The organism is Arthrobacter sp. ISL-48, from assembly GCF_018613805.1.
Taxonomy (GTDB): Bacteria; Actinomycetota; Actinomycetes; order Actinomycetales; family Micrococcaceae; genus Arthrobacter.
Window position 1 is genome coordinate 1 of record NZ_JAGGPL010000014.1, and the last position, 56,471, is coordinate 56,471.

Genomic DNA, 56,471 nt, shown 5'->3' on the forward strand with positions numbered 1-56,471 from the left:
CAAAGCGAACAACAAGACTGGGAGCCACCGGACTGGCTCTCATTCACCGGACGCGAATTCCAACACGAAGAACAAGACTGGGAGCCACCCGAGTGGCCGGATGAAACCCAGATCCATGACGCCGAGCCACCCGAAGATCCCGGGCTAACCCAAAACCCCTTCCCGGACTGGGAAATTCCAGACGGCGCAGCGCTGTGCGCACCCTCAGGGACGTGATGCCGGCGCGCCGAGAGTACGAGCACCGCGCCGGGTTGTGCCCCGCTGCCAGCGGAGTGGCGCAGAACCTGTACCAACAGCGTCCGGTGCCGGCGGAGCGCTGGTTGGCGCTGGTTGGAGTGCTGAGTGCTGGGTGCTTGGGTGCGGGGGCCCTTGGAGGTCAGAGGGAGGGCCGCAAGTGTTCGTCCGTGCTGTCCGGCTTTGCCCGCCACGCGCGGCAGGCTAGATTCATAAGCAAGATGACTAATTCAGGCAAAGCAGCGCAGGCAACCGCATATTGGACCACGGGGCCCCAGCACGGTGAGCTCCGATCCGAGGAGCTGCACGCCCCGGGACCGGACGAGGCACTGGTCCGCACGCTTTACTCGGGGATTAGCAAGGGCACGGAGATCGTGGTCCACACCTGTTCCGTCCCGCCGCGGGTCGCCGAGGAGATGCGGGCCCCACACCAGGAAGGCTCCTTCCCCTCACCCGTCAAGTTTGGCTACCTGTCAGTGGGCGTGGTGGAGCAGGGGCCGGAAGGCTGGGTAGGCCAGAAGGTCTTCTGCCTGAACCCGCACCAGGACCGCTATGTCGTCGCCACGGATGCGCTCACCCGGATTCCCGACGGCGTTCCTGCCCGACGGGCGGTGCTTACCGGCACGGTGGAAACCGCCGTCAATGCCCTCTGGGAGGCCGGCCCCAGGCTGGGGGACCGGATCGCCGTCGTGGGCGCGGGCCTGGTGGGAGGAATGGTCGCCACCCTCCTCCGCACGTTCCCGCTGGATCGCCTGCAACTGGTGGACCTGGATCCGGAGCGCAAACACCTTGCGGACCGGCTCGGGGTGGAATTCGCCCATCCGGACGACGCCTTGGCGGATTGCGACATCGTCTTCCATTGCTCCGCCTCGCAAGAGGGCTTGGCCCGCAGCCTGCAGCTTGCCGGCGACGAAGGGGACATTATCGAGATGTCCTGGTACGCCAACCACAATGTCACCCTGCCACTTGGCGAGGATTTCCACGCGAGGCGGCTGTCCATCCGCGCCAGTCAGGTGGGCGTTGTATCCCGGGCCCGGCGCCACCGGCGGACCAACGCAGACCGCCTGGACCTGGCCGTCTCGCTACTCAAGGACCCCGTCTTCGACATTTTCCTCACCGGATTATCGCCTTTCGCGGACCTGCCCGACGTAGTCCAGCGCCTCACCGACGGCAAACTCGAAGCCCTCTGCCACGTCATCGAATACCCCGACAGCCGCACCCAAGAGACCGGACCCGAAGACTCCCGCCCCGAAGACACCCGCTCCGAAGACACCCACCACGAAGACAACCGCCCCCAAGACACCGACCGCGAAGACCAGAGGTAGCCAATGTTCAGCTTGACCGTCCGCCGCCATTTCATGATTGCCCACAGCCTTCCGCGCGAGGTTTTCGGCCCGGCCCAGTCCCTTCATGGGGCTACCTTCGTAGCGGAAGTGACCTTCCGGCGTCGTCGTCTGAACCAGGACGCAATCGTGCTGGATATCGGAGCGGCGGGAACCATCATCGAGGAGGTCCTTGCCGGGCTCAATTACCGCAACCTGGATGAACACCCGGACTTTGACGGCAAGCTCACCACAACCGAGGCGCTCGCCGAATACATCGCCCGGTCCGTGGCAGCGCAGCTGAAGGACAGCGACGACGGCCGCGAACTCGCCGGGATCGACGTCACCCTCCGCGAGAATCCGGACGCCTGGGCAACGTTCACGCTCGACCTCGTGGGCTGACAACGGTGCGCCGCCTCAGGCTCCTGGTCCCCGCCAATATCCGCCACAACTCCGGCGGCAACGTCTACAACGCCCGGCTTGTCCGGGGGCTGCAGGGATTGGGCGTTGACGTTGAGGTGCTGGCGGTGGACGGATCCTGGCCGGACGCCACTGCTAAAGAACGACGGCGGCTGGGCAGTCTGCTGGGTGCAGGGGAACCTCGGGCGGGACTCGACGCCGGGACGGTCACCATCGTGGACGGACTGATCGCCTGCAGCGCTCCCGACGAACTCGAGTACGCGGCGGCCGCGGGCCAGCAGGCCTGGGTGCTGCTGCACATGCCGTCCATCGCCGAACCGGCGAGGGAGGCCAGGGCCCTGCGCGCAGTGGCAGGCGTGATCTGTACCAGCACCTCCACCGCACAGGCGATCAACGCTCAGCACGGACTGACTTCCAGCCACATCGCGCTGCCCGGCACGGAACCCGCACCCGTGGCCACGGGCTCGAACCCGCCGCATATCACTGCTGTGGCTGCGTTGCTGCCCAACAAGGACCAATTGCTTACCGTGAAGGCGCTGGCCTTGCTGCAGGACCTGGACTGGACGGCCTCCCTCGTGGGCTCAGAGGACGCCGATCCGGAATACGCCCAGCAGGTCCGCACAGCAATCACAGACCAGGGAATCCAAGACAAGGTACGGCTGACAGGCGAACTGACAGGGGACGCGCTGGACAACGAATGGGAACGAGCCGACTTGAGCCTGCTGGTGTCCCGGGAAGAGGCCTTCGGGCTGGTGGTCACCGAATCGCTCGCCCGTGGCGTCCCGGTCATCGTCCGGCAGGGGACGGGCGCCGTGGCCGCACTGACATCCGCGAGCCCTTCCGCAGGGGAAGCGGACGTCCTGGAGAGCACGCTGCCGGGCGCCGCCGTCGGCCTCTCCGGCAGCCCCGAACCGCTGGCGGCGGTGCTCCGGCACTGGCTGGAGGAACCTCGGCTGAGGTCCGCCTGGCGCGAGGCGGCCCTGGCCGCACGCGAGCGGCTGCCCGGCTGGGACGTCACCGCGCGCACGGTGCTGGGGATCGTCGGAGGCCACTGAACAGGCCGCGAGGCGTCGGGATCGCCTAACCGCTGCCGGGGCCGCTGATGGACAATGAGGCCATGACCACGCCCGTGCCGTCCGCCACCGCATTCGACCTGCCCACGCCGGAACGGCTCACCCCGAGCCTGATGCGGGCGTGGGCCTGGCACAAACAGGGGCTGGACGGCAGCCTCCGGGGTGCGGACTCGGCGGAAGTCTTCAGCCAGGCTGGCTGGGCCCGCTCGGTAGGTGGAGCCAACCCCTACCTCACGCTCTTTGCGCGCGCCGGGATCAGCCGCGAGCAGGCGGACGCCGATGTCTTGTCCCTGAAAATCCATGAACTCCCCGCAGCGCGGGGCTGCACGTACGTCCTGGGCCACAACGACTTTGCCTGGGCTCTCCAGATCGGCCGGGAGGCGGCGGCCGCGCCCTTCCGCGTGCTGGCAAGGATGGGGGTGGAACGTGGCGAGATAACGCTGCTGGAGGAGCAGATCCTGCACGCGCTGGCCGAAGCCAGCGGTCCGCTTGATCCCAAGCAGCTCAAGGACGAGTTGGGTGACTCAGTCCGGAACCTTGGCGAGGAGGGTAAGAGGAAAGGCGCCGCTACCACCCTGCCCACCGCACTGGGCCTCCTGCAGGCGGACGGTCGGATCCGCCGCGTGCCGGTGAACGGCCGGCTGGACCAGCAGCGCTACGCCTATACGCTGTGGGAAATGCCGGCCGTCACCTTGGACGATGGCTCCGTCCGCAGCCTCCTCATGGAGCGATACCTCGGCTGGACAGGCGGTGCCACCTTCAAGCAGTCGCAATGGTTCACCGGCTTTACCGTGGCGGACAGCAAGGCGGCATTCGCCGCCGTCGGCGCCGTGGAGGTGCCCACCGCAGCAGGCGAGGTGCTGTGGATGCTGCCCGACGACGTTGGCCGGCTCGCCGCCTTTGAGGCGCCCGGAGAGGAACAAATCCAGTTGCTGGCGGGCACCGATTCACTAGTCCTGCTCCGGCGGAACTCCGGGGACATGCTCGAAGAGCGGGACAGGGGCAAGAAGGTGCTCGATGCGACGCTGGCTCTTCAGGCCGACCTCCCAGACCACCCGATCCTGGACCGCGGCCGGATCGTCGGACTCTGGCAGTACGATCCGGTGAAGGAACGAATCGCCCACTGGCTCTTTGACGGTCCCACGCCTGCCGTGACGCAGCGGGTCGCCGAGGTGGAGGCCTGGATACGCGCCGAGCTGGGTGATTTCCGCTCCTTCAGCCTGGACTCGCCGGCATCCCGGAAGAGCCGCATCGATTTTCTGGACGCTGCCGTCTAGGAACCGTTCGGCTGGGCACGGTGTCCGGCGAAGAATTCCCTGAGCAACGCTCCGCATTCCGCTTCCCGGACACCCGCGTAGACCTCCACCCAGTGGTTGAGGCGTCGCTCGCGGAGGATGTCAAAGACTGAACCGGCGGCGCCGGCCTTCTCGTCCCAGGCGCCGAAGACCACCCGGGGTATGCGCGCCAGCACAACGGCGCCTGCGCACATGGCGCAGGGCTCCAGCGTGACCACCAGGGTGCAGTCTGCAAGCCGCCAGCCGTCCGCGGTGCCGCCACCTTGGATGGAGAGCTCACGCAAACGGTCCGCAGCCTGGCGGATGGCCACTACTTCGGCATGGGCGGTGGGGTCTCCGAGGGCCTCCCTCTGGTTCCGCCCCGAACCCAGCACGTCGCCGTCGGGCCCGATTACGACGGCGCCGATGGGCACATCGTGCGTGGCAAGGGCGCTCCGGGCCTCGTCCAGGGCAAGGCCCATCCACTCGCCGTGTTTCATTTCTGCCGGGACCATGGCTCAATGATAGTTTCGAAGGATATCCAGACTTGGACGGCACTGACGCGAGGAGGCAGCCGTGGACACCCTCCCAGAGCGGCTTAGAGAGTGGTTCAAACCGTACGCGGCATTGACCATCACTATCCTGATGGGTGGCGGGATCATAGTGGCGCTGGCGCTTCTCGGTGCTGAAGTGTACGACAACGTTGTGGACAATGCCGGCCTGGCCAACCTGGACAAGCCTGCCCTTAGGTATGCCGAAGGGCTGAGGAATCCCGGGCTGGATGCCGCCGTTACAGGGTTTACGAACATCGGTGGCGGCATTGGCATGCCAATCCTCGCCAGCATCCTTACCGCCTGGCTGACTTTCCTCGGAAGGACGTGGCGGCCTCTCATTCTTGTGGGCGGCGCCGCCGCCTTCTCCACGTCAGCAACGACGTTCGGCAAGAAGCTCGTTGGACGGACCAGGCCAGACCATGCGGACGCAGTGCCCCCGTTCGAGACATCACCATCCTTTCCAAGCGGGCACACATTGAACACCACGGTGGTGATCGGTGTGGTGATTTACCTGACCTGCCTACAGTTTCACCGGACGATGGTCCGCGTATCTTTGATAGCCGGCGGAACGCTCTTTATCCTCGCCATGGGACTCAGCCGGGTGTTCCTGGGACACCATTGGCTTACGGACGTCATCGCCGGGTGGCTTCTGGGCCTGATCTGGGTGTGCATGGTGATTCTGGCGCATCGGCTCTTCCACTTCTTCAGGCGGCGGGAACACCGCGGCCCCGCCCCGACCTTCGACAGGCCCGTGGTGCGTGACGTGGTGCAGAACGACGGCATTACGGGGCCGGGGAAGGGGAGCGCCGGATGATAGTTTTGAGCCCATGCGCACTCTCGTTGTGGACCACCCGCTGGTCGCCCATAAGCTCACTGTCCTGCGGGACAAGAACACTCCGTCCCCGGTCTTCCGGCAGTTAACGGAAGAGCTGGTGACGCTCCTCGCATACGAGGCCACCCGCGACGTCCGCACCGAACCCGTCACCATTCAGACGCCGGTCAGCAGTACCGTCGGCACAGCGTTCACCAAACCCACGCCGCTGGTGGTCCCCATCCTGCGTGCGGGCCTTGGCATGCTGGAGGGCATGACCAAGCTGGTCCCCACCGCAGAGGTGGGCTTCCTGGGCATGGCCCGGGACGAGGAAACCCTGGATATCATCACGTATGCCGAGCGCCTCCCCGAGGACCTCACGGACCGGCAGATCTTTGTGCTCGACCCCATGCTGGCAACCGGCGGGACCCTGCGGGAGGCCATCAAGTTCCTCTTTAGGCGGGGCGCCTCGGACGTGACCTGCATTTGCCTCCTGGCCGCGCCCGAAGGCCTGGCCAAGCTGGAGGAGGAACTCTCCGGCGCCAACGTCACCATCGTGCTTGCCTCTATTGACGAGAAACTCAACGAGAAGTCCTACATCGTCCCCGGACTGGGCGACGCAGGCGATCGCCTGTACGGCATCGCCGGCTGACCGGACGATCCCAAAAGGCTTCCAGGTCCCTATCCCACGAAGCCTTCCGGATTCCTCATCCCACCGCTAGCCTGTCCGGATGGACTGGAAACTTGAACTTGTGTTTGTCCCGGTGTCCGACGTGGACCGCGCCAAGGACTTCTATGTCAATAAGGTGGGGTTCAACGCGGACTTCGACGAGCGGCCCAGCGACTCCATCCGCTTTGTCCAGCTCACCCCACCGGGCTCAGGCTGCTCCATCTGTATCGGCGAGGGACTGAACGACGCGCCGCCCGGCACCGCTCCAAGCCTGCAGTTGGTAGTGAGCGACATCCAGGCGGCTCACGACCACCTCAAAGGCAATGGCGTGGACGTGAGCGATGTGGACGTGCAGGAGTGGGGACACTTCGTATATTTCGCGGATCCGGACGGCAACAAGTGGGCCGTGCAGTACATCCCGGGCCGGGAAGCCGCCGTGCCGTCCGCGTAAACAGGCGGGTTTCCTGGAGCCAGCCGCGTAACCGAGCCGGGGCGGCGGACGATGGTAGGGCAAGATTGAACCATGAGCCTCCCCACGTCGGCCCCCACCCGCACCCTGACCTGCCGCGCTGTCCTCTTTGACATGGACGGCACCCTGGTGGATTCCACCGCTGTGGTGGAACAGGTGTGGAGCGAGTTTGCCGAGCGCTATGGCCTGGATTTCGCCGAGATCCTGCGTACGTCCCATGGTGTCAGGGCGGGTGACACGGTGCGCCGTTTTGCGCCGGCCGGAGCCGACGTCGTCGCGCTGACGGACGAGCTCGGTGCCATGGAACGGGTCCGGACCCGGGGCATCGTTGCGTTGCCCGGAGCCGCGGAACTGCTGCGCACCCTTCCCTTGGATGCCGTTGCCCTGGTGACATCAGCCGACCGGATCCTTGCCGATATCCGGATGGAGGCCGCGGGCCTGGCCATGCCGGCCACCGCCGTTACTGCCGACCTCATTACCCACGGCAAGCCACATCCGGAAGGCTATCTTCGGGCCGCCGAGCTCTTGGGGGTTGAGCCGGCCGAGGCTTTGGTGTTCGAGGACGCCCCGGCGGGAATCGCGGCCGGCATGGCTGCCGGCATCCGTACGGTGGCGGTGGGCCCGAAGACCGGCCCTCTCCCCGACGGGGTGCTCCACATTGCCGACTACAGTTCAGTCTCAGCGACGGTGGATACGGACGGCGCAGGGCGCAGGGTCATTTCTTTCCTGCTTTGAGGTCAGCCACAACCTTCGCGATCCTACGGGCCCTGGTCTCGCCTGTCTTTGCATCGCCGATGGGCTCGACGTACCGCCGCTGGGCGCTGTAGTTCAGCGTGGCGTAAAAGGCCTGGGCTTCCGGTTCGGCAGCCAGGGCGGCGGCGAGATCATCAGGAACTTCCACGATGCGCGGCTGGGTGTCCAGTTCCACGTCCACCTCCACCGTGTCGCCAGCGGTAACCCCGGTGAATTCCCGGTTGGCCGAGCTGACCCCGATAAGGTTCTGTCCGCCCATGACCGCAATGCTGCTCCGGTAGCTCTTGCCATTGATGGTCACAACCACCGGCGGGCGCTTGCCCGCGTCCAGCGCGGAGATGATGTCCTCCGGAACCTCAATGCCCGCCTTGTTGCCGCTGCCCAGGATGGTGGTGGTAAATTTCATGGTCCCAGTATGCCGCCGGACTCCGCCCACCGACAGACCCGCCCACCGACAGACCCTCCGACCGACAGGGAGGGCGCCAGTTGCGGAAAGACGTTTTAAGCCACGCTCAGTACCAGTTGTGCGACAGGTGGAAGCTCAGCGCACCGCACGGTGACTGGTAGCTCTGCTTGATGTAGTTCAAGCCCCAGTTGATCTGCGTGCGGTAGTTGGTGAGGTAGTCGGCCCCGGCGCTCGCCATCTTCTCGGCCGGCAGCGACTGGACGATGCCGTATGCACCGCTGCTCGCGTTCGTTGCCGTGGTGGTCCAGTCCGACTCCTTGGTCCACAGCGTCTTCAGGCACTGCATCTCGTCAGGGGCCCAACCATACGATGCCAGCTGGCTGGCAGCGTAGGCCTGGGCGCCGGCGGGATCGTTGACAGCCACAACCGGTGCCGGCGCGGGCTCGGGAGCGGGGGCAGGAGCTGGAGCAGGTGCCTGCACTGGAGCGGGCGCAGGTGCCGGGTCAGCTGCCTGCGGGGCAACACTGACCTCTGCGGGAGCAGGCGACGGCGAGGCCGGGGCCTGGATCTCGCTCTGCTCAAGACTCAGGTTGGAGTCCACACCGGCCGTTGCCTCCACCGCATGGGGTTCGCTGGCTGCCACCTGGGCGATGGAGTCGGAAGCCTGGCCTGCGGCGGCCACGCCGACGAGCAGCGCACACGCGGTGGCGAACACGGCGGCGCGCTGGCCCAAGGAGGGAATCCTTGCCAGTTTGGACAGCGGTGACTTGGACCGTCCGGAGTTAGACAGCGGCGATTCGGGCCGCGCGGACTTTGACAGTTGAGCTGCAGATGCAGCTGCCCTTTCGGGGGCGAGTTTTCGCCGGCCGTGGGACTTTGACCCGCTCTGCGGGCGTGGTTCTACCTGGAATTCAGACATGATTGATCGCCTCTCACACCTGCGGAGTTAGCTGTCGGGTTCGGATGAGGGCATCCGGCCACACGGAAATTCACGTGCTGGCTTAACCCCAAGGGCGCATAGAGCCCGGGACGTGGGTCCCCCGCCTCTGCCTGGTCAAGAAGAATCCGGGAAGCGGCAGAGCTTGGCGTCATCCGGATGTGTGGCCCGAACGGGAACCACACCCAAACGACCGTACAGGAGTCTGCCGCTTAAGTCACATTTTGGTAACAGAGATCACGACGCCGGTGTGTTGCCTTGCGCCGCGAGCGTTTTGATAGGCAGGCGTAGGGTGAACTCTGTCCGGCCGGGCTTCGACCTCACCTCCACGCTGCCGCCGTGGGATTCCACGATCGATTGGACAATGGACAAGCCAAGGCCGCTGGTACCCTCTGAAGCGGCCGGACCGGACGCAGGCGCCTTGCCCGCGCGGGACGCGTCTGCGCGGGCAAACCGCGAGAAAACATGGTCCACGAATCCAGCAGGGATGCCCGCGCCGTCGTCCGTTACTGTTACCACCGCACCGCCGTCAGTGGACTTGGTTACGCCGGTGACCACCGTGGTCCCGGGCGCCGTGTGCTTGCGTGCATTGGAGAGCAGGTTGACCATTACCTGGCGCAGCTGCGACGGATCACCGTTGACGACCAGCGGCTCATCGGGAAGTTCAAGATGCCAATGGTGGTCCGGGGCAATGACTTTCTCATCGCTGACGGTCTCGATTACCAACTGCGTGAGGTCCACCTCGCTGAGCTTCAGCGGCTGGCCCTCGTCAAGCCTGGCGAGCAGGAGCAAGTCCTCCACCAACGTTGTCATTCGCTCGGACTGCCTTTGGACCCTTGCCAGGGACTTCCGGCCGTCAGGCGTGAAATTCTCGGTCATCCTCATCAGCTCGGTGTAGCCGCGGATGGCCGTCAGCGGGGTTCGCAGCTCATGCGATGCGTCGGCCACAAACTGGCGGACCTTGGTCTCGCTTTTCTGCCTGGCCTCCAGGGCGTTGGCCACGTTATCCAGCATGAGGTTGAGGGCGTAGCCCACGCTGCCAACTTCCGTTCCTGGATTGGAGTTCGACGGCGGGACGCGCACGGCGAGTGCCACCTCACCGGCCTCCAGCGGAAGCCGCGAGACGCGGGTGGCAACTTCAGAGAGCTGCTCCAGCGGTTTCATGGTGCGCCGGATCAGCACGGTCCCTGCCAGGCCGATCAGGACCAGGCCACCCAACGAAACGAACACAAAGGTCCACACCAGGGACGTGAGGGTGCTTGCCTTGGCGGCAAGCGGAAGCCCGGTGACCAAGACGTCGGCATTGGCGGTCTTGACAGCAATCAGCCGGTAGTCACCGTTCGAGAGGGGCCGGTCAACGGGCTGCGCGTTCGTTGCCAATGCGAGCAGGATCTCCTTGTCAGTGCTTGAGAGCGGCGAGCGGGTGGTGTCCGGCGCGAGGAACCCGGCGCTGTTAACCTGTCCGTTCAGGATGCGGGCGTTCAGAGTCCCCACGCTCTGGCCGCGGGCGTCCAGGGGGTCTCTTCCGTTGTTGAACCCGCCCAAAGGAGGTCGGCCCGGATCGTTGGAAACGTGGGCTGCCTGGCTTAGCTGGTCATCAAGCTGGCGGGTGAGGAACGAATCCATGGAGGCAAAGCTGAACAGCCCCACGGCGCCGCAGATGCTGACCAGCAGGGCCATGGCCACCAGGACCAGGCGGGTGCGCAAGTGCCACGTGGCCGGCTTTAGCCAGCTGCGGCCCGGTGTGCGTGCGGCGCCGGAGAGTGAAGGCATGGCTAGTCGGCCGGCTTGATGACGTACCCGGCACCACGCACGGTGTGGATCATGGGCGGGTGCACGGCGTCCACCTTTTTGCGGAGGTAGGAGATGTAGAGCTCCACGATGTTCGCCTGCCCGCCGAAGTCATAGTCCCAGACGCGATCCAGGATCTGGGCCTTGCTGATGACGCGCTTGGGGTTCTCCATGAGATACCGGAGCAGCTCGAACTGGGTGGCCGTCAGCTGGAGTTCATCGCCGGCCCGGGTCACCTCGCGGGTGTCAACGTTGAGGACCAGGTCTCCCACCACCAATTCGGCGGTATCCATTGCAGCCACACCGGACCGCTGCACCAGCCGGTGCAGCCGGAGCAGGACCTCTTCCATGCTGAACGGCTTGGTCACGTAGTCGTCGCCGCCGGCCGCCAGGCCCACGATCCGGTCGTGGACGGCGTCCTTGGCTGTCAGGAAGAGCGCAGGGACCTCCGGCGCAAAGGCCCGGATCCTGCTGAGCAGCTCCACGCCGTCGAACCCCGGCAGCATCACGTCAAGCACCAGGACGTCCGGGCGGAACTCCTTGGCGAGTTTTACGGCCTCGGGGCCATCGGCTGCCACGGCCACTGACCAGCCGGCCATGCGCAGGCCCATGCTCATGAGTTCTGAAAGGCTTGGCTCGTCGTCGACCACCAGGGCACGAATGGGGGAACCGTCCGGATGGGCTAGCTGGGGAAGGTTGTTTGTCATGGAGTGCGAAGTGGCCATGGGACAACTCTCCGATCTGCGGGTTAGCCCGCGCTTTGGGCTTCCTGTGCGCACGCTGTGAATCCCAGCCTAGCGAGCTGAACAGGGGTGCCAGATCTCTTCCGCCGAGCAGCTCACGGCCGGTGCGGTTCGATCTACGATCGAGGAACGCCACTATCGCGCTTACGTGGACGGACTACGTGGACGGACTCAAGGCGGGTTTTTTCTGTCCAGATCTGGGAGAGCTGGACATGACCGGAAAGCGGGACGAGCAATTTCAGCAAACTAACCCCTCATGAATCTGACGGGGAAATATGCGCTGTAGAGCGAACAAAATTCGTTGAAAGCTGGTTTTTGACCGCTCGTTCTGGAAAACAATTGTTATTTTATCTACTCCGCAGAATGGTGATCTGAAACACATCGACGGATTTTGTCTCACGATGCGGACGTTTACGTCCATTGTTACTTGCAAGTTCGCATTGTTACGCTGCACACTTCTAACTGTGAACAAGTACTCAACAGCACCTGCAGCCGCAGAATATTGGCCCAGCACACCCGCTGCTGCCGACATGCGCTGTTGTCGAATGCACGCCTGACCTTCATACCCCCAGGAAGTTCTTAGGCATTCGCCCCCCCAGCCCAGCGTCGGGCGCCCTCCCCAGGTCTCATTGCGGGGAACACCAGCATTCGAGCCGCGATGACGGCCATTCACATTGAGGTAAGCATTCATGTCAGTTGCATCCGGATACGTCCACATCTCAGTTCGTAACGCCAACAAGGGCGGCCAGCCCTCTGGTCTCCGCCAAGGCTTTGGCGCCCGCCCCGCGTTCGCCCCGGCGGCCCCCGGCACCAGCTTCCCGGCGCCCGGCTATGCCCCCCAGGGCTACAACCCGAACTCCTACGGGCAGCTCCGCGCAGTCCAGCCTGCGGAAGCTGCACCCATGACCGCTCCCACCCCGGTGGTGTCAGGGCCCAACGCTGTCCGCCCGGTGGCCAACGACAACGTGGCGAGGGGCTTCGTCCTGTATATGGGCATCGACGAAGAGACTGCCGCCGCCGCCGGAACCTCAATCGCCAAGCTCGCCCAGGAAATCCGCGCCTACGCCCAGTCCCTGGTCACCGGTGCCGAGAGCTACGCCGCCGTCGCGGTGGCGCCCGCCGGGACCCCGGGTTCCGCGCTCGACGTCGTACGTTCCACTTTCGGTGATCCCACCGTGAACGCGCGGCAGCGCACCGAGACGAACCGGCTGCAGCAGGCGCAGGACCCGCGTCCGTCCGGCGTCCTGATCGACCTCGCCCGCCGCGAAGTACACCTTGACGGCGAGTCCCTGAACCTGACCTTCAAGGAGTTCGAACTCCTGAACTACCTTGTGGAGAACGGCACCCGCACCGTGGGCCGCGACGAACTGCTCGAAGGCCTGTGGCGCAACGCCGAAGAGGTTCCCAACGAGCGCACTATCGACGTCCACATCCGGCGCCTCCGCTCCAAGCTGGGCCGCCTTGCCAACACCGTCCGCACCGTGCGCGGCCAGGGCTACCGGTTCTACGAGCACCCCGAAGTTGTCGTCTGGGCAGCTCCGGAATACTCGATCTAGTCTTACCTCGCACAAAAGCGCCCGTGCCCACTCAGGGACGGGCGCTTTTGCGCGTTCTGGCCGCCTGCGCATTGGCCTCGGAGCTGGTGGCGGTGGCGCTTGGCTTAGGCGGCGGCGCTAGGCTTGGGGCATGAGCGACCACCACATCAAGCGCCTCGTGATCATGCGCCACGCGAAGGCGGACTGGCCTGGCGGGGTGCCGGATCACGAGCGGCCGCTGGAAGAGCGCGGCCACCGTGAAGCGCCGCTGGCCGGGAAATGGCTGGCCAAACACGACGTCGTCCCCGATTTCATCCTGTGTTCCAGTGCTCTCCGCACGCGCCAGACGTGCACCTGGGTATGCTCGGAACTCGGCGACAAGGCGCCGACGCCGAAACTCGAGGACGGCCTGTACGCGGCCTCAGCGCTTCGCATGCTCACAGTGGTCAACCATGTACCCGACACTGTCACCACCCTGATGCTCATCTCGCACATGCCCGGAGTGCAGGACCTTGCCATGCACCTGGCCTCGCGCGACTCCGACCATGACGCATACATGGATGCCGCCACGAGGTACCCCACTGGCGCGCTCACCGTCCTGGAAACGGAAAAATCGTGGGCCGAGCTGGATGGGCAGGACGCCCGGCTCACCAAATTCAAGGTTCCACGGGCCCACTGACTGCACCTGCGGGAGGGCTAGCTTGTTAGTGACCCGGCGATCTCCCGCAGCAACCCGGCGGCGTGGCGGATCCCGGGGCTTGCCGTCATGGTCCTGCGGTGTACGATCCCCACGTGGCGCACCTGGACGGGGTTGACTAAGGGTACGGACACCACGTCGTCGGGAAGGCCTGGCCTGCCGAGACGGGGGACCAGGGCCACGACGGCCGCCTGGTCAACGAGCGCAATGTGGGTGGCGAAGTCCGGATCGTAGACCCTGATGTCCGGGACCCGGCCCAGGTCGGAGAAGATCCGCAGCAGCGCCTCGTTGCAAATGGCGCCGTGCGGTGTGCTGACCCATCGCTCGCCAAGCAGGTCAGACGGTTCCACGGCGTCCCGCCCGGCCAGCGGGTGGCTGCGATGCACCAGCAGGTCCGCGATGTCCTCGCACAGCCATTCCAGGCTCATGTGCTCGGGGATCACCAGCGGAACCGAGTTCCAGTTGTGCACCACGCCAAGATCGGCCTCGCCGTTTGCCACCCGGGCCACGGCTTCGCGGGGATCCTCGGCCAGCACGCTGACGTCCAGTTCGGTCCCTGAGGAGGCCAGCCTTCCCAGCATCGGCCCCACCAGCCCACGGCATGCGGTGGAGAATGCGACCACCTTGAGGCGGCCGCTCGGTTTGGCCGGGTCCGCCAGCAGCGTGGACTGCAGTTCCTCGAGTTCGGCAAGGATCCGGCGGCCGTAGGCAGCCAGGGCGAGCCCCCGCTCCGTCAGCAGTACCCCGCGCCCGCGGCGCTCCAGGAGCGCAAAGCCGGCCTGCTTCTCCAGCTTCTTGACCTGTTGGGAGACCGCGGACGGACTGAAACCTATGACGTCCGACGCAGCTATGACAGAACCGTGCTGCTCAATCGCTGTGAGCGCCCGAAGCGAACCAATGTCGATCATGAAGCAAACGTACACGATGGGCGGCTGAATTCAACGCTGGTCCTTCATCCGGGGCTCTGCCAAGGTTAGGAGCGTGAACCTTCGCCATTCCCTCCTCGCTGCCCTGGTCGCTGTACTGTGGGGCCTGAACTTTGTGGCCATCGACTTCGGCCTGCACGCCAATGGCCGCGACGTTCCACCGCTGCTGTTCGTCGCCATGCGTTTTGTCCTGGTGGTCTTCCCCTGGATCTTCTTCATCAGGAAACCGGACGTCAGCTGGAAGGCGATCATCGGCGTCGGCCTTTTCATGAGCGCCGGCCAGTTCGGGCTCCTCTACCTCGCCATGGCACTTGGCATGCCGGCAGGCCTTGCCTCCCTGGTGCTCCAGGCCCAGGTTCTGCTCACGGTCCTGCTGGCCGCCGGATACCTCGGCGAGCGGCCCAGCGGCCGCCAGCTTGCCGGCGTCGTGCTTGGCGTCGCAGGGCTGGTGGTGGTGGCTGTGGGCCGGAGCGCCGTGGCGCCGCTGCTTCCGCTGATTATCGTCCTGGCGGCAGCGCTGTCCTGGGCCACAGGCAACATTATTGTGCGCAAAGCCAGGGCCGCGTCCGGGCTCGGTCTGGTGGTCTGGTCCGGTGCCGTGGTGCCACTGCCCCTCGCAGGGCTTTCGCTGATCATCGACGGCCCGGCGTCTGTCCTGGGAACGCTCATGGACCTGCAGCCCGCTACCGTCCTCAGCGCGCTCTATACAGCCGTCTTCGCGTCGCTGGTGGGATATGGAATCTGGAACCGCCTGCTGGCCAGTTACCCGTCGTCGGCGGTGGTGCCCTTCACGCTGTTGGTGCCCGTGGTGGGGATGAGCGCCGCATGGTTGGCGCTGGGGGAGGTGCCGTCACCTGCCGAACTGGCCGGCGGTGTGCTCCTCCTGGGGGGAGTGGCGACGGCGGTGCTCACCCTGGCCGGCGCTCGGACTCAACGACGGGAAGCTGCGGCGGAACCCGGTTTGGACGCTGGTTTGGGTGCCGGTTTGGGCGCGCCCGCAGCCGTTGGTTTGCGGACGGGGGAAGCCGACGACGGCCGCTTGGCTGTCGCGGCTGGAACCCGTGCTGCGGGGGTGCGGGAGCCGGACGCGCGCTGAGCGGGCGTGCCATGGGCATAAGGGCGTTGGGAGGGAGCGCGCTGGCTGCCGCCGGCTCTCTTGGCGCCGGCGCTCGCCGCCGGCCGACGGGCAGCGGAAGCGGGCCGCCTTCTGGGCTTCGACTGCCGGGAGGGCCGGAGGCGTTTGGCTCCAGGCCAGACGGCTCCGGCGAACAGGACCAGCAGGGTGGCCGCCGCGGAGGCCGCGGCCAAGTAGAAGTAGATGTCCGAATCCTGGGTGGTTACCGCCGTACCCAGGGCAGCCGCGTCCTGGTTGAAGGCCAGCCCCCACATCCGCAGGAACGCAATAGAGAAACCGATGAACATGCTGGTGCCGGCGCCGGCGGCAACCACGGCAAGATAGCGGCCGCGGGCAAACACTTCCGCCACCGCCGCAACGTAAGCCACGGCCACGAGGCCCAGGAACGTGAACAACACAGGCTCTTCCAGTGTGATGGCCGTCAGCACCAGCATGCCAAGGGCAGCCAGAGCCGCTCCGATGGCGGTTTTTCCGCTATTCCCCATGCGGTCAATCATCTCCGAAGGGAAGCTACTTCACGACGTAGCCGCGCATGATGGCCATGATTGCTGCAACGCTTTGGTTACGGGTGCGCTCTGGGTTGTAGGTCTGGCGGTCCAGCCCCACCACAAAGCAGGCACCGAAGATGGCCGTTTCCAGGCTGCCGCGCGAGATGGTCTCGTCCACGGGATAGACGGCAGCTACGCTCTCGATGGCCGCGCCGATGATCTCCAGCAGCTCGGCCCTGAGCACCGCAAAAGTGTCCTGCCACTCGCTGGGTGTCCGCCAGTTTTCACTCACCCACAAGCGGGCGAACGACGGGTACTCCGCCATGAAATCCATGGCCTGGCCGATCATCGCCTCCATGGCCAGCAGCGGATCGGGCCGCGGTCCGCTCCCGGAGGCAGCTTCGCCCGGAACCATGCCCGCGCCCGCGCTTGTGCCCGTGCCGGTGCTCGCGAGGCGGGCCTTGAGGATGTCCACCCCGTGACGGAGCAGCTGTGCGATGAGGTCGGCTTTGCTGCCGAAGTTGTAGTAGACCGTGCCCTTGGATACACCGGCCGCGGCGGCGATCTCGTCCACCGTCACTCCGGCGGCGCCCCGCTCGCCGATCAGTTCCATCGACGCCTCGAAGAGCTTCTGCCGCGTGGCATTGGTCCGCGCGGGGCGCAGCTCCTTCCCGGCCGGCTCGGCCGGCCGGATGTTCATACCGCGGGTGTTCATACCGCGATCTCAGGCTTGAGGGTCTTCAGCGTCCAGAATTTGTTTTTCCGCACGGCCAGCGTTGTCATTGCTGCACCCAGCACCGTGTAGCCCAGCAGGCCCAGGACGGTGGGCAGGATCATGGACAGGTCGGCACCATAGATGAGGTGCCGCATTCCTGTGACCACGTAGCCCATGGGCAGGACCTCGTGCACTACATGCAGCGGCTGTGGAGTGGTCTGCCAAGGGAACGTACCGCCTGAGGAAACCAGCTGCAGCACGAGCAGGATGAGCACCACCAGTTTCCCTGGGGATCCCAGAAGGGCAACGACCCCCTGGATGATGGCACTGAACGCCATGGCGGCGGCCAACATGAAGAGCCACATCAGCACGGGATGCACCGGGTTGAGTCCCAGGCCCAGGTCCACTACCAGCGTCAATAGGCTGGCCTGCACCACCGAGACCGCCAGGAACGGGAGCCAGCCCCCGACGGCGATTTTCCACGCCGGGGCGTTGGACGCCAGTGCCCGCTGGGTGATGGGCCGCATGGCCTGGATCAGCATGAAGATCCCGATCCACAGCGCCAGGGTCAGGAAGAACGGGGCCAGCCCTGCACCGTAGGAGCCGGCTTTGGCCTGGGAGACATTGCTGACCGCCACGGGATCGGCGATCACCTCGGAGAGGCTGCTCTTCTGCGTGTCGTTCGGGTTGGGCACCTGGCCAGCGCCCTTCGCGATTTCGTCGGCGAGGGTCCGGGAGCCGTCCGCCGCAGTTCCGGCGCCGGTCTCGAGTTGTGCTGCTCCGGAGTCGAGCTTCTGCGCCCCTTCCGCCAGCCGGCCGGCGCCATCCAGCGCTGCCTGTTGGCCCGTGGCCAGGCTTGCTGCACCGGTGTGGAGCTGGTTGGCACCGCCGGACGCCTGGCCAATGGCATCCTTGAGTGCTGGGGTGGCGGCAGCGAGCTGGGCAGCACCAACACTTACGGCCTCGGAACCGTCCGCCAACTGTTGGATCTGCGCGGCGTCAGTCTGGATTTTGGTCTTCGCAGCCGTCACCGGGCTGGAGGCGGCCACAGTGTCAAAGTCGGCCAGGATCTTGTCGGCCTGCAACTGGGTGAGGACCCCCGATGCAATCAGTCGGTTGTTCGATTCGATCACGCGGGTCCGGAGTCCTTGGTCGGCAGCATCGAGCTGGGCCACAACGTCCTGGACCCTGGAGTTCAGCTGGGCGTTTCCTGCTGCCACCTGGGCCGCGCCGTTGGCGAGGGTCTGGGTGTCGGTGGGCAGGGTGGCCGTCTTGTCCTTCAAGGTGGACAGCCCGCTGCTCAGCTGGCCGGCGCCTTCGGTAAGCTGGTTGGCGCCGTCACGCAGTTTCAGCTGGCCGGCGTACAGCTCGCCCGCGCCGGCGCTCAGCTCCGTCGTCCCCTGATGCAGGGTGGCGGTCCCGTCCCGGAGGGCGGCCACGCCGTCGGCGAGCTGCCCGGAACCATCGGCAGCCTTGAGCATCTGGGAATGGATGGTGCCGAAGCCTGTGAGCAGCTGGTTCGCTGTCTCTTCACCCACGTCCTTGGCCACGCTGTTGTGTACGGCGGTGGTCAGCTTGTCCACGATGGTGCTGAGGAGGTAGTTATTGGCATCGTTGGTGGTGACGTCCAGCATCGCCTGGCTCGCGGAATCGAAGCTGCCGGGGGAGACGAGGTTGGTGGAAAAATCCTGGGGAATCTTCAAGGCGAAGGCGTACTTGCCGCTGCTGACGCCTTGGTCGGCTTCTTCGGCAGTCGAGACCGACTTCCAGTTGAAGACGTTTCCCTCCACCAGGCTGTCCGCCACCTTCGTGCCTGCCTGGAGCCGGGTTCCGTCGCTTGCGGTTGCCCCGGTATCCTCTACCACCAGGGCGGCGTCGATCTGGTTCAGGTTGCCGTAGGGATTCCAGTTGGCGTACAGGTACACGGCCCCGTAGAGCAGCGGCACCATGACCAGGGCCAGGATGGTCAGCTTGGGCAGCAGCCCGCCGGTCATGCGCTTGAGTTCGGAGCGGGCCAGCCGCAGAACAGTCACTTGGCTTCCTCGGTTTCGAGTCGGAGTTCATTATTTGGTACAACCGCCGGTGCGCCAATGGGGCTGTGGACGGAGTTGCCGATAACCGCCGCCGGACCTGTCCACTCCGGCGGGAGGGCAGTAACGGTGACGACGACGGCGAGTGGGCGCCCGCCGTCGTACGCCAACTCCTCAAGCCGGGGAAGCCAGTCCGACGCGTGGGCACTGTGCCGGTCCGGGGAGTCCACCACCAGAAGGTCGGTGTGCGGGTTGGCGAGGGCGAGGGCGGTGAGGAGTTCCATGCGCCTGTCCGGGGGGAGCTGCTCCGTCCAGAGGTCCGCGATATCCTCGAAGCTGTTGACCTTGAGCCATGGCTTGCTCAGGAGGGCACCGCGGTAGCGGCGGGGGATCAGGGCGAGGTCCTCTGTGACGAGGTCGCGCACGCTCAGGTGCTGCTCGGGCTCGTTGACGCCGGGGGAGTCGACCAGGGCGCTCGCCTGGCGGAGGGACTTCGTCCGCGGGCTGCCGGCCCAGGTGATGCGGCCGCCGGTAGGTTTCATGCGTGCGCTGAGCGTAAGCGCCAGGGCTGTCCGCTGGTCCTGTCGGTCGCCTGCAACGAGGAGCAGTTCACCCCTTGGGGCCTGCAGCGAGGTAGGCGGAAGCAGATCGCCCCGCCGGCCTTTCACGTGGAGCTGCTGTACGGAGAGCACAAATGGCCTTTCGGAGGGAAATGGTTCGCCTTCAGTCTAACTAAACTGACCAGTCAGTTCAAATAGGCACATTTGCGCCCCTCCCTATAGCGCCCCTTCCTCAGGCGCGAACTGGCAGGTAATGACCTCAAAACCCAGGTTTGAGGTCATTACCTGCCAGTTCGCGCGAGCCTAGAGACCGTACTTCTCCAGGAGCCGCAGCCAGACTTCACTGACCGTGGGGTATGAGGGCACGGCGTGCCACAGACGGTCCAGCGGCACTTCGCCCACCACCGCGATGGTGGCCGCGTGCAGCAGTTCCGCCACGTCCGGCCCCGCGAAGGTGGCACCCAGCAATACCTTGCGGTCCTCGTCGATGACGAGCTGCGCCCAGCCTTCGTAGTGCTCCGAATGGAGAGAAGAGCCTGCCACTTGAATGGGCAGCTCCACAGAGGAAACGTTGTAGCCGTCCCTTTCCGCCTGCTCCACCGTGCGGCCCACTGCTGCCAATTCCGGATCGGTGAATACAACGCTGGGCACCGCGTGCTGATTGGCGGTCTGGGCGTAGTGACTCCATTCCGTCGGGGCACCACGCAGCTCTCCCTTGGCCCGCGCTGCGATGGCGTCGCCGGTCGCCCTGGCCTCGTACTTGCCTTGGTGAGTGAAAAAATTCTTCCCGGCTGCGTCCCCAATGGCATAGAGCCAGGGTTCGTCGCCGGGCGCTCCTTCCACGAGCCCCGAGGGGTCCGTAGTGAGTTTCAAGGGCTTGTCGTCCGGCGCCGCAAAACCCAGGCTTTCCAGGCCCAGCCCTTCAAGGGCCGGGTGCCTGCCCGTGGACACCAGGATCCTGTCCGCCGTGACGTTGGATCCATCCCCAAGGGACAGGGTGAAGGTGCCGTCCGCGTTCTCGCGGACGCTGTCGGTGGAGGTGCTGAGGTGGATCTCCACGCCGTCCGCGCGCAACCCAGCCTCCACCAGCTTGGCCGCTTCCGGGGGGAAGTTACCCAGCAGCGTGCTCCTGGCCACAAGTGTCACGTCCGAGCCGAGCCTGGCAAAGGCCTGTGCCAGTTCCGTCCCGGCTACTCCGCCGCCCAGGACGGCGAGCCGGTCGGGAACTTCCTGTGCCGAGGTTGCTTCCCGGGTTCCCCACACCTGAAGGTCCGCCAGCCCGTGGATGGGAGGGATGTTGGGCGTCGAGCCGGTGGCCAGGACGACGGCGTGGCGTGCAGTCAGCTGATACGAGTTGCCATCCACGCCGGCCACTTCCACCGTGCGCGGAGCGGTGAGCCAACCATGGCCGCGGACGAGCTCGATCCCGGTATCCTCCACCCACTTCACCTGGCTGTCATCCTGCCAGTTGGAGGTGAAGTAGTCGCGGCGTGCCAGCACTGCCGCGGCATCCAGTGTCCGGGTGACTGCTTCCTTCGCACCCGGGACTGTCTGGGCGCCGTGGAGGGCGGTTCCGGGCCGGAGCAGGGCTTTGGAGGGCATGCACGCCCAGTAGGAGCATTCGCCGCCCACCAGTTCCGCCTCCACCAGGACGGCAGTGAGGCCGCCCTGGACAACGCGGTCTGCTACGTTTTCCCCCACGGCGCCGGCACCGAGCACAATCACATCAAATTCGCGTTCCAGGGCCTCAGGCGTCATGGGAACAGCCTACGCCGGACCCCTGGGGGCGCCGTATGGCCTTGAAGTCGAACCGGTGCCCTCGGCGGGGGTGCGCTGGGCCAGCAGGAGCAGGGCCGTGGGCTGGCGCAGCCAGGCGTTAAACGCAAGAGGTCCGCACCGGCAAACCAGTGCGGACCTTCAATCTGTGCGCCCAGAGGGATTCGAACCCCCGGCCTTCTGTTCCGTAGACAGACGCTCTATCCAGCTGAGCTATGGGCGCATTTTGTGTTTCGCGGTATCTCTCTCTCCGCGAACCTCGAATTACTTTACGCGAGGGGTGCCCGTAGTGCCAAATCGGAAGGCATGTAATCTAGCCGACTAGACCGGTCTAGGTGACCTTCGTCACTTAATCGCCGTGGCCTAGATGGTCTCTTTGCTGAATTTGCGCGGATTCCTGCTGAAATGCCTGCCAACGGTCAGGGCTCGCCCCAAAAACAGAGGCTCCACGGCCCATAGCATTTAGCTCACACCGATGAACCCGAGGAAGGGAACCGCAATGGGCGATCTGGCGCAGAAGCCGCTGCTTGAGAAAGCACCCACCACACATGCTGCTCTGCTGGCATGGGTCGAAGAGGTTGCTGAGCTTACGCAGCCGGACCGTATCCACTGGGTTGACGGATCCGAAGAAGAAAACATCCGTCTTACGGGCGAACTCGTAGAAGCGGGAACGCTGCAGCGCCTGAACCAGGAGCTCTTCCCGAACTCGTTCGCCGCGTTCTCCGACCCGGCAGATGTGGCCAGGGTTGAAGAGCAGACCTTCATTTGCTCCGAGAAGGAGCGCGACGCAGGCTTTACCAACAACTGGATGGCCCCCGCGGAAATGAAGGAGAAGCTGCGCACGCTGTTCGCAGGCTCCATGCGCGGCCGCACTATGTACGTCATCCCGTTTGTCATGGGACACCTCGACGCCGAGGACCCCAAGTTCGGCGTGGAGATCACTGACAGCGCCTACGTTGTTGCCTCCATGCGAATCATGGCCCGGATCGGCACCGAAGTGCTGGATCGTATCACCGCAACCAACGCCTTCTTTGTCCCGGCCCTGCACTCCCTGGGTGCACCTCTCGAAGCCGGCCAGGCGGACGTGCCGTGGCCGTGCAACCCCGACAAATGGATTGTGCATTTCCCCGAGGAGCGCTCCATCTGGTCCTACGGCTCCGGCTATGGCGGAAACGCGCTGCTGGGCAAGAAATGCTACGCCCTGCGCATCGCCTCCGTCATGGCGCGTGACGAGGGCTGGCTGGCGGAGCACATGCTCATCCTGAAGCTCACCTCCCCGGAGCAGAAGAAGTACTACGTCTCGGCGGCCTTCCCGTCCGCCTGCGGCAAGACCAACCTCGCGCTGCTCGATCCCACCATCGAGGGCTGGAAGGTGGAGACGCTGGGTGACGACATCACCTGGATGCGTTTCGGCAAGGAAGGCGAACTCCGCGCCGTCAATCCGGAAGCCGGACTCTTCGGCGTGGCACCGGGCACCGGCTGGGGCACCAACCCCAATGCCATGCGCGCCATCGCCAAGGGCCACAGCATCTTCACCAACGTGGCACTGACCGACGACGGCGGTGTGTGGTGGGAAGGCATGACCGAGGAAGTGCCCGCCCACCTCACCGACTGGCAGGGCAACTCCTGGACCCCTGATTCGGACACGCCGGCCGCGCACCCGAACTCCCGCTTCTGCACGCCGATCGACCAGATCGACATGCTCGCAGAGGAGTACAACAACCCTGACGGCGTGGAACTTTCCGCGATCCTGTTCGGCGGCCGCCGCAAGACCACCATCCCCTTGGTGACCGAGGCGCGCAGCTGGTCCAATGGCATCTTCATGGGCTCCACCCTGTCTTCCGAGACCACTGCTGCTGCAGCAGGTCAGGTTGGCGTCGTTCGGCGCGACCCCATGGCCATGCTCCCCTTCATCGGCTACGACGCGGGCGATTACCTGAACCACTGGGTCAACCTGTCCGCCAAAGCCAATCCGGAGCGCCTGCCCAAGATCTTCCTGGTCAACTGGTTCCGCCGGAACGCCGACGGCGGTTTCGCGTGGCCCGGATTCGGCGACAACGCCCGCGTCCTGAAGTGGGCCATCGAACGGCTCGAGGGCAAGGCAGACGCGGTGGAAACACCCATCGGGTTTGTTCCCACCGGTGACTCCATCGACCTCAAGGGCCTGGACATGACTCCCGCGCAGGTGGAGGAGGCCGTCCGTGTTGACCCAGCCGAATGGGCCACCGAACTTGCCTCCATCGAGGAATGGTTCGCCAACTTCGGGGGGTCCCTGCCCGAGGCACTGCAGTCCGAGCTTGCCGGCCTCAAGTCCCGGCTGGGCTAGACCGCTCCAAAAGTACGACGGCGCCCCCGCACCTTTTGCTAAAGGTGCGGGGGCGCCGTCGTTCCCCACCGGCCCCCTAGCCTCGCAAGCTCGGCCAGGGAACCCTGCCGGCGTGGGCCCACGCAGTGCGGATCAGCTGGCCAGCCAGATGTCCGGTCCGAAGACCTCGTAGTGGATCCGGGCTGCCGGGATGCCGGCATTGATGGCTTCGTTGCGGATGCTCTTCATGAACGGCAGCGGCCCGCAGAGGTAGAGGGACGCTCCGGCCGGCAGGTCCACTTCACGCAGCGACATGAATCCTTCAAGGGAACCGGCGCGGGGCTCTTCGAGCCAGAGCTTGAGTTCGGCACCGCCCAGGCGCTCGACGTCGTCCGTCATCTGGCCGCGCAGCGCCCAGCTGTCCTGGGTGCTTTCCGCATGAAGCACCAGCACCTGGCGTTCGGAACCGGACTCGGCCAGGTGCCGGAGGATGGAGGCGGTGGGGGTGCAGCCGATGCCTGCCGACGCCAGGACCACCGGGCCGACGCCCTCCTTGAGGGTGATCTCCCCGTAGGGGTTGGAGATTTCCAGGATATCGCCCACCCCGACACCGCTGTGCAGTACGGGGGAGACCTCGCCGCCGTCGTCCAGCTTGGTGGTGAAGGTGCGGCGGGTGCCGGCGTCGCCGGAGAGGGAGTACTGCCGGACCTGGCGCAGGCCGTCCGGGAGTTGGACCTTGACGCTGATGTACTGGCCGGGCAGCGCTTCGGTGATGGGAGTGTCGTCTGCCGCTTCCAGGGTGAAGGTCATGGCGCCCGTCCCGGCAAAGGTCTTGGTGGAGACCCTCCAAGGGCTCCACATTTTTCCGTTAGCCTGCGCTGCGTACAGTCCTTTTTCCAGCTTGATCAGGGCGTCGGCCATGAGCCAGTAGACCTCTGTCCAGGCTTCGGCGATCTCCGCGGTAATGACTTCGGCCAGGTCCTCGGCGATGGCGGCGAACAGGTGTTCGTAGACCACCTGGTACTGGGGTTGGGTGATGCCCAGGGATGCGTGCCGGTGGGCGATGCGGGCCAGTACGGCCTCCGGTAGCGTGCCGGGGTTGTTCACCAGATGGGTGGCGAAGGCGGCGATGCTTCCGGCCAGTGCCTGCTGCTGGTTGCCCGAGCGCTGGTTCGAACGGCTGAACAGGCCGTCCAGCAATTCGGGGTGCGCGGCGAACAGCCGAGCGTAGAACTTGGGGGTGATGGCGCCGATCCGCGAACCGACGAGCGGAAGGGTTGCCTCAATGACAGGGCGGGATTTGTCCGAGAGCATGTGTACTCCTGAGGTAGGGGGCCGGGATCTTCGTTCCGGCCGGAAGAATTCTGGTGTTTCAAATACAAGAATTCACACCTCAACTTCTACACCTTGTAGAACACGGAACCTAATCCGGTAACCCTAAAGCCCGGGGCGCAGCCCGATCAGTTGGAAAACCGGGGTCATCTGCCGCGAATGGGGGAGGTCTGCCACGACCACGTCGTCGAGCTCACGGTAAAACGCCTCCCGGGCTCGGGCGAGGGCCAGCCGGAGTTTGCAGTCATTGATCAACGGGCAATCGCCGCTCGGGGCCACGCAATCTGCTGCATCCTGCCGGGTGTTCAGGTTCCGCAGCATCTGGCCTACAGTAACCTGGCGGCCCGCCGGGCTGAGCCGCGAGCCACCGGTCCGGCCGCGTTCCACTTCGATAAGACCCAAGTGGCGCAGCTTGGCCATCGCCTTGCTGACATGGTTGTACGGCGTGGCGACGGCGTCGGCGATGCTCTGGGTCGTCAGGAGGCTGCCGCCGGGTGCGGCGGCCAGCACCATGAGTGCCCGGAGGCTCACATCTGCAAAGGCGTTGATTTTCATGCGGCCGGGCCGGTCTAGTCCACCCAGATGGAGGGTTCGTTGATGTCAGCCGTGAGCTGGCCGAATTCCAGTTCCCGGGTTACAGGTTTCGCGGAGTAGGGAAGCACCGCGGCAAAGACAGATCCGTCGCGGTGCTCGGCGGCCACGTGGATGGCATCTGACTCTTCCTCCACAAGGAGGATGTCGCAAACCACGGCGGTGGCCCTGAAATCTGCCCGGTTCTGGCGGAGCACTTGGGTGAGGTCTTCGATCATGGAGTCCGCATCGAAGTCGGAGTCGGAATCTTCCGCGGCATCTGCGGGAGTGACGGCCATGAGGCGCACTTCGCCGTCGTTCTCCACTACCAGGGCGAACGGCAGGAAACCGCCGTTGCGCTGCAGCTGTTCCTGGGCTGCGCCAACGCCGGTCCCCAGCAGGTTCTCCAGGTCCGTTGCCGTAGCCTCGGGGACGGAATCCCGCCAGGAGGAAGCTGCTGCAGGGCCGCCGGCATGATCAGTCACGGCGGATTAGCCCCGGACAAGCGACAGGACGCGGTCCCGTACGCGTTCCATGGTCGCCCGGTCAGTGGCTTCCGCGTTCAGGCGCAGGAACGGCTCGGTGTTGGACGGGCGCAGGTTGAACCAGTAGCTGCCGTCATTTGCCGTGAAGGTGCTGCCGTCCATGGTGTCGATCGTGATGTCTTCAGCGGCGAAATCGGCGCGGACACGTTCCACCGCCGCGGCCTTGTCTTCAATCTCGGAGTTGATTTCCCCCGAGGACACGTAGGGCTCGTACTCGCGGCCCAGTTCGGAGAGCGGGCCATCCTGTTCGCCGAGGGCCGCCAGTACGTGCATGGCCGCCAGCATTCCCGTGTCGGCGTTCCAGAAGTCGCGGAAATAGAAGTGTGCCGAGTGCTCGCCGCCGAACACTGCACCTTCCTCGGCCATGACTGCCTTGATGAACGAGTGGCCGACGCGTGTACGGACGGCGCGTCCGCCGTCGTGCTCCACAAGTTCCGGCACCGCCCGGGAGGTGAGCAGGTTGTGGATGATTGTGGGGGTTGCCTCACCTTGCGCCTGGGCGCGGGCGATCTCGCGGCGCGCCACCATGCCGGTGATGGCCGACGGCGAGACGGTCTCTCCTTTTTCGTCGATGACGAAGCAGCGGTCAGCATCGCCGTCGAACGCCAGGCCGATGTCTGCGCCCTGCTTGATGACGGCGGCCTGCAGGTCGCGGAGGTTCTCGGGTTCCAACGGGTTGGCGGGGTGGTTGGGGAACGAGCCGTCCAACTCGAAGTACAGGGGGGTGATCTCGAACGGCAGTTTGGGCAGCAGGGTATCGCCCAGGACCGCCGGAGTGGTGAGGCCGGCCATCCCGTTGCCAGCATCCACTACTACCTTCAGCGGGCGGGAGCCGGAGAGGTCCACGAGCGTGCGCAGGTACTCGGCGTAGTCCTTCAGTACATCGCGGACGCTGATCAGGCCGCGGGTGGCAGCTGCGGGGATGGATCCGGCATTGAGGTACTCCTCGGCGAGGGCCTGAATCTCCTTGAGTCCGGATTCGGACGAGATGGGCTGCGCGCCGGCCTTGGACATCTTGATGCCGTTGTATTCGGCGGGGTTGTGACTGGCAGTGAACGTGGCCCCGGCAGCGTTGAGGGAGCCGCAGGCGAAATAGAGCTCATCGGTGGAGATCAGGTCAAGGAGCTCGACGTTGGCCCCGCGGGTGGCGGCTCCATCAGCGAAGGCCTTGCTGAACTCAGGGGAGGACGGGCGCATGTCGCCGCCCACCAGGACGGTCTGGCCTTCGAGCTGCAGCACGTCTACGAACGCGGCTCCTACTGCTTCGACGATCTCAGCAGTGATGGAATCACCAACAATTCCCCGGACGTCGTAGGCCTTGAAGGATGCCGAGAGATCAAATGTCTTCGTCTGTTCGCTAGTCACGGGTCTTATCTTACGTGGAAGCCTGGGATGGCTGTTGAGGAAAAGTCCTGCCCCGGCCCGGAAGGGTCAGGCGCCTCACATCGGCAGAACTGGGTGCCGAACAATCCACATAGGAGGGATACGGCTTTTGGGTGTCAGCGGTGGCTGGGATACTGAATCAATGGTCGATAACCAGAACGCCCTCCTTTCGCCCGCAAGTCCGGCACCGGAACCGTCAGCTTCCCCCACGCGAATCCAGGCCCTAGAGGTTCTCCGCGAGCTCGTTGGGCATCCGGCAGCGGAGTTCCATGACGGCCAGTTTGAGGCGATCGAGGCACTGGTCGACGGCGGCAGGCGCGCTTTGGTTGTCCAGCGCACCGGCTGGGGGAAGTCGGCGGTCTACTTTGTGGCGTCACTGCTGCTCAGACGCCGGGGCGCCGGCCCCACGCTCATCGTCTCGCCGCTGCTCGCCCTGATGCGGGACCAGGTGGCTGCGGCCGCCCGCGCGGGGGTACGGGCCGTCGCCATCAACTCGGCCAACCAGCTGGAGTGGGACACCGTGCGTGAACAGCTCGCGGCCGATGAAGTTGACGTGCTGCTGGTATCGCCCGAGCGGCTCACCAACCCCTCGTTCCGGGAGAACCAGCTGCCGGAGCTTATCCGCCGCACAGGGCTCCTGGTGGTTGACGAGGCACACTGCATTTCCGACTGGGGCCACGATTTCCGGCCGGACTACCGCAGGATCGCGGACCTGATCACGCAACTGCCCGGGACAGTCCCCGTCCTGGCCACCACGGCAACCGCGAATTCCCGGGTAGTCCACGACATCGAGGAACAGTTGGGCGCCGGAGTCCTGACCATCCGCGGGGCACTGGGCCGCGACTCATTGCGCCTCGGGGTCCTGACACTCCCCGATTCACGGGAGCGGCTGGGTTGGCTCCTGACGCATCTGGCCGATCTGCCCGGCAGCGGCATCATCTACACCCTCACGGTCTCAGCTGCGGAAGACACAGCGCGGCTTCTCGCGGAGGCTGGCCATCACGTCCTGGCCTATACCGGAAGGACCGACCCCGCTGACCGGGAACGGGCAGAGCAGCTACTCAAAGACAACCAGGTCAAGGCCCTCGTGGCCACTTCTGCCCTGGGCATGGGCTTCGACAAGCCGGACCTCGGTTTCGTGGTCCACCTCGGCGCGCCCTCCTCGCCGGTTGCGTACTATCAGCAGGTCGGCCGTGCAGGCCGCGGTGCTGCGGATGCGGATGTCCTGCTCCTGCCTGGTTCGGAGGACCGGGATATCTGGCAGTACTTTGCCACGGCGTCGATGCCGTCCGAGGAGAAGGCCACCGCCGTCCTGACGGCATTGGCCGAAGCCGGAACAGCCGTTTCGACCGTGGCACTGGAGGCGCGGGTGGACCTCCGGCGCACGCCGCTGGAGCTGCTGCTGAAGGTCCTCGCCGTGGATGGCGCTGTGGAGCGGGTCGGCGGCGGGTGGCGTTCCACCGGCCAGCCGTGGTTCTACGATGCCGAACGCTACCGACGGATCGCCGAGGCCCGGGTGGACGAGCAGGACTCAATGGTGATCTACCAGGACACCGCCGGTTGCCGGATGGAGTACATCACCTCCGTCCTGGATGATGAGACAGCACACGCCTGCGGCCGTTGCGACAACTGCGCGGGCCGCTGGTTTGCGGCCGACATCGCGGCGGACGCAACGGCGGCAGCGGGTCAGACCCTCAGCCGCGCGGGCGGAGTCCTTGAGGCACGCCTGCAGTGGCCCAGCGGCATGGACCGTCTGGGGGTCCCGGTCAAAGGCAAAATCAAGCCTGACGAAGGCGTTGTGGACGGCCGTGTCCTGGCCCGGCTTACAGACCTTGGCTGGGGCGGTGCCCTGCGGGAGCTGTTCGCAGCAGGCGCTCCGGACCGTCCGGTCGCCCCAGGCATGCTCCAGGCCTGCGTTCAGGTGTTGCGCGAGTGGGCAACCGGAGACGGTCGTAGCCCCGGATGGAGCGGTGCCGGCAGGCCGGCGGCCATCGTCAGCATTCCCTCACGAAGCAAGCCTGAACTGGTCCGGACCCTCGCAGAGGGAATCTCGGAGATAGGCCGGATCCCGTACCTCGGGCAGCTTCAGCTGGGCCACGGGGGACCCACGGGAAACCGCGGCGGCAACAGCGCATACCGGCTGGCCGGAGTGTGGGACCGGCTGGTAATTGGTCCGGAGCTTGAGGCCGCCCTTGCACCCCTTCGTGGTCAGGGCGTGATGCTGATCGACGATCTCGTGGACAGCCGCTGGACAGTCACCGTCGCCGGGCGCGCCCTGCGGCAGGCGGGGGCGGGGGCTGTCCTTCCGCTGGTGCTTGGCCAGGCCGGCTGACCTCTGCTCCGTCATGCCGGTGCAGTGTCAGGCTGTCTGCCGTACTGAACAACATGAGGACGGCCATGGCCAGGAACGCCCCCCGGAATGGACCGGCGGAATCCTGAGCAAATACGGCCAGTCCCTCGAAAACGCGGATCAGCAGTGCTGCCACGGCGATGCCCGTACCCGTGGCGAGCTGTACCAGTGTTGCGGACACGGTGTTGGCCGACGTGAGCTGGGCCGGGACGATGTCCGCGTACTGCACCGAGGCATAGGAAGAAAAGCCAATGGACCGGAACGCGCCGCTGCACACCAGCAGGGCAAACGTGACGGGCTCCGGGGTGTCCGCAGTCAGCAGCGAGCACAGCGCGAAGGTCACCGCTGAGGCCAAAGAAGCGAACACCAGCATCGCCTTGAACCCGAACCGCCTGATCAGCGGTGTGGTTGCGGGCTTGATGCCGATATTGCCGATAAAGACTGCGGCCACCATGATGCCGGCATGCAGGGGTGTCCAGCCGAAGCCTGCCTGGAACATCAGGGGAAGGAGGAAGGGCACGGAGCTGATGGTCAGGCGGTACACGAATCCGCCGGTGGCCATGGCGCGGAACGTCCGGGTGGCAAAAACGGTGAGATCGAAGAGCGGGTTCGTTGCCCGCCTCATCCACAAGGCCGCGCCCGCGAGTGCGGCCGCCCCGGCGGCTGCGGATACGGCGGCCCACGGCGCCTCATAATGGCCGGAGGCCAGCTCCATGCCCACCACCAGGGCGCCCACTCCCGCGGTAGTAAGGACCAGTCCCAGCCAATCCAGCCGGCGGCCGCTGTCGCCGGCGGCGGCGGGCACCAGCCGCAAGGCCGCGATGAACGCTGCCAGGCCCAGCGGCAGGTTGATGAGGAAGATCCAGTGCCAGGACAAGTACGTGGTCAATGCCCCGCCCACCAGGGGAGCCAACACCGGGGCCAGCAGGCCAGGCCAGACCAGGAATGCGGTAGCGCGCAGAAGGTCTGACTTGGGTGTTCCGCGGAGCACCACCAAGGTGCCCACCGGCACCATCATTGCCCCGCCAGCCCCCTGGAGGATCCGGCTGAGTGTCAGCGTGGTGAGGTCCTGGCTCAAGGCACAGCCCAGCGAGGCAACGGTGAACAGGGCAATAGCCAGGCAGAAAACCCGCCGGGCGCCCAGTCGTTCCGCAAGCCAGCCGCTGAGCGGAATGCCCATGGCCACTGTCATGAGATACGCCGTCATGGTGATGTTGACGTCCGCGGCAGGTACGCGAAAATCTCCGGCGATACTTGGAATCGCGGTGGTCAGGACGGTGCCGTCCAGGAATTCCATGAAGAACGTGGCCGCCACCAGCAGCGCCAGGCGGGGGTTCCACGCCTGCATCCCATGGTGCGCGTCTACCGCGTTGCTTGCCGCCATCCCTCTATCCTGCCACCGGGGCGTAAGGCGGGCGTTCCCTGTCCGGACCGCGGACACGCCTACCGGCAAACGCAAAAGGCCCCGGTCCAGGACCGGGGCCAAACGCGGAGACGGGGGGATTTGAACCCCCGGTGGAGTTGTGCCCCACACTTCATTAGCAGTGAAGCCCATTCGGCCGCTCTGGCACGTCTCCAATTGCTATTCCTAGCCCACCAAGGATACGCAGAACGGGGCATGCAGCGCAAAACGGCTTCAGGGCCCGGAGGCTAGTTGAAGATCTCCACGGCGCGGGGTGCGGAAACAGACCCCCTGCGGACCAGCCTGGCATCGAGTGGCTCTGTGGCCGTGGGTGCCTTTCGGCCTTCAATCTGCCGGATCAAGGCGGTGGCAGCGGCCATGCCCATCTCATAAACAGGCTGGGCAATGACCGTCAGGGGCGGTGTGGTGAGGCGGGTCCAGGCGAAGTCGTCGTACATCAGGAACGAGACATCACCAGGGATGGACAGGCCGAGTTCCTGGATGGCTTCCACAACACTGAGGGCGATGAGGCCGTCGGAGGCGATGATGGCTGTCGCAGCATCGGAGCACTGCAGCAGTTCCCGGGTGGTCTTGCGAATGGATTCCGCATCCCCCGCGTTGAGTCGGACCAGGTCTGCGGGGTGTCGAAGGCCCTCCTCCTCGAAAGCCCTACGCATTCCGTCAAGGCGCTCGGAGATCTGCGACGAGTCGAGTTCCATGCCGGCCTCATAAGGCTCATCCGTCTTAAGGGTTGAGACGAAGGCGATCCGCCGGTGCCCGGATTCAAGGAGATACCGCGTTGACTCGTAGGAGATGTCTGCCATGTCCACGGCGATGGTCACGACGTCCAGTCCTCCGGCTTTGCGGTCCAGCAGGACCAAGGGACGTCCGGACTCGCGGACCTGTTGCAGGTGTTGGGTTTCCAGCGACGACGCCGGAGCCACGATGAGGCCGTCCACGCGCTTGTCCAAAAGCACGCGAACCGCTTCGACCTCCGCGGCTGTTTCTTCGTCCGTGTTGATCAGGATGACGTGGAATCCACTCTTCTTGGCAATATCGGTGATGCCCCTTGTGGCGAGGCCGAAGTGGGGGTTTTCGATGTCACCCACCACCACCCCTATGGTGTGGGATTTGCCCGTGTTCATGCTTCGGGCGAGTTCGTTGGGGCGGTAATCGAGTTCCTCCGCTGCGGCCAGCACACGTTCGCGGACATCCTGGCTGACGGCGCCATAGTTTCCCAGCGCCCTCGCCGCCTGGGCTTTTGATACCTGGGCGGCCTTTGCGACGTCGGCGACAGTGATGTCGCGGCGCCTTGAACCATTACTGCTCATGTCGGCCTTCCGAAAGGGGCCCTTGACGGCCCGTGTGGCATGGGTTACATTTCTAGCAACCCCAATGTGAGTCCGGTCTCAATCGTAAGGGTTGAGACCGGACTCAGCAAGGGATTTTGATAATCCGATTCAATCGGCCCCAAGGGCCGCTCCTGCTTCCCATGATTGGAAAAACGCTGTGACTACTCGACCGAAATTCCGCCCCGGGGCCATTGTTGCGGCCGCTGTGGCAACTGTCCTGGCCCTTTCGGGGTGTGGCGGGTCCACTCCGGCCTCGTCCTCCTCGACAGCCGATAACCCCTACGGCCTGATCCAGCCGGGCACCATCAGGGTGGCCAGCCTCGGTGACTCGAAGCCCTACACCTTCGCCGACGCCCAGGGAAACTTCACGGGCTTCGACGTTGAGCTCTTCAAGGACGTCGCCCACCGCGCCGGAGTGGACAACGTGGTCTTCACCGGTCAGGACTTCTCCGGTCTGCTGGCCGCGGTGGCGAACGGCCAGTTCGACGCCGGCGTCGCCGCCATCGGCATCACAGACAAGCGCAAGCAGACCGTGGACTTCTCTGACGGGTACCTGGCCGGATACCTGACGGTCATCACCACGAAGACTTCGGGCATCAACAACGCGGACGGCCTCGCCGGAAAGCGTCTCGGCGTCGTGCAGGGAACCCTGCAGGAAGCCTATGCCGTCAAGAACTTCACGTCGGCGAGCCTTGTGCGTTTCCCGGACAACAACACCGCGATTTCCGCCGTCAACAGCGGCGCCGTGGATGCTCACTTCCTGGACTACGAGGCCGCCAAAGCGTACCAGGAGCAGTTCGGCCTGGTCAGTGCTGCCGATATTCCGTCCTTTGATGCTCCCGCCGGGTTCGCTGTGGCGAAGGGCAAGACCGCCTTCAAAGATGCCTTGAACAAGGGCCTGGCAGCGGCAATGGAAGACGGCACCTGGAAGAAGCTGTACCAGAAGTGGTTCCCCGGCTCCCCGATGCCCGAGCAGTACCTGCCCAAGGCCGAGCGGACAGCTGCCCCCACCCCCAGCAAATAGGCCACAGGCTTTGCCAACTGGCCTCTGAACGGGCGGGCCGCAGCGAGCGGCCCGCCCGGCACTCACAAGCAAACTACGTCTGAGAGTAACCATGGACTGGTTCGATACCATCATCCGCACCTTCTTCGATTTCGGCGCAATGGCCGAAGTCATGCCCCAACTCCTGGGAGTAGGGCTCCTAAACACTCTGATCATCTCCGTCGCCGCCACGGCCATCGGTCTCGCGCTGGGCATGATCGTAGCGATCATGGGCATTTCGCCGTCCAGATGGCTCCGTATCCCGGCCAGGATCTACACGGACCTCTTCCGCGGCCTTCCTGCCATCCTCACCATCCTGCTGATCGGTCAGGGCTTCGCCCGGCTGAGCCAGTCAATCTTCGGGCCTTCCCCTTATCCGCTCGGAATCATCGCGCTGAGCCTGATCGCAAGCGCATACATCGGGGAAATCTTCCGGGCCGGCATCCAAAGCGTGGACAAGGGCCAAGGGGAAGCCTGCCGTGCGCTGGGCATGAGCTACGCCAAGTCCATGGCCCTGGTGGTGGTGCCGCAGGGTATCCGCCGGGTCCTGCCCGCTCTCGTGAACCAGTTCATCGCCATCGTCAAGGACTCGTCCCTCGTCTACTTCCTGGGCCTTCTGGTCAGCGAGCGTGAGCTCTTCCGGGTGGGCCAGGATGCCGCCGTGCTCTCCGGAAACCTCTCACCGCTGGTCATGGCAGGGCTCTTCTACCTGGTGATCACGGTTCCCCTGACCCACCTGGTCAACTATTTCGACAACCGCTTCCGCACCGGAAAGCGGCGTCCCTCGGCCCCGAGCAGCGGCCTGAATGAAGTCAAGGAACTCGACGCGGCCTCGCCGCTGATCACCGGGAGCAACACATGAGCCTCGCAAGCAGCACTGGGAAAACCACCGCTGAAAGCCAAACCTTTCACGGCTCCAGCCTGGAGCTGAAGAACCTGACCATGGCCTACGGCGATATCGAGGTTCTCCGCAACGTCAGCCTCACGGTGGCCCCCGGAACCACCACCTGCATCATCGGCCCTTCCGGTTCGGGCAAATCCACCCTGCTGCGCGGCGTCAACCGGCTGCACGAACCCAAGAGCGGGGACGTGCTGCTCGCCGGCGAAAGCACGCTGGAGGTCAAGCCGGACATCCTCCGAAGCCGAATCGGGATGGTGTTCCAGCACTTCAACCTCTTCCCGGACCACACGGCACTTGAGAACGTGGCGCTGGCTCTCTGGAGCGTCAAGGGAATGCCCAAGGCTGAGGCACGGGAACGTGCCCGGCGGCGCCTCGCCGAGGTCGGACTCGTGGAGCGGGCTGACCACCGGCCGCGGGACCTCTCCGGAGGCCAGCAGCAGCGGGTCGCCATCGCACGCGCCCTGGCCATGGAACCCGAAGTCATGCTCTTCGACGAAGCCACCAGCGCCCTGGATCCAGAGCTCGTCAAGGGCGTGCTGAGCCTCATGGCAGGCCTCGGCAAGCGCGGTATGACGATGCTCGTGGTCACTCATGAGATGGGCTTCGCCCGCAAAGTCGCGGACCAGGTGGTCTTCATGGACGAGGGTGAAGTGGTAGAGGCCGGCACGCCCAGCGAACTGTTCGATCACCCGAAAAGCGAACGTCTCCAGCGCTTCCTGTCGGAGGTGCTGTGATGTCGCAGGCGAGTCGCGGACCCATCCGCACGGGCCTGGTCGGGTTCGGCATCTCGGGCGGCGTCTTCCACGCCCCCCTCATTGAGGCCGATCCGGACTACTCGCTGGACGTCATCGTGACCGCGGATCCGGAGCGAGCCGCCGAAGCTGCCCGGCGTTACCCGAAGGCGCGGGTGGTCCCGACGCCGGAGGCGCTGTTCGCCCTGGCCACAGACCTTGACCTCCTCATCCTGGGTACGCCTCCGCTCACCCACTTCGATCTCGCGGCAACGGCCATTTCCCATGGCCTCCACGTGGTGGTTGACAAGCCGTTTGTCACGGCGTCGGCGCACGGTCAAGAGCTCCTCACCCGGGCAACCGACGCCGGCGTGCAGCTGACGGTATTCCAGAACCGCCGCTGGGACGCCGACTTCCTGACCCTCCAGAAGCTCGTGCAGGGGGGAGCCCTCGGCGAGATCCGCACCTTCGAGTCGCGGTTTGAATGGTGGCGCCCCGAGGGATTCGGCAACTGGCGCGACACAGCAACCCTGGCGGAAGGTGGAGGCATCCTTCACGACCTCGGAGCACACCTGATCGACCAGGCAGTCCGGCTGTTCGGAGCGGTGGAGGAAAGCTACGGGGAGACGGCCAACCACGGGCCCCATCCGGACGGCGCCGAAACCGAGGCCTTCGTGTCCCTGCTCCATGAATCAGGGGTCCGGTCCAGGCTGTGGATGAACGGGATGGCGGCCCAGGTTGGCCCGCGGTTCCACGTGCTCGGTTCCAGGGCCGGTTATACAAAGTGGGGCCTCGACAGCCAGGAACCGGCCCTCGTGGCTGGCATGTCGCCGTCGGATCCGGCCTACGGAGTCGATTCCCAGGAGTCTTGGGGGGTCCTCGGGATCGACGGAGCCACTGAGCCCGTTCCGGCCGAAAAGGGCGCATATCCCACGTTCTACAACGAGCTGGCCACAGCCCTGCGAGGGGAGGGGTCGCTGCCCGTTGCGCCGGCCGAATCCCTGGAAGTCCTCAAGGTCATCGAAAAGATCCACGCCTTCGCGTAGCCCGCAAACAACATCAATGAACCTGCGCCCAAAGCGCACCAAGTATCAGAGAAGGGGAGAACCATGTCCTCCATCACTCCAGCCAAACGCGTCGCTATCATCGGAGGCGGCATCCTGGGGGTTTCCACCGCCGTCCACCTGCTACGGGAGGGCGCGGCCGTGACCCTGCTGACCGAACGAGGCCTCGCCAGCGAGGCTTCGGGCCGTTCATTGTCCTGGCTCAATTCTGCGGGCGAGAGGTCCACTCCGTACCATCAGCTGCGCCTCGCCGGCGTGGACCGCTACCGCACGCTGTTCGCAACAGACCCCGCCCGTGAGTGGCTGCAGTTCGGCGGCGGGCTCATGTGGAACCCCGCCGGCCAGCAGGACGCAACGGCGGCCCGGCACGCCTACGAGAAGTCGGTCGGCTATGACTCCAAGCTGCTGGCTCCGGCGGAAATCGCAGCCGCAACCCCCGGTATCGATGCAACGGCAGTGCCGGACAACGCCATCTTCAACCCTGGCGAAGGCTGGGTCAGCCTGCCGGACCTCGTGGATTTCCTGATGGAGGAATTCCACGCACTCGGGGGGCAGCTCGTGCTGAACGCCGGCAAGGCCTCCGTGGTGGTCGACGGCGGCCGCGCCGCTGGTGTGGATACGGCAGCGGGCGACACCTACGACGCCGACGCGGTCCTGGTCGCCTGCGGGGCCGCAACGCCCGCCGTCGTGGCGCCGCTCGGCGTCGAAATCCCCAACGCTTCCCCTGTTTCCATGCTGGTGGTCACCAAACCGGTCGAGCACGACGTCAAAGCGGTGCTGAACACCCCGCGGGCGGCGATCCGCCCCAACCCGGGAAGCACTTTTGCCCTGGACCACGACTGGTATGAAGACCACATCACCGAACACGCAGACGGCTCGTTCGATATCCCCGACGCCGTGGTCCAGGAACTGGCCGATGAAGCCTCCAGGCTCATCGCCGGCAATCCGGACCTCAAGCCCGCGTCCTGGAAAATCGGCTACAAGCCCATCCCCGGCGACGGCGAACCCGTCCTCGGCGAAACCGGCCAGGTGCCAGGCTGCTTCGTGGCCTTCACCCACTCGGGGGCAACGCTGGGACTCATCGCCGGCGAACTGCTCAGCGGCGAGATCCTGACCGGAAACAAGCATCCGATGCTGGCGACCTTCCGGCCCGGGCGATTCTCCTAGCCAAAAAGCGGCAGGGCCCGCCACCTCGTGGTCGGGCCCTGACCGCACCGGGAGGAGGAGGAACCTAGGCAGCCCCGCCCGCCAGCGTCCTCCACAGGAAGTGCTGGCTGCGGGCCTGCAGCGCGGCCGTCTGCCTGTTGTCCGAAGCCCCGGCATGACCGCCCTCGAGTGCTTCGTGATACCAGACATTCGGGATGCCCATCGCCTGCATTCTCGCTGCCATCTTCCGGGCCTGGACGGGGCCCACCCTGTCATCGGAAGTGGCTGTCCAGATGAACGTCTCCGGGTATTCCACGCCGTCCTTCAGCAGGTGGTACGGCGAGAACGTCCTGATAAACTCCCACTCCCCAGGCACGTCAGGGTCGCCGTACTCGGCAATCCATGAGTGTCCGGCTGAAAGCTTCGTATAGCGCCGCATGTCCAGCAGCGGGACACCGCACGACACGGCACCGAACAGTTCCGGATACTGCGTGAGCATGTTGCCCACCAGCAGCCCGCCGTTGGAGCCGCCCACGCAGCCGAGCCGCTCACGCGACGTCACACCGCGGGAAATAAGGTGCCGGGCTACCGCTGCGAAATCCTGGTACGCCCGGTGCCGGTTCTCCTTCAGGGCGGCCCGGTGCCATGACGGCCCGTACTCGCCGCCACCGCGGATGTTGGCTACCACGTAGACGCCCCCGCGGGAGTGCGGGGCCGCACCCTCGGCGCCGGCCGATTCCGCCGTCCGCCGTTCCAGCCAGGCCCTGCCCACCGTTCCGCTGTAGGCAGGTGGCCTGGAAATCTCGAAGCCGCCATAGCCGGAGAGCTGCGTCGGGTTCTGGCCGTCCAGGACCAGGTCGCGGGACGCCACCTGGAAGTAGGGAACCCGGGTACCGTCGGCGGAGACGGCGAAGTGCTGCTGCACCTCATACTTGCCGTCGTCAAAGAACGACGGCGACGCCTTCACCGCCGCGTGGCTGCTCACCACGCCTGCCATCCCCACAGCGTTCCCTTCCGCTGTTCCCCGCTTAAGGGTTCCACGCATCAGCGTGCTGGGCGTCGTGAAGCCGGTGGCGACGAGCCAGAAATCGTCGCCGGCACCGCCGTCGTCCGGGCTTTCGTCTTCGTCGTCCACGGCATAGGCGTTCACGTCGTGCAGCGGCGGGCAGGCGTCCAGGAGCGAGGAGGCCCACGCGCCCTCGCCGGAAACACCTGGCCGCGAAGGGTCAAGGACGCGGAGCTCGGACGAGACATCCCGGAGCAGGTTGAGCAGCAGGAAATTCCGGGTCCAGCTCCAGGACTGCAGCGACGTGTGTGCGTCCGGAGTGAACAGGACTGAGAGCTCGCGTGATCCGGCGAGGTAGTCCTCGAATCCGGCCGCCAGCAGGGAACCTGCCGGGTACGTTGTGTCGCCAAGCGCCCAGTCACGCTGCGGCCTGAAGAGGAGCCAGCCGCGGTGGGCGCTCAGGTTCACGTCCGTTGGGGCGTCAATCTCAACCTACGAACCGTCCCGCTGAACGAAGGTGCTCCGGTTGTAGAAGTCGATGTAGTCCACGGCAAAAGTGCGCTCGAAACCGGGGGTCGAGTCGTGCGCCACCACGGCCATCATGTGGTCCTCGGCCACCTCGAACAGCCGCGTCGCCTGACCCAGGGTTTGACCGCGCCGAAGGGTCACTGCCGTCCGCGCGTAGGAAGACGCTGTCCGGGGGAGGTCCTCAGCGGTGGAGGCGACCAGCAGCGTGTCCGTGTCCAGCCACGAGACGTTGCCCTTGGCCGTCGGCAGGTCAAAGCCGCCGGCAGCGGGGTCAACGAAAGTGCGGGTCGCGACGTCGAACTCGCGGTAGCGGTTCGCGTCGCCGCCGTCGGGGGAGAGGGCCAGGAGCGCCAGCCGGTACGTTTCGCCGGCCGCCGGGCGGAGGAAGGTGGCCCCGTGGAACACCCACTCTTCGCCCTCGGCGGCCGCGAGCGCGTCCACATCCAGCAGGACATCCCATTCGGGGGCTTCCGTGCAGTAGCTGTCCCAGGTGGTGCGGCGCCACAGCCCCTTGGGGTTCTGCCGGTCCTTCCAGAAGTTGTAGTACCAGTCGCCGCGCTTGCCCACCATCGCGATCCGGTCGGTGGAGTCAAGCACCTCAAGAATGCTTCCCTCGAGGCCTGCGTAGTCCGCGTCCTCCAGGAGGTCCTCAGTGCGGGCGTTCTGCTCCCGTACCCAGGCCAGCTGCTCCTCACCATAAATGTCCTCGAGCCAGACGTTCTCATCGGTGGGCTCGGGGGCCACCCCCGCAGGGGACGAAACAGGGGAAGAAGCCGCGGAGGAGGGAGAACCGGATGCGGACGCTGGATCAGCTGCAGTGGTGGTCATCCGCCCATCCAAACAACATCTGCGCACAGGTAGCAAGTCAAACGTGCAAGGCTCCTGCCGATACTCTGGATGCCGTGGGTAAATCGCAGAGCATCCGGACGGCCATCATCGGCGCCGGCCCCCGGGGTACCAGCGTCCTTGAGCGACTGCTCGCCCACTCCGCCGCCCGCACCGGATCGGCGGCCCTCCATATTGAGGTCATCGACCCCTACCCGGCAGGACCGGGGCATGTGTGGCAGCCGGACCAGTCCCGGCTGTACCTTATGAACACCCAATCGTTCTACCCCACGGTCATTCCCGAGGATCCCGGGCTTGCCCCGCCCGTGGCCGGCACCACGTTTGACCAGTGGCGGGTCCGGCAGCAGCACGACCCTCAGCCGTCCCTTACGGAGGACGACTGCTCCGAACTTGCCGCCCTGGGTTCGACGGACTTTCCCAGCCGCGCCCTCTACGGCCGCTACCTCCGCTGCATTCTGGAGGAGCTGACGGCACAACTGCCCGACGGCGTGACCATCACGTTCCACGAAACGTCCGCCCTGTCAGTACGCCCGGCGGGCAATGGAACGTTCGACGTCGGGCTCGCCGGCGGCGGGTCGCTCACCGCCGACTCCGTGGTCCTGGCGCTCGGCCACATTCCCTCCCGGCTCAACCCGGAGCAACGGGAACTGCAGTCCTCGGCCAGGCAACTGGGCCTGCGTTACCTGCCGCCTTCCATACCGGCGGACGTGGACTGGTCCGAGATTCCAGCCGGCGAGCCGGTCCTGGTCCGGGGCATGGGCCTGAACTTCTTCGACGCCGTAGGACAGCTCACGGAGGGCCGCGGCGGAAAGTTCATCGACGCCGGAAACCGGCTCGAGTATGAGCCGTCGGGCCAGGAACCGCTGATCATTGCGGCGTCCCGGCGCGGCACGCCGTACCGCGCCAAGGCTGCACTGGACGGCTATTACCCGGCGTCCGTGAAACTCCGGTTCCTTACGGAAGCTGCGCTGGAGCGGTTTGCCACCGCCGGGATCCGGCCGGGCTTCGACCACGACCTCTGGCCCCTGCTGCACCGCGACACCCTTTGGGCCTACTATTCAACGCTGGTGCGGTCGCAGCCCGGTGCGGTACCCGATCCGTCTGAGTTCCTGGCCGCCCTCGACGACGCGCTCCGGCCGCACGCCCACAGCTCGGCCAACTGGGAGGACGCCGTGGACAGCGTTCTCGCCGTCCACGTTGGTCCGCGGCACAGGCTGGACCTCCTGGGCCTCGCCTCTCCGCTGGCGGGCCGGTCGTTCGCCTCGCGGGCGGAACTTGATGCCGCCGTCGTGGATTACCTGCTCGATGACGCCCGCCGGTCCGCCCTTGGAGAGCAGGACCCCGTGAAAATGGCCATCGGTGCGCTCCATCACGGGCGGGCGGTCCTCAAATCGGCTGTAGCCGACGGCGGCATCACGGATGAATCCTGGGTCGCCGGGCTTCGTGGCTGGTTCGAGTCGTTCGTGGAGGGGCTGGCCAGCGGCCCGCCCGCGCTGCGCGCCGAACAGCTGGCGGCGCTCGCGCGCACCGGCGTCGTCAGTTTTGTGGGACCTGGCCCCAGGTTCAGCGTCGACCGGCGGACCGGCATGTTTACCGCAGCCTCGCCCTGGGTGAACGGCCCGCCCGCGGCGGCGAAGTCCATGGTGGAGGCGCTCGCACCGGCCAACCGGGTATCCGCCAACGCCTCCCCGCTCCTGGAGCAACTCCTGGCGGACGGACTGGTCCGGCCCCGACTCATGATGACTGCGGAGGGTGCACCCGTCCAGGCCACTGGCCTGGACGTCACCCCGCACCCCTATCGCCCGGTGGCGGCGAGCGGCGCAATCACCGACGGTCTCTACGTATTGGGCCTGCAGCTCTCGGCTGCCCAGTGGGGAACGGCCATCGCTGCTGAGGCAATCCAGCCTGGCCGCCACGCGTACCGAAGCGGCCAGCGCACTCTTCGTGACGCAGACGAAATCGCGCAGGCCATCCTGGGACACTGACGCGTGGTCCCCCTGTCCAGCCGTTGAGGTGGCGGGTTACGGGTTCCCGGAATCAGCCATTGCCCGGACCGGAAGGATCACCGCCGAGGGGTGCTGTGGGTCGTGGTAAACCGTCTGGTCCGCCGCACGGAGGGTGGTGGCAGTGGCACGAGGTTCGCCGGTTCCGGGATTGCGGGCAAAGCGCGGAAACGCCCCGCTGGAGACCTGGACGCGGATGCGGTGGCCGCGCTGGAAGCGGTACGCGGTCGGCCAAAGACGCACGGCGGCGACCGACAGCGTGTCCGCGCCGGGCAGGCTGGTCAGTCCGTCGCAGACGTTATGGGAGCGTCCGTCGGGGCCGACGTCGCAGAGCCTGACGAAGACATCAGCGTGGGCAAGGCTGGAGCGGAACCAGATGTTCGCACTGACCTCGCCGATGACCTCAACGTCCTCGTCGAGTGCGGCGGTGGTGTAGGTGAGCACGTCCGGCCGGCCCTCCAGTGCCGTGTTGTCGACCCGGCCACCACTGCTGATGCTGATGCCGCCGGCCGCGGGCGTCGGGTCCGCCGGGTCGTAGCGGTAGGTGTCGGGCGCCGATTCGACAGCAGGCTCCCCGGACAATCCGCCGTCGGGGTGGAGCTGGAACAGTTGCGGCTCATAACCCTTCGGCGGCCAGGAATCGAAGTCCCGCCAGGCTTCCTCGCCCATCACATACAGCCGCACGGGAGGGCGGTCCGGGACCTGCCCGCCGCGCGCATGGGCGAGGCCGAACTCGACAGCCTCCAGGATGCCTGCGTTTGTGAACTCGGCATGCGTCCACGGCCCGACGGTCAACCGCGCGGCATGCGCCCCTTCTTGCAGGACCTGGAAGTCACGGAGCTGGCCGGGCAGGAAGATGTCGTACCAGCCACCGATCGAGCTCACCGGCACGCTCACGGCAGGCACCCGGTGGGAGTGGTCGATTGCTGCCCAGAACTCATGTTTGGCGTCGTACCTGAGGACGTCCTGGATGTACTTGGAGCTGTGGCCGATGGCCGCGACGTCGGCCCGATTGAGCGGCAGCGTGTGCATCGCGCGGGCCGTTTTCCGGGCCTGGCCCCGGCTCCTGAGCATCGCCCAGCGCCGCTCCTGCACGGCTGTCAAAACGCCCCATTCGATCGGCAGCTCCAGCGACATGCCGTCGTCGCGAAGGAACTCAAGGGTCAGCGCCGACTCGGTCACCTGCGGGATCATGGCCTTCACCTGCGGCGGCAGGCGGTCCGCCACCGCCCACTGGACAAAGCCCAGGTAGCTCATGCCCACCAACACCATCGACTCCCCGAACCAGGGCTGCTCCACCACCCAATCCAGCGTGGCCAAACCGTCCTCGCGTTCCTGGCGCATCGGGTCCAGGGTGCCGCCGGAACCGAACCCGCCGCGGACGCTCTGGATCAGCACCTGGAACCCGCGCTCGGCCAGAGGCCTGGCCATGGCGGTCGCGAACATGCCCGCCCGGCCGTACGGGGAGCGCAGCAGCGCTGTCGGCAGCCCCTCGCCCCCTGCCCGCGGCGCCCACCTGTCCGCAAGCAGTTCGACGCCGTCGGGCATCGGCACGCGCAGGTCCTTTTGCACGGCGAGGTCACGGGTCAGGGGCGGGGGGAGTTCCAGTTTGCGCTGGAGGATGTGGCTCATGAGGTTCATCGGACCGGCTCCTTGTGAGGTTGTGGCGTTCCCGGCAGGCGCAGCATGTCGGTGGCAAAGGGCACCAACTGCATCAGCCTGTCCGCGAACGCTTCGGGGTCGAGCGGTTCGGCGCCCTCGATTATCCATGTGTTGACGAGGGTTGCCCCGCCGCCAGTGATGAAGGCGGCGTAATCGTCTGCAGCCGGTGGGCCCAGGGTCTGACCGAACATCTCCTGCACGAGCTGCCTGTTGATGGGAATGAGCAGGGAGGTCAGTGCTTTGTTCAGCGCGAACGCACAGGAACTCGTCAGGACCGCCCGGTAAAACGCCCTGTGGTCCGCGAAGTGTTTGACCAGGGCCAACGCTCCACCCCGTCTCGTCGATGCACCACCGTTGTCCGCAATGCGCGGCAGGAGTTCACGCTTCGCGAGATCGAGGGCAGACTCGAGCAGCAGCTTGTCTCGATCACCGAAGTGCTGGTAGACCACAGGGCGGCTGACATCTGCGGCTTCGGCGATGTCTGAGATGGGAACAGCAGCAGTGCCGCGCTCGCTGACCAAGGTGACTGTGGCCTGCATCAACGCAGCTCGCGAACGCCGGATGCGGCGGTCCCGGATCGGGGCATCTGGTGTGGAATTTGAGTCCATATCCGAGATGCTATACACGTGTAAATTAATTGGCAAGTGTCAGGAACTGCAAAGGCAGTAACAATCCGGACTTCGGCAAGGCAATTTTCGTGGGTGGCACAGACCGCAACCGGAGTGCCACGCACCCGAAGGCGCAGCGCTGCCCGGCTTTCGGTTCATACTTCGCAGCGCAGGGTGAGCGGTCTATTGCCCTCCAAGGCAAAAGCTGACCTCGCATGAACGAATGCGTGCGCCCGGCTTTCGTTCCGTTGCCCCATATTTCGCTGTGTTCCCGAGTGTTTCCTGGTGAGTCTGGATTGCTCCCCGCGACGCCCCATGCAGCGCCGTTACGCACGGTTTCCCTCGATTGCACTGCATGAACCCTGCACTTCTGCCGCGGATTCATCTCTGCTCTGATGGTGGACACGGGCCAGCCGGCCTGAATCTACTCCTGAAGGTCCGCACCCCAAGCGCAGAAAGTATCCCCATGAAAAACCTGCTCCTACCCCGAACAAGCATCTCCGCTGCGGCCACGGCAGCTGCCGTGGCTGCAGCGGTGACGGTCTCCCTGGTGGTGTCCGGGTGTGGGGGTCCAGCGACGGCAGAGGCAGGCGGCGGAAGTGCAGCCGGCGGACGGGAAGTGAAAACCGTCCGCTACCAGGGCTCACCCAACAATGTCTCGTTGCTGGAACTCGCAGAGGACCTCGGTTACCTCGGCGACGTCAAGCTTGAGTGGGTCAGCAACACCACAAGCGGCCCGCAGAGCATCCAGTCCGTCGCCACCAACCAGACAGACGTCGGGGGAGCCTTCACCGGAGCCGTGATCAAGCTGATCGAGGCGGGCGCGCCGGTTCAGGCCGTCATCAACTATTACGGCGAGGACGCCCAAACCTTCACCGGCTACTACGTGGAGGAGGGCAGCGCCATCCGGACTGCCAGGGACCTGATCGGCAAGAAGATAGCCGTCAACACCCTCGGCGCCCACCACGAAGCCGTCATTACCACACACCTGAAGAACAGCGGGCTGACTCCCGATGAGATCAAGCAGGTGCAGCTGGTGGTGGTCCCGCCGAACGAAACCGAAGTGGCCCTCCGCAAGAAGCAGGTCGACGCCGGGACCCTGGGCGGTGTCCTGCAGGCCAGGGCGCTCGCCGAGGGTGGCGTGCGGGCCTTGTTTACGGACATCGGAGTCCTCGGCGGTCCTTTTGACGCCGGACAGTACGTCCTCCGTAAGGACTTCCTGGCGCAGAACCCGGAAACCAGCCGGACGGTAGTGACTGGAGTGGCCAAGGCCATCGAATGGGAGCGCACCACCGGACGAGAGGGGGTTATTGCCAAGTTCGAGGAGATCCTTGCCAAACGGGGCCGCAATGAAAGTCCTGAAGCCCTCAAGTACTGGAAGAGCGTCGGCGTGGCGTCAACGGGCGGGCAGATCCAGGACAACGACTTCACCCGCTGGGCCGACTACCTGAAGTCAGCCGGCATCGTCACGGGTGAGCTCGACACAAACAAGCTCTACACCAACGAGTTCAACAGCCTGGCCGCCACGGCGTCGGCCTCAACCTCGAAAGGATAGCCATGACTCCCAAAATCAGTCTCAAAAACGTCACCAAGGAGTTCATCGTCCGGCAGGGCGGCAGAGGCGCGCGCCGGAACGGCGAACCTTCCGTCCTTACGGCGCTGGATAGTCTCAGCCTGGACGTTGCCGACGGCGAGTTCCTCACCCTCGTGGGCCCGAGCGGCTCCGGAAAGACCACACTCCTTGACCTACTTGCCGGGCTTTCCCGCCCCACGTCCGGGAAAGTCTTGGTGGACGGGAAGGAAGTGGCGGGACCCGGGGAGGACCGGGCGGTGGTGTTCCAGCAGTACGCCCTGTTCCCGTGGCGCACAGCGTCGGCCAATGTCTCCATCGGCCTTGAGAACAAAGGCCTGTCCCGGAAACAGCGCGCGGAGACTGCCAGCCGGTTCCTCGATCTGGTGGGCCTGGCCGGTTTTGAGGACCGCTACCCTCATGAACTGTCCGGCGGTATGAAGCAGCGCGTGGCAATCGCCAGAAGCCTCGCCTATGAGCCGGACGTCCTGCTGATGGATGAGCCGTTCGCCGCCCTGGACGCCCAGACCCGCGAGCAGCTTCAGGACGAACTCCTGCGGATCTGGAAAGCGACGGGAAAGACGATCGTGTTCATCACGCACGGGATCGACGAGGCTGTGTACCTCGGCCAGCGCGTGGCCGTGCTCAGCGCCAGGCCGGGCAGGCTCAAGGAAATCGTGGACGTCAATATCCCCGACCGCGACGGCGACGCTGACATTCGCTCGCATCCCGCCTTTGTGGAGCACCGGCACCAGGTCTGGTCCCTCCTGCACGACGAGGTCCGCCTGGCCCAGGACTCCGGCCACCGGAAGATCCTCCCGGACGGCACTGCCCCCGACGAACAGCCACGTGAAAGGAGCGCAGCCTGATGGCTACCGTCCTTACCGAAACAGAAGTCCAGACCAAAGCAACTGCACTGAAACCCGACACTGCACCCCCGTTAAGGAGTGCCGCCGTCGGAGGTTCCGCTCCAAAGACTCCCAGCCAAGGGGGCCGGCAAAAGGTGGCGGAAGTGCTTGCTGCCCTGGCCGGCCGCGGAGGCCGTGCCGGGTGGAATTCGCTGGCCATCCTGCTGTTCCTGGCACTCTGGGAAGTGGGGCCGCTGTATCTGGCAGGTTCGTCCACCCGCGTGTTCCTGCCACCGCTGCACGAGGTGCTGGCGGCTGGCGTGAAGCTGGTGCAATCAGGCCAGCTGCAGAACCACCTGCAGGCGAGTCTCTCGCGCTCAGTGTCCGGCTTCAGTATCGCGGTGGTGTCGGCAGTGGTGCTGGGGCTCCTTATCGCCTGGTACAGCTGGCTGAACTCCCTCCTGAACCCGTTGCTGGAACTCTTCCGCAACACGGCCACCCTGGCCCTGCTGCCAGTTTTCACCCTGTTGCTGGGTATTGGCGAGGAATCCAAAATCACCATCGTCGCCTACGCCGCGTTCTTTCCGGTCCTGCTGAACACCATCGCGGGCGTCCGGACCGTGGATCCGCTGCTCATCCGGGCCGCCAAGTCCCTGGGGCTGAACAGCTTCCGGCTCTTCCAGAAAGTGATCCTGCCGTCCGCGGTCCCCACCATTTTCACCGGCATCAGGATGGCCGGCACGTCGTCCATCCTGGTGCTGATCGCGGCGGAGATGGTCGGGGCGAAGGCCGGACTGGGCTATCTGATCGTCAATTCACAGATGAGCTTCCTCATCCCGGACATGTACGCCGGCATCCTGACCGTCTCCTTGCTGGGGCTGCTGGTGAACCTGCTGCTCGTGTCACTGGAACGGCATTTCTCCCGCTGGCGCACCGCCGTCGGCTCAACTTCTTAAAGTGTCCCCCTCTGAACTGCAAAGGAAACAACCATGACCGTCATCACTGAAACCAAGCTCCAGTTCACCAAGCTGGGATCCCGTATCGGCGCCGAAATCCGGGGGCTGGACCTCAGCGCGGACCTCAGCGACGCCACTATCGCGCAGATCCGGGAAGCCCTGAACGTCCACAAGGCCCTCGTCTTCCGGGAAGCAAACGTGCTCGACGACGACGCCCAGGTACGCTTCGCCAGCCGCTTCGGCCCGCTCACCAACGCCCACCCCACGGTGGCGTCGGTGGACGGCAAACCAGCCGTTCTCCCGGTAGACAGTGAAAACGGCAGCGCCAACAACTGGCACACCGACGTCACGTTTGTGGTGAACCCGCCCCAGGCCTCCACTCTCCGCAGCATCACGCTGCCCGCATATGGCGGCGAAACCCTGATCGCTACTTCGGCCGGTGCCTATCAGGACCTGCCGGAGGAACTGCGCAACTTTGCGGACACCTTGTGGGCCATCCACACCAATGACTACGACTATTCAGTACCCAAGAACCTGGAACACGCCAACGCAGAGGAACGCCGCAAGGAGTTCACCCGCATCTACTTCGAAACGGCCCACCCTGTGGTGCGGGTGCATCCGCTTACCGGGGAAAAGGGATTGTTTATCGGCGGCTTCGCCCAGAGGTTGAGGATCGTCGGCCTGTCCAACACCGAGTCCAAGGATATTCTCCGGCTGCTCCAGGCCTACATCACCCGTCCGGAGAACGTACTCCGGGTGAACTGGGAACCGAACCAGCTGGTCCTGTTCGACAACCGCATCACCCAGCACTACGCGCCGGATAACTACGACGGCCAGGCCCGCCAGCTCAACCGGGTGACCGTGGCCGGCGACATCCCGCGCGGGGTGGACGGGCGCAGCAGCACGTCCGTCAAGGGTGATTCGTCCGCCTACTCTGAGACGGTTGTCCTTGACGAAGCCGCGTTCTCGGGGGTTCAGCGATGACCGAGCCCAGGCAGCTTCACCTCAACGCATTCCTGATGAGCACGGGCCACCACGAGGCATCGTGGCGGTTGCCGGAGAGCAACAGCTACGCGGGGACGGACGTGGCGCATTTCCAGCGGCTGGCGCAGACAGCAGAGCGCGGCAAGCTGGATTCCATCTTCTTCGCGGATTCGCCGGTCCTGCATGGAAATGTGGCGCAGCGGCCGTATGGGGGCCTGGAACCGACGGTGCTGCTTGCCGCGATAGCGGCCGTCACGGAGCGTATTGGGCTCATTGCCACAGCTTCCACCACGTACAACGAACCGTACAACCTGGCTCGACGGTTCGCTTCCGTGGACCAGATCAGCGGAGGCAGGGCGGGTTGGAACGTGGTGACCACTGCCGGGGATGCGGCGGCGAAGAACTTTTCCCTGGCCGGTCAGCCCGCGCACTCTGAACGGTACGAGCGTGCCGCGGAATTCCTGGATGTCGCTAAGAAACTCTGGAACAGCTGGGAGGACGACGCGATCGTGGCGGACAAGGCGTCCGGTGTCTGGGCGGACAGTTCCCGCGTGCACCAGGCCAACCATGCGGGCCGGCACTTCCAGGTGGAGGGTGCGTTGGATGTCCCGAGGTCCGCGCAGGGGCACCCCGTAATTGTGCAGGCAGGCTCGTCGGAAAACGGCAAGGAGTTCGCCGCCCGGTATGCGGAGGCCGTCTTCACCGCGCACCAGACTTTGGCCGATGCCCAGGCTTTCTACTCAGACCTGAAGCAGCGGACAGCCGCAGCCGGGCGGGACCCGGAATCAATCAAGATCCTGCCCGGCATTGTTCCGGTCATCGCCTCAACGGAGGTGGAGGCGCTCCGCCTCGAGCGGGAGCTCGACGAGCTCATCCTGCCTGAGCACGCACGCAACCAGCTGGCCGGGGTACTGCGGGTTTCAGCGGACTCCCTGAAGCTGGACGCCCAGTTGCCGGCTGACCTCCCGTCGGAGGATGACATCGAAGGCGCCAAGAGCAGATACACGCTGATCGTGAATCTCGCACGGCGGGAACGACTCACCGTGCGGCAACTGATCGGACGGCTTGGTGGGGGTCGCGGTCACCGGACGTTCTCCGGGACGCCGGAACAAGTGGCGGACGCTATCCAGGACTGGTTCGAGGCTGGAGCAGCGGATGGTTTCAACATCATGCCGCCCGTGCTGCCCTCGGGGCTGGATATCTTCGTGGACCAGGTAGTCCCTATCTTGCAGGGCCGCGGTCTCTTCCGGCGGGAGTATTCAGGGCGGACCCTCCGGGAGCATTTTGGACTGGCCAAACCGGCCAACTCGTCCAGCAGGCTGCCGCTCCTGGTCTAGGGCAAGTTGAACGAAAAGAAAGGATGCCCTCCCCGCTCCAGTTCACGGGCGGGGAGGGCATCCTCTTTCAGGGCCGGGCTACTGTGATTCTGCGGCGTCGGGCCCGTTGTCTGCAACGATCTTGAACATTGCGCCTGTGGGGTCCGCCAGCGTAGCCAGGCGTCCGAAGGACGAGTCGTCTGGCCCGTCGATGACGGCTGCTCCCAGGGCTACGGCTTTTTCGATCGACGCATCGGCATCCTCTACCGAAAAGTAGATCTGCCAGTTCGACGGAACCTCGGCGGGAAGATAGCCCGAGGCGTCCATGATGCCGGCCTTGGCGGAGTCGCCAGAGCCCAGGGTGGTGTACCGGAACTCGGGGGAGTCGCTCATGACGTCCGTGTCCCAGCCGAAGACGTTCTGGTAGAACGTCACAGCGGCGTCGTAGTCCTTGGTGTGCAGTTCGTGCCAGGCTGCCGCGCCCGGTTCCGCGACCAGCTCGTAGCCCCGCATCTCACGCGGCTGCCAGATGCCGATCGCCGCGCCGGTAACGTCCCCGAAGACGGCCATATGGCCCTGTTCCGGCACGTCCATGGGTTCCAAATAGACCTGGCCGCCATGGGAGGTGACGGCGGTCGCTGTTGCAGCGGCGTCGTCCGAGCGGAGGTAAGTGGACCAGACGTCCGGCATACCCGCCTGGTCTTCGTCCTTCTGCATGATGCCGGCAACGGTCTTGCCGTTCTTGCGGGCCGTGATGTAACCGCCATACTTTTCCTGGTCACCGGCTTCAAATTCCCAGCCGAACAGCTCTCCGTAGAAGTGCAGGGCTTTCTCAGTGTCCGATGTCATGAGGTCGATCCAGCAGGGTGCGCCGGGTGTGATGTCGGGTGAAGGCATAGTGGGCTCCTGGTTCTCTGGGCGGAAGGCTGTCCGCCCGCATTTGAGTGGGTAGTGGAGACAGGAACGACCCTATGCCCAGGCACTGACAGTTTCAACGGAACAGCAGGTAAAGAGATGGAATTAAAACGAGAAACCCCGGCGCACCAGCCATGCTGGTGAACCGGGGTTCCATTCGCGGAAGGTAAGAGATTCGAACTCTTGGTACGGGGTTACCGCACACTAGTTTTCAAGACTAGCTCCTTCGGCCGCTCGGACAACCTTCCCTAACCAGTAGTGTTTCATAGGCAGTTGGCTGCAACAAAACAGAGTCTGGCGCGCTTCCGGTGCACACTGGTTCTGGGGCACGAATCAGCTAGAAACGGGAGTTCTCCATGAAAGCCGTCTACATTTCAGAACCCGGCGGTCCGGAAGTGCTGCAGGTCCGCGAGGTGGACCCTCCGGTTCCCGGACAAGCCGAGGTGCTGATCGCCGTCGTGGCAGCCGGCCTTAACCGTGCAGACGTCCAGCAGCGCAGGGGATTTTATCCGGCGCCTCCGGGTGCCTCTGAAGTTCCTGGGCTTGAGGTTTCGGGGCGGATCGTGGGCTTCGGCCCCGGTGTTACCAAGCCGTTCTCTGTGGGCGACAAAGTGGTTGCGCTGCTCGCCGGCGGCGGTTATGCGCAGCAGGTCGCCGTTCCGGCGGAACAGGTCCTGAGGATTCCCGACGGCGTCGATCTGGTGACTGCCGCTTCCTTGCCCGAGGTTGCGGCCACTGTTTACTCGAACCTCATCATGACGGCGCAGCTGCAGGAGGGGGAGACCGTGCTGATCCACGGGGCCACTGGAGGCATCGGCACCATGGCGATCCAGATGGCCAAGGCCTTTGGAGCCAAGGTGGCAGCCACGGCAGGAACAGGGGAGAAGGTCGGCACCGCGAAGGCCTTCCTCGGTGCGGATATCGCGATCAACTATGTCGAGGAAGACTTTCCGGAAAGCCTGAAGCGGCAGAACGGGGGCAAGGGCGCAGATGTGATCCTGGACGTGGTGGGCGCAAAGTACCTGCAGCAGAACGTTGACGCGCTGGCCGATTACGGACGGCTGATCGTCATCGGCTTGCAGGGAGGCGCCAAAGGCGAACTGGACCTGGGCCAGCTGCTGAAGAAGCGTGCGGCGGTGGTGGCTACCGCTCTGCGGCCCCGGCCCGTGGCGGAAAAGGGCGCCATCCTGGACGCGGTGCGGCAAGCGGTGTGGCCGCTCATCACGAGCGGGCAGATCCGCCCGCTGGTCGCCAAAACCTTCCCCTTGGACCAGGTCCAGGCGGCACACCAGTTCTTCGACAATGGGGATCACGTGGGAAAGATCCTGCTGGTCATGTAGCTGTGTGAATACTCGGTATTGCTTCCTGGCGAGAACTCGGTTAGTCTCCGTCTATACGCGGTATGCACGAGTCTTGGGGGGTCGTGCATGCCGCGGAAACCGCCACCGCTAGGAGCATCATGTCCATCCGTCACAGCCTCCTCGCCCTGCTGCAGGACCAGCCGCGTTATGGCTACCAGCTCAGGGTTGAGTTCGAGAACCGCACCGGAGCCACCTGGCCGCTGAATATCGGTCAGGTCTACACCACGCTTGACCGGCTGGAGCGGGACGGCCTGGTCAGCAACGAGGGCGGTGACGGCGAGGGCCATGTTGTCTACAGCATCACCGCGGCAGGCAAAGCCGAGGTGCAGGGCTGGTTTGCCGCCCCCGTGGAGCGCGTCAACCCGCCGCGGAATGAGCTCGCCATCAAGCTGGCGCTCGCTGTGACCCTGCCGGGGGTGGACGTACAGGCCATCATCCAGGCCCAGCGCGTGGCTTCCATCCGGGCGCTTCAGGATTACACCAAGGCCCGCCGGGACACCGCCGCCAACCAGCGCTCGGCTGACACGGCCTGGCTGCTGGTGCTGGACTCACTGATTTTCCAGACGGAAGCGGAGGTCCGCTGGCTGGACCTCTGCGAGGCACGGATGGTGCAGCAGGCGCAGTCAGCCGGCCAAGGAGCAACACGCAAACCGTCCACCGGGGTCACTGTGGAAGAGGCTGCCCCGCTCATCGCGGATAGCCGCCGGTGAGCGTCCAAGGGCCGCAGCAGGTCCTGGAACTCGCCAAGGTCAGCAGGGCTTTCGGTGAAGGCGCGACGGCGGTCGCGGCCCTCCGCGACGTGGACCTCACCATCAGTGCCGGAGAGTTTGTCGCCGTCATGGGCCCGTCCGGCTCCGGTAAATCTTCCCTCCTGGCGCTGGCCGGAGGACTGGACCGACCGACGTCGGGCGCTGTCTTTGTGGAATCGACCCCCCTGGCAGGGCTGGGACTGAACGAACTCGCCCGGCTCCGCCGCCGCGCCGTCGGCTACGTTTTCCAGGATTTCAACCTGGTCCCCACCCTCACGGCTGCCGAAAACGTGGCCTTGCCACTGGAACTGGACGGGACGGGCGCGAAGAAGGCGCACCGGCAGGCGCTGGATGCCCTGAGGCAAGTGGGGATCCCGGAACTGGCCGACCGCTATATGGACCAGATGTCAGGCGGCCAGCAGCAGCGTGTGGCCATTGCCAGGGCGATAGTGGGGGAGCGCCGGCTGATCCTCGCCGATGAACCCACGGGTGCACTCGACTCCACCACAGGCCAGGGTGTCATGGAGGTGCTGCGGTTGAGGGCGGATGCGGGTGCAGCGGTGATGCTGGTGACCCATGAGGCCAGGCACGCCGCCTGGGCGGACCGCGTGGTGTTCCTGAGGGACGGCCGCATCGTGGACCAGGCAGCCGCCATGCACGATCCGACGATGCTGCTGGCACAGGCCGGACTCTGAGGTGGCGCTCGATCTCAAACCGCTACCGGGCGGTCGCCGGCAGTCCTTCCGCGTGGCCATGCGGATGGCGCGGCGCGATATCCGCCGCCACAAAGGCCGGTCGCTGCTCATCATCCTGCTGATCATGCTTCCGGTGGCCGGCATGACGGGTGCGCTTACCCTGTTCCAGAGCACCCAGGAAACCGCAGCGGAACGCGTCCAGTACCAGTTGGGAAACACACAGGCGCGTTTCCGGCCAATGGGTATGCCCAACGGCCACATGGTCCAGGACCCCATCGACGAGACACGCATTTCCTCCGGCAACTGGGACAGCGATCCGGACTTCAGGCCCGAGGATCCGCGGGATGCCCTTCCCCCGGGGTACGCCGTGCTCACAGAGTCCACCCTGGAACTCACGGCTGAGTCGGGCGCCGCGGACGTGCCGTTGGTGGGTCGCGTGGTGGACGCGCTGTCGCCGGCATTCGAAGGCAAGTACACCTTGCTTCGGGGCCGGGCGCCCGACGCCGAAAATGACGTGCTGGTGTCACCCGGACTGCTGGAACGGTTCGGACTGGCTCTGGGGGACCAACTGAAGACGTCGACTGGGACGTTCGCTGTGGTCGGAACGGTACGCGATGCCGGATACTCGGACAGCAACTCCATCGTGTACCTCAGGATGGGGCAGGGGACTCCCGCCGTCCCGAACCCGACGAATCCGACCCAGCCGGAGGCGCGGGACCTAAACAAATCAACGCTGTACTACCTCGTGGGACCGGAACCGGTGACGTGGAGCCAGGTGCGGGACGCCAACGCTGTAGGCATTACCGTGTTGTCACGGTCGGTGGCACTGAATCCGCCACCGGTAGAGGATCGTCTGCCGGATGGCATGTCCCAACAGCCCGCCAGTACACCGCTCGTTGGGTACCTGACAGGGGCCTTCCTGGGGGCGCTGGCATTGCTTGAGGTGGGGCTGCTGGCGGGAGCCGCTTTTGCGGTGGGAGCGAAGGGGCAAGTACGAGAGTTAGCCCTTCTGGCCGCATCGGGCGCCGAGAACCCCACGATTCGCTCCGTGGTGCTGGCAGCAGGGCTTTGGCTTGGCGGCATTGCCGTGACGGCCGGGGCTGCTCTGGGACTCGCCGCAGCCGCCGCCGTCGTCGTGGTGGTGCGCCTGAGCGGCTCAGTTCGATTGCCGGGATTCCATCCGGATGTCCTCCTGACTGTGGTGGCCATGGTTATGGGCTTCGCGGCGTGCCTGCTGGCAGCACTGGCACCGGCGCGACAGGTGGCCCGTCAGGCCGTTCTTGGTGCACTCAAATCCGGACGTGCTCCGCTTTCGGCCGGCAAGCGGCCCTTTAACCTGGGCTTGGTCCTGCTCGTCGTGGCCGCTGCAGCACAGGCGGCGGGTACTTGGCTGGCTGTCACCAGCGAAGACCCGGACGTCTTCACCGCGCGGACGCCTGTCATCGCTTGGTTCCTGCTCGGCGGTGCCGTCCTGGGGGTCATGTCACTGATTCTGTTGACGGGCAAGGTGGTGGCCTTCTTGGCGCGGCACGCCGCACGGCTGCCGCTCGCCCCACGCATGGCCGCCCGGGATTCGTCACGCAACCGCAGCCGGACGGTGCCGGCGATTGCCGCAGTCCTCGCGGCTGCCACGCTGGCGAGCGGCAGTATGGTCCTGGCCTCCAGCCAGCAGGCGAATGAAGAACAGAACCACTACTGGGTGGGGCTGAAGAACCAGGCAGTACTGCCTCTGCTCATCGCACAGCCCCTGCTGGCTGACGGAACTGTGCCGGAACCGGAAGCAGCTGACCCCGCCGCGGTGGCATCCGCCCTGGATGGCGCCCTGGGCACCGTGGAATGGACTAGCGTGCTGCGCACACCAGCCATCCGGAACTGTGAGATGCGGCCGGAACTCGTCGACGCGGCGCCGGCTCAGACCGCGGCGTCGAGCTGCCTGCAGTATTCGCTCGCCGTGCCGGAGGGCAACGAATGTCCCAAGACTGCCGGCCAGCGCGTCCTAGACCCGGACGACTGGCGCTGCCGGGGAGCGATGCGCCCATATGCCGGCCAGGGAAGCGCCGACTCAGTGGTCGTCGGGACGGCGGCGGACGTGGAAAGGCTGCTGGGAAAGGCGCCGACGGCCGAAGCCCGCAACGCGCTGGCGGCCGGCGGGATGGTAGTCACCAATCCCGTCTTCGTCCGCGACGGACGCGTCACCCTCGTGGCGCAGGACGTGCGCAAGCCGCTCCCCGGGGTCGCCAATGCGGACGCCGTCCAGGGATACCAGGAGACGCGTCGCACGGAGGTGGCCGCGGCGGTCCTTGAGCCGGACGTCAACGTCCCCTACTACGGAGTCGTATCCCCGGAAGCTGCGGCCGCGGCCGGAATGCGGCTGGAGGACGCGGCGCTCCTGGTGCAGCTAAGCGCCTATCCCGATGCTGTCCAAGCTGACAAGGTTTCTTCGGCCCTCGTGGCGATCTACAAGAACCGCTATGGGTCCATGCACGTCGAAGGTGGAGCGGAACGGGATTCCTCGCTCATCCTCTGGTGCATTGTTGGGCTGGGGGCGCTGATTACGCTGAGCGCGGCAGGAATCACTACCGGCCTGTCGATGTCGGACTCGCGGAAAGACCACGTCACGCTCGCCGGTGTGGGGGCCGCGCCGCGCCTGCGGAAGGCGCTCGCAGGGTCGCAAGCGCTGATGACCGCCGGGATTGGAACGGCGCTGGGAAGTATTGCGGGCATAATTCCTGCCGTGTTGCTCGTGACCGCCACGGGGTTGGCGCGGACCGCCGTCGTGCCCTGGCCGCAGCTGGCGGCGCTGCTGCTCGCTGTGCCGCTCACCGGCGCCGCGCTTGCCTGGGTCTTTACCAAGGCGAGGCTGCCGATGTCCCGGCGCAGCCTCGGAACCTGACGCGAAGCAAGAGTTGGGGCGCTGCCCGTGGACCTCATATGGCGAAGTGCTCGAGGACATCCCTTGCCACTTGACCAGGTTTGCGTTGT

The 56,471-nt window shown here is 65.4% G+C and carries 48 protein-coding genes, 3 tRNA genes, 2 pseudogenes and 1 riboswitch (1 of these 54 running past the window's edge); of the genes and pseudogenes, 29 read left to right on the plus strand and 24 right to left on the minus strand.

The window, feature by feature from the left end; all coding sequences use genetic code 11:
- From J7E83_RS13835 to J7E83_RS13855, 5 genes and pseudogenes are all read left to right on the plus strand, one after another.
- Positions 1-216, plus strand: a pseudogene (locus J7E83_RS13835) (hypothetical protein); the annotation flags it as partial.
- 239 nt (positions 217-455) lie between these two features.
- Complete coding sequence (locus J7E83_RS13840) at positions 456-1,559, plus strand: zinc-binding alcohol dehydrogenase (protein WP_214963048.1); 1,104 nt, start codon at positions 456-458, stop codon at positions 1,557-1,559.
- A gap of 3 nt (positions 1,560-1,562) precedes the next feature.
- The gene (locus tag J7E83_RS13845; RefSeq protein ID WP_214963050.1) at positions 1,563-1,958 is read left to right on the plus strand and encodes a 6-carboxytetrahydropterin synthase; all 396 of its coding nucleotides are present in this window, start codon (positions 1,563-1,565) and stop codon (positions 1,956-1,958) included.
- A 5-nt stretch (positions 1,959-1,963) separates the two neighbouring features.
- Entirely contained in the window at positions 1,964-3,031 is a 1,068-nt protein-coding gene (locus tag J7E83_RS13850; RefSeq protein WP_214963052.1) for a glycosyltransferase family 4 protein, read from the plus strand.
- A gap of 62 nt (positions 3,032-3,093) precedes the next feature.
- Entirely contained in the window at positions 3,094-4,326 is a 1,233-nt protein-coding gene (locus J7E83_RS13855; protein WP_214963058.1) for a DNA glycosylase AlkZ-like family protein, read from the plus strand.
- Here J7E83_RS13855 and J7E83_RS13860 read toward each other — a convergent pair.
- Positions 4,323-4,838, minus strand: coding sequence for a nucleoside deaminase (locus tag J7E83_RS13860; RefSeq protein ID WP_214963060.1), 516 nt, complete (start codon positions 4,836-4,838; stop codon positions 4,323-4,325). The two genes, J7E83_RS13855 and J7E83_RS13860, sit on opposite strands and share 4 nt — an antisense overlap.
- A 61-nt stretch (positions 4,839-4,899) precedes the next feature.
- Between J7E83_RS13860 and J7E83_RS13865 the strand changes: the two genes are divergently transcribed.
- The 4 genes from J7E83_RS13865 (at position 4,900) to J7E83_RS13880 (ending at position 7,562) form a co-directional block, all read left to right on the plus strand.
- Positions 4,900-5,691, plus strand: coding sequence for a phosphatase PAP2 family protein (locus tag J7E83_RS13865; RefSeq protein ID WP_396020549.1), 792 nt, complete (start codon positions 4,900-4,902; stop codon positions 5,689-5,691).
- A gap of 13 nt (positions 5,692-5,704) precedes the next feature.
- Positions 5,705-6,340 carry a uracil phosphoribosyltransferase gene (gene upp / locus J7E83_RS13870; RefSeq protein ID WP_214963062.1) on the plus strand — a complete coding sequence of 212 codons (636 nt, stop codon included), beginning with the start codon at positions 5,705-5,707 and terminating at the stop codon, positions 6,338-6,340.
- Between the two features lie 79 nt (positions 6,341-6,419).
- On the plus strand, positions 6,420-6,809 hold the full coding sequence (locus J7E83_RS13875; RefSeq protein WP_214963064.1) for a glyoxalase superfamily protein: 390 nt from the start codon (positions 6,420-6,422) through the stop codon (positions 6,807-6,809).
- A 72-nt stretch (positions 6,810-6,881) separates the two neighbouring features.
- Positions 6,882-7,562 carry an HAD-IA family hydrolase gene (locus J7E83_RS13880; protein WP_214963066.1) on the plus strand — a complete coding sequence of 227 codons (681 nt, stop codon included), beginning with the start codon at positions 6,882-6,884 and terminating at the stop codon, positions 7,560-7,562.
- On the opposite strand, the gene J7E83_RS13885 is transcribed toward J7E83_RS13880, so the two are convergent.
- The 4 genes from J7E83_RS13885 to J7E83_RS13900 form a co-directional block, all read right to left on the minus strand.
- On the minus strand, positions 7,543-7,986 hold the full coding sequence (locus tag J7E83_RS13885; RefSeq protein ID WP_214963068.1) for a YdeI/OmpD-associated family protein: 444 nt from the start codon (positions 7,984-7,986) through the stop codon (positions 7,543-7,545). The genes J7E83_RS13880 and J7E83_RS13885 overlap by 20 nt on opposite strands.
- A gap of 106 nt (positions 7,987-8,092) precedes the next feature.
- Positions 8,093-8,806: a hypothetical protein gene (locus J7E83_RS13890; RefSeq protein ID WP_396020553.1), complete on the minus strand. Its 714-nt coding sequence runs from the start codon at positions 8,804-8,806 to the stop codon at positions 8,093-8,095.
- A gap of 104 nt (positions 8,807-8,910) precedes the next feature.
- A riboswitch (cyclic di-AMP (ydaO/yuaA leader) is annotated at positions 8,911-9,084 on the minus strand.
- Positions 9,085-9,160: 76 nt separating this feature from the next.
- Positions 9,161-10,696: a cell wall metabolism sensor histidine kinase WalK gene (locus J7E83_RS13895; protein WP_214963072.1), complete on the minus strand. Its 1,536-nt coding sequence runs from the start codon at positions 10,694-10,696 to the stop codon at positions 9,161-9,163.
- A gap of 2 nt (positions 10,697-10,698) precedes the next feature.
- The gene (locus tag J7E83_RS13900) at positions 10,699-11,439 is read right to left on the minus strand and encodes a response regulator transcription factor (protein WP_214963074.1); all 741 of its coding nucleotides are present in this window, start codon (positions 11,437-11,439) and stop codon (positions 10,699-10,701) included.
- Positions 11,440-12,146: 707 nt separating this feature from the next.
- Here J7E83_RS13900 and J7E83_RS13905 point away from each other — a divergent pair.
- Both J7E83_RS13905 and J7E83_RS13910 read left to right on the plus strand, forming a co-directional pair.
- Complete coding sequence (locus J7E83_RS13905; RefSeq protein ID WP_214963076.1) at positions 12,147-13,013, plus strand: winged helix-turn-helix domain-containing protein; 867 nt, start codon at positions 12,147-12,149, stop codon at positions 13,011-13,013.
- A gap of 130 nt (positions 13,014-13,143) precedes the next feature.
- Positions 13,144-13,671 (plus strand): histidine phosphatase family protein, encoded by a 528-nt coding sequence (locus tag J7E83_RS13910; RefSeq protein ID WP_214963078.1) that lies wholly within the window; start codon positions 13,144-13,146, stop codon positions 13,669-13,671.
- A gap of 17 nt (positions 13,672-13,688) precedes the next feature.
- Here the strand turns inward: J7E83_RS13910 and J7E83_RS13915 are convergent, their stop codons facing one another.
- Positions 13,689-14,597, minus strand: a complete 909-nt coding sequence (locus tag J7E83_RS13915) for a LysR family transcriptional regulator (protein WP_214963080.1) — start codon at positions 14,595-14,597, stop codon at positions 13,689-13,691.
- 73 nt (positions 14,598-14,670) lie between these two features.
- Here J7E83_RS13915 and J7E83_RS13920 point away from each other — a divergent pair, with 73 nt between their 5' ends.
- Complete coding sequence (locus J7E83_RS13920) at positions 14,671-15,711, plus strand: EamA family transporter (protein WP_214963082.1); 1,041 nt, start codon at positions 14,671-14,673, stop codon at positions 15,709-15,711.
- Between the two features lie 549 nt (positions 15,712-16,260).
- Here J7E83_RS13920 and J7E83_RS13925 read toward each other — a convergent pair.
- From J7E83_RS13925 to J7E83_RS13945, 5 genes are all read right to left on the minus strand, one after another.
- Positions 16,261-16,953 carry a TetR/AcrR family transcriptional regulator gene (locus J7E83_RS13925; protein WP_251043872.1) on the minus strand — a complete coding sequence of 231 codons (693 nt, stop codon included), beginning with the start codon at positions 16,951-16,953 and terminating at the stop codon, positions 16,261-16,263.
- The gene (locus tag J7E83_RS13930) at positions 16,950-18,986 is read right to left on the minus strand and encodes a YhgE/Pip family protein (protein ID WP_214963090.1); all 2,037 of its coding nucleotides are present in this window, start codon (positions 18,984-18,986) and stop codon (positions 16,950-16,952) included. Before J7E83_RS13930 ends, J7E83_RS13925 begins: the two co-directional genes overlap by 4 nt.
- Positions 18,983-19,675: an ABC transporter ATP-binding protein gene (locus J7E83_RS13935; RefSeq protein WP_311379685.1), complete on the minus strand. Its 693-nt coding sequence runs from the start codon at positions 19,673-19,675 to the stop codon at positions 18,983-18,985. Before J7E83_RS13935 ends, J7E83_RS13930 begins: the two co-directional genes overlap by 4 nt.
- A 171-nt stretch (positions 19,676-19,846) precedes the next feature.
- Positions 19,847-21,301 (minus strand): NAD(P)/FAD-dependent oxidoreductase, encoded by a 1,455-nt coding sequence (locus tag J7E83_RS13940; RefSeq protein ID WP_214963091.1) that lies wholly within the window; start codon positions 21,299-21,301, stop codon positions 19,847-19,849.
- 167 nt (positions 21,302-21,468) lie between these two features.
- Positions 21,469-21,542, minus strand: a tRNA-Arg gene (locus tag J7E83_RS13945).
- A 276-nt stretch (positions 21,543-21,818) separates the two neighbouring features.
- Here J7E83_RS13945 and J7E83_RS13950 point away from each other — a divergent pair.
- Complete coding sequence (locus J7E83_RS13950; protein ID WP_214963093.1) at positions 21,819-23,645, plus strand: phosphoenolpyruvate carboxykinase (GTP); 1,827 nt, start codon at positions 21,819-21,821, stop codon at positions 23,643-23,645.
- Between the two features lie 132 nt (positions 23,646-23,777).
- On the opposite strand, the gene J7E83_RS13955 is transcribed toward J7E83_RS13950, so the two are convergent.
- The 4 genes from J7E83_RS13955 to J7E83_RS13970 all read right to left on the minus strand — a co-directional run bounded on the left by J7E83_RS13955 (position 23,778) and on the right by J7E83_RS13970 (position 27,436).
- Entirely contained in the window at positions 23,778-24,938 is a 1,161-nt protein-coding gene (locus J7E83_RS13955) for a globin domain-containing protein (protein ID WP_214963095.1), read from the minus strand.
- 123 nt (positions 24,939-25,061) lie between these two features.
- Positions 25,062-25,511, minus strand: coding sequence for an Rrf2 family transcriptional regulator (locus J7E83_RS13960; RefSeq protein ID WP_214963097.1), 450 nt, complete (start codon positions 25,509-25,511; stop codon positions 25,062-25,064).
- Positions 25,512-25,525: 14 nt separating this feature from the next.
- The gene (locus J7E83_RS13965) at positions 25,526-26,011 is read right to left on the minus strand and encodes a hypothetical protein (RefSeq protein ID WP_214963098.1); all 486 of its coding nucleotides are present in this window, start codon (positions 26,009-26,011) and stop codon (positions 25,526-25,528) included.
- 6 nt (positions 26,012-26,017) lie between these two features.
- Entirely contained in the window at positions 26,018-27,436 is a 1,419-nt protein-coding gene (locus J7E83_RS13970; RefSeq protein ID WP_214963100.1) for a phosphomannomutase/phosphoglucomutase, read from the minus strand.
- 160 nt (positions 27,437-27,596) lie between these two features.
- Here J7E83_RS13970 and J7E83_RS13975 point away from each other — a divergent pair, with 160 nt between their 5' ends.
- Positions 27,597-29,786, plus strand: coding sequence for an ATP-dependent DNA helicase RecQ (locus tag J7E83_RS13975; RefSeq protein ID WP_214963102.1), 2,190 nt, complete (start codon positions 27,597-27,599; stop codon positions 29,784-29,786).
- On the opposite strand, the gene J7E83_RS13980 is transcribed toward J7E83_RS13975, so the two are convergent.
- From J7E83_RS13980 to J7E83_RS13990, 3 genes are all read right to left on the minus strand, one after another.
- Positions 29,710-31,188 carry an MFS transporter gene (locus J7E83_RS13980; RefSeq protein WP_214963104.1) on the minus strand — a complete coding sequence of 493 codons (1,479 nt, stop codon included), beginning with the start codon at positions 31,186-31,188 and terminating at the stop codon, positions 29,710-29,712. The genes J7E83_RS13975 and J7E83_RS13980 overlap by 77 nt on opposite strands.
- Before the next feature lie 105 nt (positions 31,189-31,293).
- Positions 31,294-31,381: transfer RNA gene (locus J7E83_RS13985), tRNA-Ser, on the minus strand.
- 73 nt (positions 31,382-31,454) lie between these two features.
- Positions 31,455-32,537 carry a LacI family DNA-binding transcriptional regulator gene (locus J7E83_RS13990; protein WP_214963105.1) on the minus strand — a complete coding sequence of 361 codons (1,083 nt, stop codon included), beginning with the start codon at positions 32,535-32,537 and terminating at the stop codon, positions 31,455-31,457.
- Between the two features lie 178 nt (positions 32,538-32,715).
- Here J7E83_RS13990 and J7E83_RS13995 point away from each other — a divergent pair, with 178 nt between their 5' ends.
- From J7E83_RS13995 to J7E83_RS14015, 5 genes are all read left to right on the plus strand, one after another.
- Entirely contained in the window at positions 32,716-33,582 is an 867-nt protein-coding gene (locus tag J7E83_RS13995; protein WP_214963106.1) for an ABC transporter substrate-binding protein, read from the plus strand.
- A gap of 91 nt (positions 33,583-33,673) precedes the next feature.
- Positions 33,674-34,462 carry an amino acid ABC transporter permease gene (locus tag J7E83_RS14000; protein WP_214963107.1) on the plus strand — a complete coding sequence of 263 codons (789 nt, stop codon included), beginning with the start codon at positions 33,674-33,676 and terminating at the stop codon, positions 34,460-34,462.
- Positions 34,459-35,235: an amino acid ABC transporter ATP-binding protein gene (locus J7E83_RS14005; RefSeq protein WP_285289353.1), complete on the plus strand. Its 777-nt coding sequence runs from the start codon at positions 34,459-34,461 to the stop codon at positions 35,233-35,235. The genes J7E83_RS14000 and J7E83_RS14005 overlap by 4 nt, the downstream gene beginning before the upstream one ends.
- The gene (locus J7E83_RS14010) at positions 35,235-36,278 is read left to right on the plus strand and encodes a Gfo/Idh/MocA family oxidoreductase (protein ID WP_214963108.1); all 1,044 of its coding nucleotides are present in this window, start codon (positions 35,235-35,237) and stop codon (positions 36,276-36,278) included. Before J7E83_RS14005 ends, J7E83_RS14010 begins: the two co-directional genes overlap by 1 nt.
- 63 nt (positions 36,279-36,341) lie before the next feature.
- Positions 36,342-37,463 (plus strand): FAD-binding oxidoreductase, encoded by a 1,122-nt coding sequence (locus J7E83_RS14015; RefSeq protein WP_214963109.1) that lies wholly within the window; start codon positions 36,342-36,344, stop codon positions 37,461-37,463.
- Positions 37,464-37,527: 64 nt separating this feature from the next.
- Here the strand turns inward: J7E83_RS14015 and J7E83_RS14020 are convergent.
- A pseudogene (locus J7E83_RS14020) lies at positions 37,528-39,804 on the minus strand (prolyl oligopeptidase family protein).
- Positions 39,805-39,878: 74 nt separating this feature from the next.
- Between J7E83_RS14020 and J7E83_RS14025 the strand changes: the two are divergent.
- On the plus strand, positions 39,879-41,807 hold the full coding sequence (locus J7E83_RS14025; protein WP_214963111.1) for an FAD/NAD(P)-binding domain-containing protein: 1,929 nt from the start codon (positions 39,879-39,881) through the stop codon (positions 41,805-41,807).
- A 36-nt stretch (positions 41,808-41,843) separates the two neighbouring features.
- Here the strand turns inward: J7E83_RS14025 and J7E83_RS14030 are convergent, their stop codons facing one another.
- Both J7E83_RS14030 and J7E83_RS14035 read right to left on the minus strand, forming a co-directional pair.
- A complete protein-coding gene (locus J7E83_RS14030) occupies positions 41,844-43,466 on the minus strand; it encodes a CocE/NonD family hydrolase (protein ID WP_214963113.1) in 1,623 nt (540 codons plus the stop codon).
- The gene (locus J7E83_RS14035; RefSeq protein ID WP_214963114.1) at positions 43,463-44,095 is read right to left on the minus strand and encodes a TetR/AcrR family transcriptional regulator; all 633 of its coding nucleotides are present in this window, start codon (positions 44,093-44,095) and stop codon (positions 43,463-43,465) included. The genes J7E83_RS14030 and J7E83_RS14035 overlap by 4 nt, the downstream gene beginning before the upstream one ends.
- Positions 44,096-44,561: 466 nt before the next feature.
- On the opposite strand from J7E83_RS14035, the gene J7E83_RS14040 reads away from it, so the two are divergent.
- The 5 genes from J7E83_RS14040 to J7E83_RS14060 are packed head-to-tail and all read left to right on the plus strand — an operon-like array spanning position 44,562 to position 49,790.
- Entirely contained in the window at positions 44,562-45,650 is a 1,089-nt protein-coding gene (locus J7E83_RS14040) for an ABC transporter substrate-binding protein (protein WP_214963116.1), read from the plus strand.
- Between the two features lie 2 nt (positions 45,651-45,652).
- On the plus strand, positions 45,653-46,534 hold the full coding sequence (locus J7E83_RS14045) for an ABC transporter ATP-binding protein (RefSeq protein ID WP_214963118.1): 882 nt from the start codon (positions 45,653-45,655) through the stop codon (positions 46,532-46,534).
- A complete protein-coding gene (locus J7E83_RS14050) occupies positions 46,534-47,469 on the plus strand; it encodes an ABC transporter permease (protein ID WP_214963120.1) in 936 nt (311 codons plus the stop codon). Before J7E83_RS14045 ends, J7E83_RS14050 begins: the two co-directional genes overlap by 1 nt.
- Positions 47,470-47,502: 33 nt before the next feature.
- Complete coding sequence (locus tag J7E83_RS14055) at positions 47,503-48,453, plus strand: TauD/TfdA family dioxygenase (RefSeq protein WP_214963122.1); 951 nt, start codon at positions 47,503-47,505, stop codon at positions 48,451-48,453.
- On the plus strand, positions 48,450-49,790 hold the full coding sequence (locus tag J7E83_RS14060) for an LLM class flavin-dependent oxidoreductase (protein WP_214963124.1): 1,341 nt from the start codon (positions 48,450-48,452) through the stop codon (positions 49,788-49,790). The genes J7E83_RS14055 and J7E83_RS14060 overlap by 4 nt, the downstream gene beginning before the upstream one ends.
- A 78-nt stretch (positions 49,791-49,868) precedes the next feature.
- Here the strand turns inward: J7E83_RS14060 and J7E83_RS14065 are convergent, their stop codons facing one another.
- Together J7E83_RS14065 and J7E83_RS14070 are read right to left on the minus strand one after the other, a co-directional pair.
- Positions 49,869-50,666, minus strand: a complete 798-nt coding sequence (locus J7E83_RS14065; protein ID WP_214963126.1) for a VOC family protein — start codon at positions 50,664-50,666, stop codon at positions 49,869-49,871.
- A 178-nt stretch (positions 50,667-50,844) separates the two neighbouring features.
- Positions 50,845-50,932: transfer RNA gene (locus J7E83_RS14070), tRNA-Ser, on the minus strand.
- A 108-nt stretch (positions 50,933-51,040) separates the two neighbouring features.
- On the opposite strand from J7E83_RS14070, the gene J7E83_RS14075 reads away from it, so the two are divergent.
- The 4 genes from J7E83_RS14075 (at position 51,041) to J7E83_RS14090 (ending at position 56,382) form a co-directional block, all read left to right on the plus strand.
- Positions 51,041-52,024, plus strand: coding sequence for an NAD(P)H-quinone oxidoreductase (locus J7E83_RS14075; protein WP_214963128.1), 984 nt, complete (start codon positions 51,041-51,043; stop codon positions 52,022-52,024).
- Positions 52,025-52,143: 119 nt separating this feature from the next.
- Positions 52,144-52,755: a PadR family transcriptional regulator gene (locus J7E83_RS14080; RefSeq protein ID WP_214963129.1), complete on the plus strand. Its 612-nt coding sequence runs from the start codon at positions 52,144-52,146 to the stop codon at positions 52,753-52,755.
- Positions 52,752-53,489: an ABC transporter ATP-binding protein gene (locus tag J7E83_RS14085; RefSeq protein WP_214963131.1), complete on the plus strand. Its 738-nt coding sequence runs from the start codon at positions 52,752-52,754 to the stop codon at positions 53,487-53,489. The genes J7E83_RS14080 and J7E83_RS14085 overlap by 4 nt, the downstream gene beginning before the upstream one ends.
- A 1-nt stretch (position 53,490) precedes the next feature.
- On the plus strand, positions 53,491-56,382 hold the full coding sequence (locus tag J7E83_RS14090; RefSeq protein WP_214963133.1) for an FtsX-like permease family protein: 2,892 nt from the start codon (positions 53,491-53,493) through the stop codon (positions 56,380-56,382).
- Between the two features lie 34 nt (positions 56,383-56,416).
- Here the strand turns inward: J7E83_RS14090 and J7E83_RS14095 are convergent, their stop codons facing one another.
- Positions 56,417-56,471, minus strand: partial view of an AAA family ATPase gene (locus tag J7E83_RS14095; RefSeq protein WP_214963135.1) — the 3' end only. 473 nt of this gene lie beyond the right edge of the window; 55 of the gene's 528 nt are visible here — the last part of the coding sequence; its start codon lies off the right edge, out of view — the gene reads right to left on this strand; it ends in the stop codon at positions 56,417-56,419.

What these genes read in the sequence shown, in the direction of transcription:
- J7E83_RS13840 (WP_214963048.1), top strand. Translation starts at nt 456, where the DNA reads ATGACTAATTCAGGCAAAGCAGCGCAGGCAACCGCATATTGGACCACG.
- J7E83_RS13845 (WP_214963050.1), top strand. Translation starts at nt 1,563, where the DNA reads ATGTTCAGCTTGACCGTCCGCCGCCATTTCATGATTGCCCACAGCCTT.
- J7E83_RS13855 (WP_214963058.1), top strand. Translation starts at nt 3,094, where the DNA reads ATGACCACGCCCGTGCCGTCCGCCACCGCATTCGACCTGCCCACGCCG.
- J7E83_RS13860 (WP_214963060.1), bottom strand. Translation starts at nt 4,838, where the DNA reads ATGGTCCCGGCAGAAATGAAACACGGCGAGTGGATGGGCCTTGCCCTG.
- upp (WP_214963062.1), top strand. Translation starts at nt 5,705, where the DNA reads ATGCGCACTCTCGTTGTGGACCACCCGCTGGTCGCCCATAAGCTCACT.
- J7E83_RS13875 (WP_214963064.1), top strand. Translation starts at nt 6,420, where the DNA reads ATGGACTGGAAACTTGAACTTGTGTTTGTCCCGGTGTCCGACGTGGAC.
- J7E83_RS13880 (WP_214963066.1), top strand. Translation starts at nt 6,882, where the DNA reads ATGAGCCTCCCCACGTCGGCCCCCACCCGCACCCTGACCTGCCGCGCT.
- J7E83_RS13885 (WP_214963068.1), bottom strand. Translation starts at nt 7,986, where the DNA reads ATGAAATTTACCACCACCATCCTGGGCAGCGGCAACAAGGCGGGCATT.
- J7E83_RS13895 (WP_214963072.1), bottom strand. Translation starts at nt 10,696, where the DNA reads ATGCCTTCACTCTCCGGCGCCGCACGCACACCGGGCCGCAGCTGGCTA.
- J7E83_RS13900 (WP_214963074.1), bottom strand. Translation starts at nt 11,439, where the DNA reads ATGGCCACTTCGCACTCCATGACAAACAACCTTCCCCAGCTAGCCCAT.
- J7E83_RS13905 (WP_214963076.1), top strand. Translation starts at nt 12,147, where the DNA reads ATGTCAGTTGCATCCGGATACGTCCACATCTCAGTTCGTAACGCCAAC.
- J7E83_RS13910 (WP_214963078.1), top strand. Translation starts at nt 13,144, where the DNA reads ATGAGCGACCACCACATCAAGCGCCTCGTGATCATGCGCCACGCGAAG.
- J7E83_RS13915 (WP_214963080.1), bottom strand. Translation starts at nt 14,597, where the DNA reads ATGATCGACATTGGTTCGCTTCGGGCGCTCACAGCGATTGAGCAGCAC.
- J7E83_RS13925 (WP_251043872.1), bottom strand. Translation starts at nt 16,953, where the DNA reads ATGAACACCCGCGGTATGAACATCCGGCCGGCCGAGCCGGCCGGGAAG.
- J7E83_RS13940 (WP_214963091.1), bottom strand. Translation starts at nt 21,301, where the DNA reads ATGACGCCTGAGGCCCTGGAACGCGAATTTGATGTGATTGTGCTCGGT.
- J7E83_RS13950 (WP_214963093.1), top strand. Translation starts at nt 21,819, where the DNA reads ATGGGCGATCTGGCGCAGAAGCCGCTGCTTGAGAAAGCACCCACCACA.
- J7E83_RS13955 (WP_214963095.1), bottom strand. Translation starts at nt 24,938, where the DNA reads ATGCTCTCGGACAAATCCCGCCCTGTCATTGAGGCAACCCTTCCGCTC.
- J7E83_RS13960 (WP_214963097.1), bottom strand. Translation starts at nt 25,511, where the DNA reads ATGAAAATCAACGCCTTTGCAGATGTGAGCCTCCGGGCACTCATGGTG.
- J7E83_RS13975 (WP_214963102.1), top strand. Translation starts at nt 27,597, where the DNA reads ATGGTCGATAACCAGAACGCCCTCCTTTCGCCCGCAAGTCCGGCACCG.
- J7E83_RS13980 (WP_214963104.1), bottom strand. Translation starts at nt 31,188, where the DNA reads ATGGCGGCAAGCAACGCGGTAGACGCGCACCATGGGATGCAGGCGTGG.
- J7E83_RS13990 (WP_214963105.1), bottom strand. Translation starts at nt 32,537, where the DNA reads ATGAGCAGTAATGGTTCAAGGCGCCGCGACATCACTGTCGCCGACGTC.
- J7E83_RS14000 (WP_214963107.1), top strand. Translation starts at nt 33,674, where the DNA reads ATGGACTGGTTCGATACCATCATCCGCACCTTCTTCGATTTCGGCGCA.
- J7E83_RS14005 (WP_285289353.1), top strand. Translation starts at nt 34,459, where the DNA reads ATGAGCCTCGCAAGCAGCACTGGGAAAACCACCGCTGAAAGCCAAACC.
- J7E83_RS14010 (WP_214963108.1), top strand. Translation starts at nt 35,235, where the DNA reads ATGTCGCAGGCGAGTCGCGGACCCATCCGCACGGGCCTGGTCGGGTTC.
- J7E83_RS14015 (WP_214963109.1), top strand. Translation starts at nt 36,342, where the DNA reads ATGTCCTCCATCACTCCAGCCAAACGCGTCGCTATCATCGGAGGCGGC.
- J7E83_RS14030 (WP_214963113.1), bottom strand. Translation starts at nt 43,466, where the DNA reads ATGAACCTCATGAGCCACATCCTCCAGCGCAAACTGGAACTCCCCCCG.
- J7E83_RS14035 (WP_214963114.1), bottom strand. Translation starts at nt 44,095, where the DNA reads ATGGACTCAAATTCCACACCAGATGCCCCGATCCGGGACCGCCGCATC.
- J7E83_RS14040 (WP_214963116.1), top strand. Translation starts at nt 44,562, where the DNA reads ATGAAAAACCTGCTCCTACCCCGAACAAGCATCTCCGCTGCGGCCACG.
- J7E83_RS14045 (WP_214963118.1), top strand. Translation starts at nt 45,653, where the DNA reads ATGACTCCCAAAATCAGTCTCAAAAACGTCACCAAGGAGTTCATCGTC.
- J7E83_RS14050 (WP_214963120.1), top strand. Translation starts at nt 46,534, where the DNA reads ATGGCTACCGTCCTTACCGAAACAGAAGTCCAGACCAAAGCAACTGCA.
- J7E83_RS14055 (WP_214963122.1), top strand. Translation starts at nt 47,503, where the DNA reads ATGACCGTCATCACTGAAACCAAGCTCCAGTTCACCAAGCTGGGATCC.
- J7E83_RS14060 (WP_214963124.1), top strand. Translation starts at nt 48,450, where the DNA reads ATGACCGAGCCCAGGCAGCTTCACCTCAACGCATTCCTGATGAGCACG.
- J7E83_RS14065 (WP_214963126.1), bottom strand. Translation starts at nt 50,666, where the DNA reads ATGCCTTCACCCGACATCACACCCGGCGCACCCTGCTGGATCGACCTC.
- J7E83_RS14075 (WP_214963128.1), top strand. Translation starts at nt 51,041, where the DNA reads ATGAAAGCCGTCTACATTTCAGAACCCGGCGGTCCGGAAGTGCTGCAG.
- J7E83_RS14080 (WP_214963129.1), top strand. Translation starts at nt 52,144, where the DNA reads ATGTCCATCCGTCACAGCCTCCTCGCCCTGCTGCAGGACCAGCCGCGT.